At 70.1% G+C, this 55,080-nt stretch carries 52 protein-coding genes, 1 pseudogene and 1 riboswitch (2 of these 54 running past the window's edge); of the genes and pseudogenes, 29 read left to right on the plus strand and 24 right to left on the minus strand.

All coding sequences use genetic code 11. The annotated features are described in order from the left end of the window. On the minus strand, positions 1 to 765 hold the 5' portion of the coding sequence (locus ACIBNE_RS23065) for a quinone oxidoreductase family protein (protein ID WP_399274381.1). It extends 246 nt beyond the left edge of the window; only the first 765 of its 1,011 coding nucleotides appear in the window; the start codon lies at positions 763 to 765; its stop codon lies beyond the left edge, outside the window. 193 nt (positions 766 to 958) lie between these two features. On the opposite strand from ACIBNE_RS23065, the gene ACIBNE_RS23070 reads away from it, so the two are divergent. Next, complete coding sequence (locus ACIBNE_RS23070) at positions 959 to 2,548, plus strand: amidase (protein ID WP_399274382.1); 1,590 nt, start codon at positions 959 to 961, stop codon at positions 2,546 to 2,548. Positions 2,549 to 2,699: 151 nt separating this feature from the next. Here the strand turns inward: ACIBNE_RS23070 and ACIBNE_RS23075 are convergent, their stop codons facing one another. The 5 genes from ACIBNE_RS23075 to ACIBNE_RS23095 all read right to left on the minus strand — a co-directional run bounded on the left by ACIBNE_RS23075 (position 2,700) and on the right by ACIBNE_RS23095 (position 7,995). Beyond that, a complete protein-coding gene (locus ACIBNE_RS23075) occupies positions 2,700 to 2,942 on the minus strand; it encodes a hypothetical protein (protein ID WP_399274384.1) in 243 nt (80 codons plus the stop codon). 170 nt (positions 2,943 to 3,112) lie between these two features. After that, entirely contained in the window at positions 3,113 to 4,813 is a 1,701-nt protein-coding gene (locus ACIBNE_RS23080; RefSeq protein WP_399274386.1) for a peroxidase family protein, read from the minus strand. Positions 4,814 to 5,130: 317 nt separating this feature from the next. Next, entirely contained in the window at positions 5,131 to 5,634 is a 504-nt protein-coding gene (locus tag ACIBNE_RS23085) for a thioesterase family protein (RefSeq protein ID WP_399274388.1), read from the minus strand. A 269-nt stretch (positions 5,635 to 5,903) separates the two neighbouring features. Further along, the gene (locus ACIBNE_RS23090) at positions 5,904 to 6,578 is read right to left on the minus strand and encodes a nitroreductase family protein (RefSeq protein ID WP_399274390.1); all 675 of its coding nucleotides are present in this window, start codon (positions 6,576 to 6,578) and stop codon (positions 5,904 to 5,906) included. 55 nt (positions 6,579 to 6,633) lie between these two features. Then, positions 6,634 to 7,995, minus strand: a complete 1,362-nt coding sequence (locus ACIBNE_RS23095) for an MFS transporter (protein ID WP_399274393.1) — start codon at positions 7,993 to 7,995, stop codon at positions 6,634 to 6,636. 149 nt (positions 7,996 to 8,144) lie between these two features. Between ACIBNE_RS23095 and ACIBNE_RS23100 the strand changes: the two genes are divergently transcribed. Together ACIBNE_RS23100 and ACIBNE_RS23105 are read left to right on the plus strand one after the other, a co-directional pair. Next, positions 8,145 to 8,606, plus strand: a complete 462-nt coding sequence (locus ACIBNE_RS23100) for a MarR family winged helix-turn-helix transcriptional regulator (RefSeq protein ID WP_399274395.1) — start codon at positions 8,145 to 8,147, stop codon at positions 8,604 to 8,606. A gap of 243 nt (positions 8,607 to 8,849) precedes the next feature. Continuing rightward, a complete protein-coding gene (locus tag ACIBNE_RS23105; RefSeq protein ID WP_399274397.1) occupies positions 8,850 to 10,139 on the plus strand; it encodes an FAD-dependent monooxygenase in 1,290 nt (429 codons plus the stop codon). Positions 10,140 to 10,217: 78 nt separating this feature from the next. On the opposite strand, the gene ACIBNE_RS23110 is transcribed toward ACIBNE_RS23105, so the two are convergent. Beyond that, positions 10,218 to 11,759, minus strand: coding sequence for an MFS transporter (locus ACIBNE_RS23110; protein ID WP_399274399.1), 1,542 nt, complete (start codon positions 11,757 to 11,759; stop codon positions 10,218 to 10,220). A 267-nt stretch (positions 11,760 to 12,026) separates the two neighbouring features. Between ACIBNE_RS23110 and ACIBNE_RS23115 the strand changes: the two genes are divergently transcribed. Continuing rightward, on the plus strand, positions 12,027 to 12,788 hold the full coding sequence (locus ACIBNE_RS23115) for an alpha/beta fold hydrolase (protein WP_399274401.1): 762 nt from the start codon (positions 12,027 to 12,029) through the stop codon (positions 12,786 to 12,788). Positions 12,789 to 12,907: 119 nt separating this feature from the next. Here the strand turns inward: ACIBNE_RS23115 and ACIBNE_RS23120 are convergent, their stop codons facing one another. Both ACIBNE_RS23120 and ACIBNE_RS23125 read right to left on the minus strand, forming a co-directional pair. Beyond that, positions 12,908 to 13,150: a hypothetical protein gene (locus tag ACIBNE_RS23120; protein WP_399274403.1), complete on the minus strand. Its 243-nt coding sequence runs from the start codon at positions 13,148 to 13,150 to the stop codon at positions 12,908 to 12,910. A gap of 32 nt (positions 13,151 to 13,182) precedes the next feature. Next, complete coding sequence (locus ACIBNE_RS23125; protein WP_399274405.1) at positions 13,183 to 14,241, minus strand: tartrate dehydrogenase; 1,059 nt, start codon at positions 14,239 to 14,241, stop codon at positions 13,183 to 13,185. 190 nt (positions 14,242 to 14,431) lie between these two features. Here ACIBNE_RS23125 and ACIBNE_RS23130 point away from each other — a divergent pair, with 190 nt between their 5' ends. Next, entirely contained in the window at positions 14,432 to 16,063 is a 1,632-nt protein-coding gene (locus ACIBNE_RS23130) for an alpha/beta hydrolase (RefSeq protein ID WP_399274406.1), read from the plus strand. A 55-nt stretch (positions 16,064 to 16,118) separates the two neighbouring features. On the opposite strand, the gene ACIBNE_RS23135 is transcribed toward ACIBNE_RS23130, so the two are convergent. Genes ACIBNE_RS23135 through ACIBNE_RS23145 form a run of 3 tightly spaced genes read right to left on the minus strand, consistent with a single transcriptional unit; the run spans position 16,119 to position 19,257 of the window. Continuing rightward, positions 16,119 to 17,792, minus strand: coding sequence for an AMP-binding protein (locus tag ACIBNE_RS23135; RefSeq protein ID WP_399274408.1), 1,674 nt, complete (start codon positions 17,790 to 17,792; stop codon positions 16,119 to 16,121). Continuing rightward, positions 17,789 to 19,000: a cytochrome P450 gene (locus ACIBNE_RS23140; RefSeq protein WP_399274410.1), complete on the minus strand. Its 1,212-nt coding sequence runs from the start codon at positions 18,998 to 19,000 to the stop codon at positions 17,789 to 17,791. Before ACIBNE_RS23140 ends, ACIBNE_RS23135 begins: the two co-directional genes overlap by 4 nt. Beyond that, positions 18,997 to 19,257 (minus strand): acyl carrier protein, encoded by a 261-nt coding sequence (locus ACIBNE_RS23145; protein WP_399274412.1) that lies wholly within the window; start codon positions 19,255 to 19,257, stop codon positions 18,997 to 18,999. Before ACIBNE_RS23145 ends, ACIBNE_RS23140 begins: the two co-directional genes overlap by 4 nt. A 105-nt stretch (positions 19,258 to 19,362) precedes the next feature. Here ACIBNE_RS23145 and ACIBNE_RS23150 point away from each other — a divergent pair, with 105 nt between their 5' ends. Further along, positions 19,363 to 20,091 carry an SDR family oxidoreductase gene (locus tag ACIBNE_RS23150; protein ID WP_399274414.1) on the plus strand — a complete coding sequence of 243 codons (729 nt, stop codon included), beginning with the start codon at positions 19,363 to 19,365 and terminating at the stop codon, positions 20,089 to 20,091. 160 nt (positions 20,092 to 20,251) lie between these two features. On the opposite strand, the gene ACIBNE_RS23155 is transcribed toward ACIBNE_RS23150, so the two are convergent. Further along, positions 20,252 to 23,680: a SpaA isopeptide-forming pilin-related protein gene (locus ACIBNE_RS23155; protein ID WP_399274416.1), complete on the minus strand. Its 3,429-nt coding sequence runs from the start codon at positions 23,678 to 23,680 to the stop codon at positions 20,252 to 20,254. A 352-nt stretch (positions 23,681 to 24,032) separates the two neighbouring features. Here ACIBNE_RS23155 and ACIBNE_RS23160 point away from each other — a divergent pair, with 352 nt between their 5' ends. From ACIBNE_RS23160 to ACIBNE_RS23170, 3 genes are all read left to right on the plus strand, one after another. Continuing rightward, positions 24,033 to 24,578, plus strand: a complete 546-nt coding sequence (locus ACIBNE_RS23160; protein WP_399274417.1) for an EF-hand domain-containing protein — start codon at positions 24,033 to 24,035, stop codon at positions 24,576 to 24,578. Positions 24,579 to 24,673: 95 nt separating this feature from the next. Next, complete coding sequence (locus tag ACIBNE_RS23165; protein WP_399274419.1) at positions 24,674 to 24,994, plus strand: hypothetical protein; 321 nt, start codon at positions 24,674 to 24,676, stop codon at positions 24,992 to 24,994. A 268-nt stretch (positions 24,995 to 25,262) separates the two neighbouring features. Beyond that, positions 25,263 to 25,868, plus strand: a complete 606-nt coding sequence (locus ACIBNE_RS23170; protein ID WP_399274421.1) for a dihydrofolate reductase family protein — start codon at positions 25,263 to 25,265, stop codon at positions 25,866 to 25,868. 37 nt (positions 25,869 to 25,905) lie between these two features. Here the strand turns inward: ACIBNE_RS23170 and ACIBNE_RS23175 are convergent, their stop codons facing one another. The 3 genes from ACIBNE_RS23175 to ACIBNE_RS23185 form a co-directional block, all read right to left on the minus strand. Beyond that, positions 25,906 to 26,820: a DUF6528 family protein gene (locus ACIBNE_RS23175; protein ID WP_399274422.1), complete on the minus strand. Its 915-nt coding sequence runs from the start codon at positions 26,818 to 26,820 to the stop codon at positions 25,906 to 25,908. A 103-nt stretch (positions 26,821 to 26,923) separates the two neighbouring features. Further along, the gene (locus ACIBNE_RS23180) at positions 26,924 to 27,928 is read right to left on the minus strand and encodes a peptidoglycan-binding protein (protein ID WP_399274424.1); all 1,005 of its coding nucleotides are present in this window, start codon (positions 27,926 to 27,928) and stop codon (positions 26,924 to 26,926) included. Between the two features lies 1 nt (position 27,929). Continuing rightward, positions 27,930 to 28,097: a hypothetical protein gene (locus tag ACIBNE_RS23185; protein WP_399274425.1), complete on the minus strand. Its 168-nt coding sequence runs from the start codon at positions 28,095 to 28,097 to the stop codon at positions 27,930 to 27,932. A 230-nt stretch (positions 28,098 to 28,327) separates the two neighbouring features. Here ACIBNE_RS23185 and ACIBNE_RS23190 point away from each other — a divergent pair, with 230 nt between their 5' ends. Further along, entirely contained in the window at positions 28,328 to 32,176 is a 3,849-nt protein-coding gene (locus ACIBNE_RS23190; RefSeq protein ID WP_399274427.1) for a hypothetical protein, read from the plus strand. Here ACIBNE_RS23190 and ACIBNE_RS23195 read toward each other — a convergent pair. Further along, positions 32,158 to 32,985, minus strand: a complete 828-nt coding sequence (locus ACIBNE_RS23195; RefSeq protein ID WP_399274429.1) for an N-formylglutamate amidohydrolase — start codon at positions 32,983 to 32,985, stop codon at positions 32,158 to 32,160. The genes ACIBNE_RS23190 and ACIBNE_RS23195 overlap by 19 nt on opposite strands. A gap of 307 nt (positions 32,986 to 33,292) precedes the next feature. Here ACIBNE_RS23195 and ACIBNE_RS23200 point away from each other — a divergent pair, with 307 nt between their 5' ends. From ACIBNE_RS23200 to ACIBNE_RS23215, 4 genes are all read left to right on the plus strand, one after another. After that, positions 33,293 to 34,243 (plus strand): FG-GAP repeat domain-containing protein, encoded by a 951-nt coding sequence (locus ACIBNE_RS23200; protein ID WP_399274431.1) that lies wholly within the window; start codon positions 33,293 to 33,295, stop codon positions 34,241 to 34,243. Positions 34,244 to 34,359: 116 nt separating this feature from the next. Then, positions 34,360 to 35,004, plus strand: coding sequence for a T6SS immunity protein Tdi1 domain-containing protein (locus ACIBNE_RS23205; protein ID WP_399274433.1), 645 nt, complete (start codon positions 34,360 to 34,362; stop codon positions 35,002 to 35,004). Between the two features lie 632 nt (positions 35,005 to 35,636). Beyond that, positions 35,637 to 37,298 (plus strand): polymorphic toxin-type HINT domain-containing protein, encoded by a 1,662-nt coding sequence (locus ACIBNE_RS23210; protein WP_399274435.1) that lies wholly within the window; start codon positions 35,637 to 35,639, stop codon positions 37,296 to 37,298. 59 nt (positions 37,299 to 37,357) lie between these two features. Further along, positions 37,358 to 37,930, plus strand: a complete 573-nt coding sequence (locus ACIBNE_RS23215) for an SUKH-4 family immunity protein (protein WP_399274437.1) — start codon at positions 37,358 to 37,360, stop codon at positions 37,928 to 37,930. Positions 37,931 to 38,120: 190 nt separating this feature from the next. Here ACIBNE_RS23215 and ACIBNE_RS23220 read toward each other — a convergent pair whose 3' ends face one another. Beyond that, entirely contained in the window at positions 38,121 to 38,477 is a 357-nt protein-coding gene (locus tag ACIBNE_RS23220; protein ID WP_399274439.1) for a hypothetical protein, read from the minus strand. A 233-nt stretch (positions 38,478 to 38,710) separates the two neighbouring features. Here ACIBNE_RS23220 and ACIBNE_RS23225 point away from each other — a divergent pair, with 233 nt between their 5' ends. Both ACIBNE_RS23225 and ACIBNE_RS23230 read left to right on the plus strand, forming a co-directional pair. After that, entirely contained in the window at positions 38,711 to 39,031 is a 321-nt protein-coding gene (locus tag ACIBNE_RS23225) for a hypothetical protein (protein WP_399274441.1), read from the plus strand. A 274-nt stretch (positions 39,032 to 39,305) separates the two neighbouring features. Continuing rightward, positions 39,306 to 39,449, plus strand: a riboswitch (cobalamin riboswitch). A gap of 164 nt (positions 39,450 to 39,613) precedes the next feature. After that, positions 39,614 to 40,126 carry a DUF4430 domain-containing protein gene (locus ACIBNE_RS23230; protein WP_399274443.1) on the plus strand — a complete coding sequence of 171 codons (513 nt, stop codon included), beginning with the start codon at positions 39,614 to 39,616 and terminating at the stop codon, positions 40,124 to 40,126. Between the two features lie 334 nt (positions 40,127 to 40,460). On the opposite strand, the gene ACIBNE_RS23235 is transcribed toward ACIBNE_RS23230, so the two are convergent. Both ACIBNE_RS23235 and ACIBNE_RS23240 read right to left on the minus strand, forming a co-directional pair. Further along, complete coding sequence (locus ACIBNE_RS23235) at positions 40,461 to 41,168, minus strand: methyltransferase domain-containing protein (RefSeq protein ID WP_399274445.1); 708 nt, start codon at positions 41,166 to 41,168, stop codon at positions 40,461 to 40,463. Next, positions 41,165 to 41,761, minus strand: a complete 597-nt coding sequence (locus ACIBNE_RS23240; protein WP_399274447.1) for an N-acyl amino acid synthase FeeM domain-containing protein — start codon at positions 41,759 to 41,761, stop codon at positions 41,165 to 41,167. Before ACIBNE_RS23240 ends, ACIBNE_RS23235 begins: the two co-directional genes overlap by 4 nt. Positions 41,762 to 42,141: 380 nt before the next feature. Here ACIBNE_RS23240 and ACIBNE_RS23245 point away from each other — a divergent pair, with 380 nt between their 5' ends. The 10 genes and pseudogenes from ACIBNE_RS23245 (at position 42,142) to ACIBNE_RS23290 (ending at position 49,580) form a co-directional block, all read left to right on the plus strand. Beyond that, positions 42,142 to 42,468: a hypothetical protein gene (locus ACIBNE_RS23245; RefSeq protein WP_399274449.1), complete on the plus strand. Its 327-nt coding sequence runs from the start codon at positions 42,142 to 42,144 to the stop codon at positions 42,466 to 42,468. A 260-nt stretch (positions 42,469 to 42,728) separates the two neighbouring features. Next, positions 42,729 to 44,219 (plus strand): YHS domain-containing protein, encoded by a 1,491-nt coding sequence (locus ACIBNE_RS23250; RefSeq protein WP_399274450.1) that lies wholly within the window; start codon positions 42,729 to 42,731, stop codon positions 44,217 to 44,219. Position 44,220: 1 nt separating this feature from the next. Further along, positions 44,221 to 44,466 carry a toluene-4-monooxygenase system B family protein gene (locus tag ACIBNE_RS23255; protein ID WP_399274452.1) on the plus strand — a complete coding sequence of 82 codons (246 nt, stop codon included), beginning with the start codon at positions 44,221 to 44,223 and terminating at the stop codon, positions 44,464 to 44,466. Continuing rightward, positions 44,463 to 44,810, plus strand: coding sequence for a Rieske 2Fe-2S domain-containing protein (locus ACIBNE_RS23260; protein ID WP_399274454.1), 348 nt, complete (start codon positions 44,463 to 44,465; stop codon positions 44,808 to 44,810). The genes ACIBNE_RS23255 and ACIBNE_RS23260 overlap by 4 nt, the downstream gene beginning before the upstream one ends. Further along, the gene (locus ACIBNE_RS23265) at positions 44,807 to 45,118 is read left to right on the plus strand and encodes an MmoB/DmpM family protein (RefSeq protein ID WP_399274456.1); all 312 of its coding nucleotides are present in this window, start codon (positions 44,807 to 44,809) and stop codon (positions 45,116 to 45,118) included. The genes ACIBNE_RS23260 and ACIBNE_RS23265 overlap by 4 nt, the downstream gene beginning before the upstream one ends. Position 45,119: 1 nt before the next feature. Continuing rightward, entirely contained in the window at positions 45,120 to 46,142 is a 1,023-nt protein-coding gene (locus ACIBNE_RS23270) for a hypothetical protein (RefSeq protein ID WP_399274458.1), read from the plus strand. A gap of 8 nt (positions 46,143 to 46,150) precedes the next feature. Then, positions 46,151 to 46,703, plus strand: a pseudogene (locus ACIBNE_RS23275) (flavodoxin-dependent (E)-4-hydroxy-3-methylbut-2-enyl-diphosphate synthase); the annotation flags it as partial. A gap of 14 nt (positions 46,704 to 46,717) precedes the next feature. Continuing rightward, positions 46,718 to 47,257, plus strand: a complete 540-nt coding sequence (locus tag ACIBNE_RS23280) for a hypothetical protein (protein ID WP_399274460.1) — start codon at positions 46,718 to 46,720, stop codon at positions 47,255 to 47,257. A gap of 465 nt (positions 47,258 to 47,722) precedes the next feature. Continuing rightward, on the plus strand, positions 47,723 to 48,670 hold the full coding sequence (locus tag ACIBNE_RS23285; protein ID WP_399274462.1) for an excalibur calcium-binding domain-containing protein: 948 nt from the start codon (positions 47,723 to 47,725) through the stop codon (positions 48,668 to 48,670). Positions 48,671 to 48,875: 205 nt separating this feature from the next. Then, entirely contained in the window at positions 48,876 to 49,580 is a 705-nt protein-coding gene (locus ACIBNE_RS23290) for a DUF2470 domain-containing protein (protein ID WP_399274464.1), read from the plus strand. Positions 49,581 to 49,642: 62 nt separating this feature from the next. Here the strand turns inward: ACIBNE_RS23290 and ACIBNE_RS23295 are convergent, their stop codons facing one another. From ACIBNE_RS23295 to ACIBNE_RS23305, 3 genes are all read right to left on the minus strand, one after another. Beyond that, complete coding sequence (locus ACIBNE_RS23295; RefSeq protein WP_399274466.1) at positions 49,643 to 50,467, minus strand: class I SAM-dependent methyltransferase; 825 nt, start codon at positions 50,465 to 50,467, stop codon at positions 49,643 to 49,645. A gap of 169 nt (positions 50,468 to 50,636) precedes the next feature. Beyond that, positions 50,637 to 50,933 carry a hypothetical protein gene (locus tag ACIBNE_RS23300; RefSeq protein WP_399274468.1) on the minus strand — a complete coding sequence of 99 codons (297 nt, stop codon included), beginning with the start codon at positions 50,931 to 50,933 and terminating at the stop codon, positions 50,637 to 50,639. 252 nt (positions 50,934 to 51,185) lie between these two features. Continuing rightward, positions 51,186 to 52,505 carry a hypothetical protein gene (locus tag ACIBNE_RS23305; protein WP_399274470.1) on the minus strand — a complete coding sequence of 440 codons (1,320 nt, stop codon included), beginning with the start codon at positions 52,503 to 52,505 and terminating at the stop codon, positions 51,186 to 51,188. 151 nt (positions 52,506 to 52,656) lie between these two features. On the opposite strand from ACIBNE_RS23305, the gene ACIBNE_RS23310 reads away from it, so the two are divergent. Both ACIBNE_RS23310 and ACIBNE_RS23315 read left to right on the plus strand, forming a co-directional pair. Then, a complete protein-coding gene (locus ACIBNE_RS23310) occupies positions 52,657 to 53,187 on the plus strand; it encodes a pyridoxamine 5'-phosphate oxidase family protein (protein ID WP_399274472.1) in 531 nt (176 codons plus the stop codon). A 179-nt stretch (positions 53,188 to 53,366) separates the two neighbouring features. Next, on the plus strand, positions 53,367 to 53,918 hold the full coding sequence (locus ACIBNE_RS23315; protein WP_399274474.1) for an EF-hand domain-containing protein: 552 nt from the start codon (positions 53,367 to 53,369) through the stop codon (positions 53,916 to 53,918). 128 nt (positions 53,919 to 54,046) lie between these two features. Here ACIBNE_RS23315 and ACIBNE_RS23320 read toward each other — a convergent pair whose 3' ends face one another. After that, positions 54,047 to 54,613: a TetR/AcrR family transcriptional regulator gene (locus ACIBNE_RS23320; protein WP_399274476.1), complete on the minus strand. Its 567-nt coding sequence runs from the start codon at positions 54,611 to 54,613 to the stop codon at positions 54,047 to 54,049. A gap of 149 nt (positions 54,614 to 54,762) precedes the next feature. On the opposite strand from ACIBNE_RS23320, the gene ACIBNE_RS23325 reads away from it, so the two are divergent. Beyond that, a protein-coding gene (locus ACIBNE_RS23325; RefSeq protein WP_399274477.1) for an MFS transporter crosses the window boundary here: on the plus strand, positions 54,763 to 55,080 show its 5' portion. The gene runs 1,152 nt beyond the window's last position; only the first 318 of its 1,470 coding nucleotides appear in the window; the start codon lies at positions 54,763 to 54,765; its stop codon lies off the right edge, out of view.

Below are 55,080 nucleotides of genomic sequence, written 5' to 3' on the forward strand. Positions count from 1 at the left end.
ACCGCCGTGGGCGAGCCGAATCGGATCGAACGGCGGCACCGCACCACTTGCCGCGCCGAAGAGCACGAGATGACCGCGGGTTCGCAGGCTGGCGAGGCTCGCGTCGAAGGTGTGCGCACCGACGCCGTCGAAGACGACCGGCAGTCCCTGACCGCCGTTGAGCCGCCTCACCTCGGCCGCGAGATCGTCGACCGCGGAGGAGAGGATCACCTCGGCGGCCCCGGCGCGCTTCGCCAGCTCGGCCTTCGCCGTGGTCGACGTCGTGCCGATCACCCTGCCGCCGAGATGGGTGATGAGCTGGGTCAAAAGCAGCCCCATGCCACCGGCCGCCGCATGCACCAGCACCGTGTCGCCCCGCTGGACCGGGTAGGCGTCCGTGACGAGATAGTGCGCGGTCATGCCTTGGAGGAGCACCGCGGCGGCTGTCTCGAAGCCGATGTCGTCGGGCAGCGGCACCAGCCGGGAGGAGTCCACGACGGCCCGCTCGGCATACGTGCCGGGAGTCTCCACCCAGCCGACCCGGTCCCCGACCGCGACGTCGGCGACGCCGGGTCCGACTTCGACGACCGTGCCGGCGCCCTCAGTGCCCGGGGTGAAGGGCAGCGGGAGGCTGTACCGGCCTTCGCGGTGGTAGACGTCGAGGAAGTTGACCCCGGATGCGGCGACCTCCACGACCGCCTCGCCCGGACCCGGCCGCGGCGGGTCCACCTCGACCTCCCGCAGCACCTCGGGACCGCCCACTTCGTACACCTGAATCGCTCGCATGACTCTCCAATATCTACTCGTCCGCTACCAACCCCGTTGACGGCGATCCGATTCCCGTTTCACGCGATCCGCTGGTACGACTTCAACCCCGGCGGCAGGGCCGGGCGCGGCAGGGGCTGCCCACGGAGGCTGAACTCGATTTACACACACGCACTCTTGCGCCGCGTGCTGTCTGTGTAGTCCGCTGAGTGGCATGGGGAAGAGAAGCATTGCCGCGATGTCCGCCGCCCTTGTCGCAGGATCCCTTCTGGCGGGTGTGCCGGAGGTGGGAGCACAGGCCGCCGGGCAGGGTCCCGGCAGCTCGGTACCGCCGACCGGGGCATCTCCCGCGCCCGGAGTCGACCTGGACACCGTGACCATTCCGCAGCTACAGGCACGCATGGCGCACGGTTCGCTGACTTCCTCGGCGCTCACCCGGGCCTACCTGCGGCGGATCGAGAACATCGATCCCAAGATCCACTCGGTGCTGCACATCAGCCCCACGGCCCTGCGTGAGGCGGCCGCCAGTGACGCCAGGCACCGACGGGGCGAGACGCTCGGCCCCCTGGACGGGATCCCCGTTCTGCTCAAGGACAACGTGAACACCCGTGACATGCCGACGACGGCCGGGTCGCTCGCGCTCGCCGGGAGCCCGCCCAGGACTGACGCCGTGCTCGTGACCCGGCTGCGCAGGGCGGGGGCGGTGATCCTCGGCAAGGCCAACATGTCCGAGTGGGCGAACTTCCGTGCGGCCAAGCCCACATCGGGTTGGTCGGCGGTGGGGGGACAGACCAACAACCCCTACGTCCTCGACCGGAATCCGTGCGGTTCCTCCTCCGGCTCGGCCGCCGCGCTCGCCGCGTCGTTGGCGCAGGTGGCCATCGGCACCGAAACGGACGGCTCCATCGTGTGCCCGGCCGGGATGAACGGCATCGTCGGCCTCAAGCCCAGCCTCGGGCTGGTCAGCCAGCGGGGCGTGGTGCCGATCTCCGCCGAGCAGGACACGGCAGGGCCCATGGCACGCAACGTGACCGACACCGCGCTCACGCTCTCGGTGCTGAGCGAGAGCCGGGAAACGGCCAAGGACGTGCTGGCGAGCCACTCCACGAGCCTCCGGGGCAAACGGATCGGTCTGTGGCGACTGCCCTCGCTCGGCCCTGAAGTGGACGCGTTGATGACCCGTACGGCGAGCAGGCTCCGCAAGGCCGGAGCCGTGGTCGTCGAGGTGACGCCTCCGTACCAGGCGCGACTCGCCGAACTTGAATTTCCCGCACTGCTCAGCGAGTTCCACCGGGACATAAACGCCTACCTCGGCACCCGCGAAGGCCCACGGAACCTCGCCGAGCTGATCGCGTTCAACCGCTCCCACCCGGAGGAGCACACCTGCTTCGCCGGCCAGGAGCTGTTCGAGCAGGCCCTCACCGCACCGCCCACCACCGACCCCGCATACCGGGCCATGCGCGCCGAGTTGAAGGACCTCTCCCGGCGCTCCATCGACGAAACCATGGCCGACCACCGGCTTGACGCCATCGCCTCGCCCACGAATCCGCCCGCTTGGACGACCGACTGCGCTCGCGGCGACAACGACGTCATCCCCTCTTCCACACCTGCCGCCGTCGCGGGATATCCGTCCCTCTCGGTACCCGCGGGCTTCGTGGGCGAGCTGCCCGTCGGCGTGCTCCTGATGGCGGGTGACCGCCAGGACGTCAAGCTCCTGTCACTGGGAGCCGCTGTGGAGCACCGGCTGAAGGCTTGGCGCACACCGCGCTACCTGCCCACGGTGTTCTCCAGCGCGCCGCACTGAACGCGTCGGTCAACGCGACAGCAGCGTTGGCCGGGTCAGCCGGTCCCGGTCCTGTCCGCGAGGCCGGGACCGGCCGTCTGTGGTCCAGCGGAAGCGGCGCACGAGTGGCTGCCGCCTGAACGTGTGTCCGTGTGCCGGGCGGGGCGATGGCCTATTCCTTTTCCTGGTCGCCGAGCAGCCCGCCGATGTTGAGGTTCAGGCTCGGTTGCTTCTCGAAGTCCTCCCTAGCGCGCTTCTTGCGCTCCTCGGGGGTGAGCTTCGCCCACTCGGCTTCCACCTTCTTCTCTTCCTCCCGCGCCCTGCGCCCGTGCTCCTCGCGTTCCTTGACTTCCTGATCGGTGGATACACGGTCGATTTCCTTGCGGAACTCGCCGTAGTAGTCGCGTCCAGGCATGACTGTTTCTCCCGAAAGATGGGCTGTTGGGATTACGCAGCCAGTCTCCCCCCACTCGGCGTCGCTCGCACCGCAGGATCCCATCGGGGCGGGGCCACAGGGTGTCATCGGCGCCGCGCACCGCACCGCAGGACCGGTACGCGGCGCCGGTGGGGAACCCCGGGCCCGTATCAGAGCGGCAGGTGGAAGACGTCCTCCTGGATGTTCGTGATCTGCGTGTTCCGCTTGATCACGTCCGACATTCTCGTGCTCTTGATCGCGGCGACCTCGGCAGGTGTGAGGGCCGGGTCGTTCTCGAACCAGAGGCGGTCTCCGGCCCGGGTCCGGGTGAGCTGTTCAGTGATCACCGCGGTGAAGAGCGGGCCGAACGCCGTGCCCGGGATGTGGGGTTCGGCCAGCCCGCCGATCAGCGGGTCGAGCAGGCGGATGTCGCCGTAGGCCGCGGACAGCTTCGCCTGTACCGCCGGGTTCGGTGTGAGCTCGGCGAACGTACGTCTCGGGGGCAGCCCGTACGCTCTGCGGCACTGGTTGTAGTCCGGGACTCCGTGGTCACGGGCGCGCTGGATGTCCACGGCCACCAGGTCCAGCGGCGGCGCGCCGGGGAGCCGGATGCTGCGCATCGCCTCGATGACCGAGACGTCGACCTCCTGCATGATCTGGGACGCGAAGCCCTTGAACACCGGGCCGATGCCGTACCGGTTGACGATACCGATGTTGAGCAGTGCCTGGCCGTGCGGTACGGCCTGCAGGAGCTGACCGTCGTTGTCGACGATCAGCAGGTCGGGCGAGAGCATCGAGTGGCCGAACCGGAAGCCGAAGGTCGCGAACTCGGCGCTCATGGTGGGGTCCACGTGCGGGTCGTAGCCGGTGTACGGGCCGATCGCGTTCGGGCCGAGGATCGCGGGGATGAACTCCTGGAAGGTGATCGTCCCGATCAGCGCGCCGACCCACTTGCGGGCGTGCTGGAAGACCTGCTCGGCGCTGGCCGTGGGGCGCTCGGCCGCGATCAGCGCGGCCAGCCGGTTGTGCTCCCGGACGAAGAGGGAGTGGATGCTCATCAGGCCGTACCCGGTGTTGGCCCGCTCGTCGCCGGCCAGGAAGTAGCCGGCCGCGGGTCCGACCGTCTGGTTGAACAGCCCGGCCGTGTTCAGCGGCAGGACCGGCCCGTCGACGCCTGCGCCGGTCTTCAGCGCGCTGCCGTAGGCGGCCACCGGTCCCAGGTTCCGGATGGCGCGCAGCGCCGCGGCCCGCCCCTCGTCCGGGCCGTACACCGAGTTGCCGTCGATGTACGTGGTGAAGTTGTTGATCTGCTGCCTCGGGTTGCGCCGCCCCGTGCCCGTGGACGGATCGTATGCCGAGCGGGTGAGCGGGATCTGGCTGCCGGGCGGGAACGCGGTGTCGTCGGCGGGCACCGGTATGCCGATCGTCTCCAGTGGGTCCGCGGCCGGGATGAGGTTGAAGTCGTGGTTGAGGAACTGCCCCCACATCCAGGTCAGGTCCGTCAGGCGCTGGGCGTTGAGGGTGTCGGTCTCCTGTCTGCAGACGATGTTGCTGACCACTCGGGCGCTCGGGCGGTCGGCCCCGGCCGGGGCGCTCACGCCGTCGGCGTACCCGACGCGGGCGCGTCTGAGGAAGACCGAGCCTGCGGCCCCGCGCTCGGGGTGCTTGAGGTTGTTGCCGTAGCCGGTGACGGACCGGTACACCGGCGGGTTGGGCGCTGCCGTACCGCCGGCGGTCCCGGCCGCGCCCGCCTCGGGCTCGGCGGCGGCGCTCGCCGCGCCGGCCGTGGCCGCAGTGGCCACTGTGGCCGCCGCGACCGCGCCGGACAGCAGTACCGCACGACGATTGATCTCGGGGTTGGACCTTTCCATCGACGATCCTCCGGGAATGTAAGGAACTCGCGTACTCGGACTCAATCGCGTACTGGGATTTCCGAAGGCAGAAGGGCATGACCTGTACGGCCCGCGACGGTTCGGGCAGCGCGCCCGCACGGGCGGGCGACCCCCACCGGGGCCTCCCCCTGTCCCCCTGTCTCCTCTGTCCCGTGCACCCTACGCCGCAGCCCAGTTCCATCACAGAGCGATTCCTCACAACTCGCCCTGAGTAAGGGGTAGTTGATCCTCCACTCATGGCTGTACCCGGGTCCGGGCCGACGGCGCCGGGGAGGTCGGGGCATCTCGGCGTGACGTCAGTCGGCCCCGAGCAGCGAGGGGGTGGTGGCCAGTCGGCGCCAGTGGGAGGCCGGGTCGGGCATCAGGCGACGTGTCGTGAGGTCGAGCAGACCGGTGACGCTCTCCACGGTGGCGGCCAGCGCGCCGTCAGTGCGCAGGAATTCCTGGGTGACGCGGCCGGTCTTCTTGTCGGCGCCGTCGTAGGTGAACACGCAGGTGACATCGAACTCGTCACCGGCACGCAGCTCACGGTGAAAGCGAACCGTGGTCTCCAGGTTGACGGGCCCAAGCCCGGACCGTGACATCTCCAGCGCGTCCACCCCCGCTTCCTGTACGCAGGCCCAGCGGGCGTGGTCGGCGAAGTCCACGTAAGCGGATCCGCGCACGTGGCCGTTGGTGTCGAGGTCGCTGTGGCGGACGGCGAGCCGTACGCAAAACGGCCGTCCGGCGGCAGAGCCGGGCCCGGCCTCAGGAGTGGTGTCGGTCGTGGACTCGGATATTCGTGCGTTCTTCGGGGTCACGGCGCACATCATTACCTGTCAGGGCCAAGCATGTCCTGAACAATTCTGCCGGGAACCGGAGTTGGCGGCACCGGATCACCGGCCGGGCAGGTGGGGCCAGCAGCGTGTGCGCCCCACCTGGCCACGGCCGTACTTCTCAAGGCTCGCCGGTCCCGGCGCGGCCGGGGACGCGCGTCACCGCCCCGGCCGTTGCCGACTCCCGTACTCCCTCCAATCCTCCGAACACGCGATTCGCAGTGTGAAAGCGCTGCCCGGATCAGGCGAGAGAGCTACTGCGTGGGACCGGTGGAGCGCTGTTCCCATCGGTCCCAGTGCAGGACGTGCTCGCGGGGGACGCGGCGGGCCGGCTTGAAGTCGGTGCCGATGGTGTACGCCAGCGGGATGAAGGCGGCCAGCATGATGTCGTCGTGCGGAACGCCGAGCACCTCGGCCAGTTCCCGTTCCAGCGGCCCTTGCGCTGTCGTCCAGGTGGTGCCCAGGCCGCGTGCTCGGGCGGCCAGCATGAAGCTCCACACCGCCGGCAGGATCGAGCCCCACGCCCCCGCTTGCACGGTCACCGAAGCGTCGTCGGTACGTCCTTCCACGCCGGGGATCACGAAGGCGGGCACGCGGTGGATGTTGAAGGCCAGGTGGCGCAGGCCGTCGAAGACCCGTTCGGTGGAGTTGGGGTGGTAGTTCATGCGCCACGCGTCGCGTTCGGTCAGCGGGTGTCCGGTGGCCAGTGGCAGGGCGCGCAGGAAGATGTCGGCCACGGCCCGCCGCTGGGCGTCTTCGGTGACGACGATGAAGTGCCAGCGTTGCCGGTTGCGGCCGGTAGGCGCCTGTGTGGCCAAGTCCACGCACTCTTCGATCAGGGAGCGCGGGACCGGGCGGTCCAGGTCGAGGCGTTTCCGCACCGCACGGGTGGTCGACAGGAGTTGATCGGGGGTCAGATCCAGGGTCATGGCTGTTTCCTCTGTCTCGGACGGTACGGGTCGATGGGCGTCGTGGGGAGGTCGGTCAGGCGGGAGCGGGTGCCTCGGTGCCCCGGGTGCGCACGCGCAGGCCGAAGTGGGCCAGGGCCGCGCCGACGAGGGAGAAGCAGCCCGCGGCGAGAAAGGCGATCCGGTAGCCGTCGATGCCAGGTCCGGCCGCGGCCATGAGTGAGGCCAGCACGGCGACTCCGATGCCCGCCCCGATCTGGACGGCTGAGGTGATCAGCCCGGAGGCCAGGCCCTGCTGGTCATCGGGGAGGGCGCCGACGGCCGCGATGTTGAGACTGGGAAACGACAAGCCGTTGCCCACGCCGTGCACCACTAGCGCGGGCAGCAGCACACCGGCGTAGTCGGCGTCCGGGCCGGCCCGGAGGAACAGCAGGATTCCGGCGGCCTGGACCACCATTCCCACTGCCGCGGTCCGGCCCGGCCCCCACCGGTCGATCAGTCGTCCGGTGAACTTCGCGGTCACCATGATGGCCGCACCCATGGGGACGATGCCCAGACCGGTCGCCAGTGCGTCGTAGCCGCGGACCTGCTGGAGGTAGAGGACCGCGGCGAACTGCCAACCGATGGTCGCGCAGGCCCAGGCCAGCGCGGCGAGGTTGGCACCTGAAACGGTACGTGACCGGAAGACCCGCAGCGGAACGAGCGGGAACCGCTGCCGCCGCTCGATCTGTACGAAACCGGCCAGGAGCACCGCGGCGGCCGCTCCGGCGGGCAAGCTGGACTCGGTCAGCGCGTACACCAGCGACAGCACTCCCGCCGTGATCGCGACCGCGCCGACGGCGTCGAACTTCCGGCCCTCCCGGTCGGATCGGCCGCCTTCCGGCAGTGCCGTCGGAGCGACGATCAGCACCAGCAGGGCGATCGGCACCGGAAGGAAGAACACCAGCCGCCAGCTGACTTCGGTGAGCAGCCCGGAGGCGATGAGGCCGCCGCTGTAGCCGGTGGCGCCCGCCAGGGCGTAGAGGCCCAGGGCCCGATTGCGCTGGGAGCCCTCCGTGAACGTCGTGGTGATCAGGGACAGGGCAGCCGGCGCGGTCAGCGCTGCGGCCAGCCCCTTGACCACCCGTGTGACGACCAGCAGCCATCCCTCCGACAGCAGTCCGCCGACCAGGCTCGCCGCCGCGAAGACCGCGAGGGAGACCAGGAACACGCGGCGGCGGCCGAGCAGATCGGCCAGTCGGCCGCCCAGCAGCAGGAAGCCGCCGTAGGTGACCGCGTATCCCGACACGAGCCACTGGAGCGTGCCCTCCGACAGCGACAGGTCACGTCCGATGGCAGGCAGGGCGACCCCCATCAGAGACAGGTCCATGGAGTCCAGGAACACCGCGGTGCAGAGCAGCAGCAGGGCCAATCCCCTGCTGCCGTCGGGCTTGATCACGCCAAACCTCCATCTTCATGCAGATCATCTGCGAGCAGATGATTGGTGAGCATACAAATCCGATGGGTGGCATGCAAACAATCTGAGAGAAGACGAATTCTTGGTAGGGTCGACGCGTGGCCGCCGCACACGCGAAGGAGGTGGGTCACATGCCACCCAAGCCCGCGAACCGCGAGGTCAGCTACTTCCCGACGCTTGCCGCTGAGCGTCTTGACATCGCACTGTGCCGGGCCTCGACCGTCGTCGCCCGCGCCGCCGAAGCCAGGGCGAACGAGTCCGGGATCGGCGTCGGACAGCATCTGGTGCTCAAAATGATCGCCGAGGTCGGCCCCAGCTCGCAGCGAGCCCTGAGCGACCAACTGCGCATCGACCGCAGTGTCATGGTCGGCATCTGCGACGGCCTGGAGCAGGCGGGACACGTACGGCGCGAACGCGACGCGGAAGACCGGCGCGCCTACGCCGTCACGATCACCGACTCGGGCCGTCAGTTCCTCGCACGCGCCGAGGACGCGGTACCCGAATTCCTCGACGACACCTTCACTGACCTCACGTCAGCCGAACGCGAGCAACTCTCCACGCTGCTCGCCAAACTCCTGCGGCTCCGCCCCTGACGCAGTTCGGCCAGGGTGCGGGAGGGTTTGCCGCTTCTTCGCACGGTATGCGATGACCACGGGTTCACTCCGCGGGAAAGGCCGTAGTCGAGCGTGGCCGCACTGGTGCGCGCGGGCATGGCCGCGATGTCGGCCGTACCGATGAGTTCTGTGCGTGTTGACGGTCCACACCCCGGTTCCACCGACACGGGTGGGCCCGCGCTGGGAACGTTGCGGCGCGGGAGGAAGCACTTGGAGGCAGTGATGGGCGTCAACGACTCCGGGCAGGAACGCACGATCCGGGCGGCCGGGCAGGGAGTGCGGGTGGGCGGCCCCAGAGTGTTGGTGGCGGGGGCGAGCATCGCGGGGCCCGCGCTGGCGCACTGGTTGCGGCGGCGCGGGGCCGAGGTGACCGTGGTGGAGCGGGCTCCCGAGCCGCGTCCCGGAGGGCAGGCGGTGGACGCGCGCGGGGTGGCCAAGGAGGTCATCCGCCGCATGGGACTGGACGCGGCGGTCCGCTCGGCATGCACCGACACCGCGGGCGCGCACACCGTGGACGCGGACGGGCAAGTGCTGGAGACCTTCCGTGCGGACGACGACGGAGGCGACGGCTTCGTCGCGGACATCGAGATCCTGCGCGGGGACCTGTCCCGGGTGCTCTACGACGACACCCGCGACGGCGTCGAGTACGTCTTCGGCGACCGCATCGCCGGGCTCACCCAGGACGCGGAGGGCGTCGACGTCGTCTTCGCGGGCGGCGGCCGACAGCGCTTCGACTTGGTGGTGGGAGCCGACGGACTGCACTCGGAGCTGCGGGCGATGGTCTTCGGGCCGCATGAACGGTTCCTCCGCCACCTCGGGCACGTACTCGCCTTCTACAGCGTGCCCAACGAGTTCGGGCTGGACCGCTGGCTGCTTGAGTACCAGGACCTCAAGTCCGGACGCTCGGCCCTCCTGCGCCCCGTCCAGGACGCCACCCGCGCGATGGCCATGTTCTACCTCGCCACGGCCGACTTCGACGTCGACCACCGTGACATCGCGGCCCAGAAGAATCTCCTGCGCGAGCGGATGGCGGGCCTGGGCTGGCTGACCCCGGACATCCTCGCGCACCTGGACGACACCCCGGACTTCTACCTCGACCAAGTCGCCCAGGTGGTGATGGACCGCTGGTCGAGCGGGCGGGTGGGGCTGCTCGGGGACGCGGCGTTCAGCTCGTCACCGATGTCCGGGCAGGGCACCGGGCTGGCGCTGGTGGGCGCCTACCTGCTGGCCGGAGAGCTGGCCGCCGCCGAGTGGGACCCCGGCACCGGGTTCGCCCGCTACGAGGCGCGGATGCGCTCGTTCGTCGAGGCCAACCAGGAGATCGGCCGGTTGAACGCCCGCAGCCGCGACGTCCCCGGGCCGGACACCGAGCCGGGCCCCGATTTCGCCGGAGAATGGTTCGCCGAGCTGGTCGAGCGCGCGCTCAACGGCATCGAGCTGCCCGACTACGCGGGGGTGCCGGACTCCGCGGCCCCGGCCGGATCCCCGATCGCCTCTCCGCCAGGGACGTGAACCGACCGCCTGCGTCGCCCCGGCCGGCGCGACGAGCGCGTACACGACAGGAAGACCGCGCCGCCCTCCCCGACGTACTCACATGTGTACGGCTTGGTCGCCCGCCGACACCGCGGGCGGACGCCCAGGCCGGTAGAGGACCAGTGTCACGACGAACCCGACGGCGAAGAACAGCGCCGACCACCAGTACGCCGTCGAGTAACTGCGCATCGCGGCCTCGGCCTGCACCGACGGCGTGGACTGCTTCCCCGCGAGGTAGTTGGTCGCGGCGCTCGTGGCGAGCGTGTTGAGCAGCGCCGTTCCGATCGAACCACCCACCTGCTGGCTGGTGTTGACCATCGCGGAGGCCACTCCCGCGTCGTGCGCCGCGATGCCGGACGTCGCCAGGTTCATCGCCGTCGCGAAGATCAGGCCCAAGCCGATGCCTGCGACGAGCAGCGGCGGCAGCACGTGCGCCGCGTAGCTGCTGCCGGTGCCCAGTGCGGTGAGCCAGGCCATGCCGGCCGCCGAAAGCGCCATGCCCAGCGGCACGATGGGCTTCGGGCCGAACTTCGGCACCAGGTTGTTGGTGGTGACGACCGAGGAGACGACCATGCAGGCCACCATCGGCAGGAACGCCACACCAGTGATCACCGGCGAGTAGTCCAGGATCTGCTGGAGGTAGTACGTCAGGAACAGGAAGACGCCGAACATGCCCGCACCGGAGATGAACATCGCGAGGTAGGACGCTCCCCGGTCCCGGTCCAGAACCACGCGCAGAGGCAGCAGCGGATGCTCGGCACGGGTTTCCCACACGGCGAACACGACGAGCAGCACCGCGCCCGCGACGAGGAAGCCCCAGGTCTTCCAGTCGCTCCACGCGTTGGTCTCGGCGTTCGCGAATCCGTACACGACGCAGAACAGGCCGACCGACACCAGGATCGTGCCCGGCACATCAAGCTTGGGCCGGTCCGCGGGACGGCCGCCGTGCAGCAGTCGCATTCCGCCCACGATGGCGACCAGGGCGAAGGCCAGGTTCACGTACAGGCACCAACGCCAGTCCAGGTACTCGGTGAGTACGCCGCCCAGCAGCAGTCCGACCGCGCCGCCCGCGCCCGCGATGGCACCGTAGATGCCGAACGCCTTCGCCCGTTCCCGCGGATCCTGGAACGTCGTCGTCAGCAGCGACAGTGCGGCCGGAGCCAACAGCGCACCGAAGACTCCTTGCAGGGCTCGCGCGAAGACCAACATCCCGAAGCTGGTCGCCGCACCGCCCAGGGCCGAGGCCGCGGCGAAGCCGATCAAGCCCGCGATGAAGACGGCCTTGCGGCCCAGCAGGTCGGCGACGCGCCCCCCGAGCAGCAGCAGGCTGCCGAAAGCCAGCGCGTAGGCCGTGACGATCCACTGCCGATTGCCGTCGGAGAACCCGAGGTCCTGTTGGGCGGAGGGCAGGGCGATGTTCACGATCGTCGCGTCCAGCACCACCATGAGCTGGGCGATGCCGATGACGGCGAGGATCAGCCACCGGTGTTCGTGCCGGCCACCGCCCGCGTACGGCACGGCGCCGCTGGGCGGGGCGGCGCTCTCGGCGGCCCCGGTGGGTTCGGCGGCCCCGGCGGCAGAATCGGGCGAGCGCTCCATGACGGCCTCCAGTCACCCTGGTCAAGCCCCCTGGTCAACCACCCCGGTCACCACGCTAAACGCCCGCATGACGAACGGCGACCCAGGGAGAACAGCACCGCACCCGCTTTCGTCGGGCGGAACCGGCCGGCTCGGGGCTCCACTGCGCCGGGGCCTGATTCCGGCGTGATGGAGTCGGGCAGGTTGAGGCGGCCGACGGGCGATGCGGGTGTCGAAACGAACGGCTATTCGCAGCGGTGATGGGACCGCCTGCCTAGGATGCCGCGAATGACGATCTCTTGCGACGTGACCGGCGACGGCCCCGCCCTGGTGCTGCTCCACTCCGGAGTGTGCGACCGGCGGATGTGGGACGCGCAGCGGCCGGACCTGGTCGACGCCGGATTCCGGGTGGTGCGCTGCGACTTCCGCGGATTCGGACAGACGCCTCCCGCCGACCGCCCCTACAGCAACGCCGATGACGTGCTGACGCTGCTGGACTCCCTCGGCATCGAGCGGGCGGCGCTGGTCGGTGCTTCGTACGGAGGGCAGGTCGCCCTGGAGGTCGCGGCGCTGCGGCCCGGACTCGTGGAGCGCCTGGTTCTGGTGTGCTCCGCTCTCCCCGGCCACGAACCCTCCGACGAGCTGGAAGCATTGGACGAGCGCGAGAACGCGCTGCTGGACGCGGGGGACGTCGCCGGGGCGGTGGAGCTGATGGTCGACACCTGGCTCGGTCCCGATGCCGACCAGTCCGCACGGGCCGCCGTCCGCGAGATGCAACGGCTGGCCTTCGACGTCCAGCTCGCCGCCGATGACGTCGATTCGCTGGAGGCCGAGGTCGAAGTCGATCTGACGGAGGTACGCGCGCCCTGCCTCGCGCTGTCGGGACGCCACGACCTGGCGGACTTCCGGGAGATCGCAGCTCAGCTGCCCGCCGTCCTCGCGGACGCCCGCCATGTGGAGCTGCCCTGGGCGGGCCATCTGCCCAGCCTGGAGCGGCCTTCGGAGTTCACCGCGCTGCTTGTCGACTGGCTGCGCGGAGCCGCCCGCTGACCACCCTGGGCGAGCGGAGTGTACGGAGCGCTCCCCCGCCACAAGCATGCGGCGATGCGGCTGTGCCCGGCTCCCGGTCCGGCGCGTCGGAGCCCTGCCCGGGTGCCGGGTGCCGGGTGTCAGGTCTTGCTGGGCAGTTGCGCCGGGGGCGAGTCAACGGTCTCGGCCCGTGGTCCGCGCGTGCCGGCGTGCAGGACCTTGTTGACGTGGGCGGTGTCGAGGGCGTTTTCCCGGCGGGCGATGACGAGCGTGGCGACGCTGTTGCCCGCGAGGTTGGTCAGGGCGCGGCACTCCGACATGAACGTGTCTATGCCGAAGATGAGCAGCTGGAGCTGCCGTCGAGGCGGAACTGTGCGGTGCACGGGTCCGCGCCGGGTGACGAGGCGGCCCTCGGCTACAGCACTTCGAGGAGCTTGTCGGTGAACTCGGCGGTGGTGGCCGTGCCGCCCAGGTCACGGGTGCGCAGATCGGTCTTGGCCAGCACCGCGGCGATCGCGTCGGTGATGTCCCTGGCGGCGCGCGGTTCACCGAGGTGGTCGAGCATCATGGCCGCCGACCAGATCGCCCCCAGCGGATTGGCGATGCCCTGTCCTGCGATGTCCGGGGCCGAGCCGTGCACCGGCTCGAACATGGAGGGGAAGTCCCGCTCCGGGTTGAGGTTGGCGGAAGGGGCGATGCCGATCGATCCGGCGACCGCGGCGGCGAGGTCGCTGAGGATGTCGCCGAACAGGTTGGAGCCGACGACGACGTCGAACCGCGCGGGATCGAGGACGAACTTGGCCGCGAGGGCATCGATGTGCTCCTGGTCCCAGGCCACTTCGGGGTGGTGGGCGGAACGTTCGGCGACGAGCTGGTCCCAGAACGGCATGGTGTGCACGATGCCGTTCGACTTGGTCGCCGACGTCAGGCGGCCGCCGCGCCGGGCAGCCAGCCCGAAGGCGTAATCGAGGACCCGGGTGACCCCGGCGCGGGTGAACACGGCTTCCTGAACGGCCATTTCGTCCTCGAATCCCCGGTTGATGCGTCCACCGGCCTCGCTGTACTCGCCCTCCACGTTCTCCCGGACCACGACGAAGTCGACCTCGCCCGCCACCGCGCCGCGCACCGGACTGTCGATGCCTTCGAACACCCGGATCGGCCGCAGGTTCACGTACTGGCGGAAACCGCGCCGGATGGGAATCAGCAGCCCCCACAGCGAAACGTGATCCGGCACCCCGGGGTGGCCCACCGCTCCGAGCAGGATCGCGTCCTTGTCGCGGAGCCGGTCGATGCCGTCCTCGGGCATCATCGCGCCCTCGCTCAGGTAACGCTCGCACGACCAGTCGTCGTACCTGGTGTAGCGGAGCGTGAAGCCGTGGCGGCGGGCCAGGACGTCGAGGACCTGCTGTGCGGGCGGCAGGACTTCGGCGCCGATGCCGTCGCCGGGGATGAGGGCGATGCGGAGGTTCGTCATACCGTCGATTCCAGCAACGCGCCCGGCACCGCGTCCAAGACGCAGTTCGGATCTCCCTTATAGGCCCGGCTTATCAGTCGGCGCCGCGCGGTGAAGGCACCGGCCTGCCTCCCCGGGCTCGCCCTGCGCTTTCCCTGCCGGGGACCTACCCTGGCGCAGGGGGAATCGCCCCGAAAGGCCGGACCCGCAGATGAACGGACGTTCCCCTCTCGTCGTCCTCGGTGCCCTGGGCGGTACGGCCCTGTTCCTCACGGCCTTGCCCGCTTGCACCGCGAGCGATACCGCGAGCAAGGAAGAGCGGCCCGAGCTGGCCCGGTTCTACCAGCAGAAACTCACCTGGAGCGGCTGCGAGGGCGACGACCGGCTCGAAGGCATGGAGTGCGCGAAACTCACCGTGCCCGTCGACTACACGGACCCGAAGTCCGGCACCATCGCCGTGGCGGTCGGCCGCTACCGCAGCACCGCGGGGCCGAATGCCGCCGCAGCACCCTCCGGTTCCGCGCCACCGTCCGGCTCAACGGCCCGCATCGGCTCCCTCGTCTTCAACTTCGGTGGGCCCGGCATGTCGGGGCTCACCGGCCTCGCCGACGCCCGCGAGGACTACCGCGCCCTGCGCGCGCACTACGACCTGGTGAGCTTCGACCCGCGCGGCGTCGGCCGCAGCGCCCCCGTCAAGTGCGGCACCGCGCTCGACGGCGGAGAGGACGACACCGACCAGGGCGACGAGCTGCCCACCGACGCGGCGGGCCGCGCCGCCCTCGTCAAGGAACTCACGTCGATCGCGGCGCAGTGCGCGGCCGGGACCGGGAAGGTCCTGCCTTTCGTCGGCACGGTCAACACCTCCCGCGACATGGACGTCCTGCGCCAGGCGCTCGGCGACGACAAGCTCCACTACTTCGGCACCTCCTACGGCACCCGGCTCGGCGCCGTCTACGCCAAGCAGTTCCCCGACAGGGCCGGACGGCTGGCCCTGGACGCCGTCGACACCCTCACCGAGAACTCCCGCGCCTCCGCGCTCACCCAGGCCAGGGCGTTCCAGAAGGCCCTGGAGAGCTTCGTCGACGACTGCGCGGGCCAGGGAGAAAAGTGCCCCATCGGTGCCACCGAAGCCGCCGCCGTACGCACCGTGGACGAGACCGTCGCCCGGATCACCGAAGCCCCGGTGGAAAGCGCGGACGGCTCCCCGTTCACGGTGCGGGACCTGCGTACGGCCATCTCCAACTCCCTCTACAGCGCCGAGCTGCACCCCACGCTCGCCGAGGGCATCGCCCGCCTCCACGACAGCGAAGACCCCGCCGTGCTCGTCGAGATCAACCGGGCGTTCGCCGGCGAGGACGAGGAGGGCAACCGCGACGAGGCGGACAACAGCGACGAGGCCATTCTCGCGATCAACTGCGCCGACGACCCGGACCGGCCCGCCGACCCGGCCGCGGAGATCGCTTCCCTGGAGGAGGAGTTCACCGAAGCCTCTTCCGTCTTCGGCACGGAGATGGCCAGGGAGGCGGTCTCCTGCACCGGATGGCCCGCGGGCAGCGACTACATCCGCAAGATCGAGGACACCGGCGGCCCGAAGGTCCTCCTCATCGGCACGAAGGGCGATCCGGCTACGCCGTACCAGTGGACCGGTGAGACAGCCAAGAGGCTCGGCAACGCCGTCGTCCTCACCTACGAGGGCGAAGGCCACGGCGCGTACAGCGCGTCGACGTGCGTACGCGCCAAGACCGACGCCTACCTCATCGAGGGGAAACTCCCGGCCGACGGCACCTCGTGCCCCGCCGAAGCCCCCGAGGCCGACGCGCGGGACGCGGACGACGCCGGATGAGCCCTCTTGCCGACCGGGGCGCGGAGCACACCGGTGATTGGGCCCTGGCCGGGGTTCAGCGGGCCGCGGGTTGTCCGGCCAGGAGCTTGCGGACCAGGCCCCGCTGCCATTTGCCGCTGGTGGTGCGGGGCAGTGTTCCCGGCGGTAGCGGATGGACCTGGACGGCGGCAAGCCCCAGGCGGTCGGTGAGGACGCGGTGGATCCGCGCGGCCACGGCTTCAGGGTCGCCACCCGGGGTGACTTCCACGGCGACGGTGAGGCGGTTGTGCGTCTCGTCGGCGTAGGCCACGCAGTTCCTCCGGTGCACGCCGGGCTGTTCGCGGGCGATGTTCTCGGCGTCCTCGGGAAAGTGGTTCCGCCCGTTCACGATGATCATCTCTTTGTGTCGTCCCGTGACGAACAGGTCTCCCCCCAACTGGAGGCCGAGGTCGCCGGTGCGCAGCCAGGGTCCGTCGAACGCCTCGGCGGTCGCGGCGGGTGCCCCGTAATAGCCGCTGGTCACCGCTGGTCCGGCGATCTGGATCTCTCCCAGCCTTCCCGGCTCGCACTCGGCTCCCTCGGTGTCCACCAGTCTCAGTCGCATGCCCTGGACGGGTCGGCCGACGCTGACCAGCGCTTTCGCCTGCGGGTGTCCAGGAGGGACCACGACGGCCAGGCCGTGGTCCGCGAGATGCCCGCGGTCCAGATGAACGACACGGGGGCGGCTGCCGGGGCGGGGGAAGGCGACGGCGAGGGTCGCCTCCGCCATGCCGTAGACCGGGTACGCGGCGGTCGCGGAGAAGCCCGCGGGCGCCAGGCGCGCGGAGAGGGCGTCCATGGTGGCGGCCTGGACGGGCTCGGCTCCGTTGAAGGCCAGACGCATGTGCGACAGGTCAAGGCCTTCCAGCGCCTGTTCGGTGGCGACGGCAGCGAGCCGCAGGTACGAGAAGTCCGGGCCGGTCAGCAGGGTGGCGCGGGTCTCGGACAGGAGCCGCAGGACCCCGGCGGGCCGTCGCAGGAACTCCAGGGGCGGAACCACATGGGCCGGGCCCCCGGCGAGGAGCACGGCCAGGGGGCCGAACAGGCCCATGTCGTGGAAGTGGGGCACCCACGACACCAGGGCGTCGCGTGAGGTCATCCCCGCGGACTCGACGATCGCTCGCAGACCGGCCAGCACGGTCGAGTGCGACAGCACCACCCCCTTGGGCGCCGAGGTGCTGCCGGAGGTGAACTGGACCACAGCGAGGTCCTCGGGCGCGACCGCTGGCAGCCGGTCCGCCGGAGCGGGTCCGGCGAGTCCAGCGGGCCCGCCGGTGTCGTCCGTCCGGGTCCTGTCCGCGGGCACCAGCCTGAGGTTCGGGCGCAGTTCGCGCAGGGCGTGGGCGGTTTCGGCGCAAGCCGTGTGCACCACCAGGTGCCGCATCCGGGCGGCGTCGACCGTGGGCGCGAGCCGTTGCGCCTCGTGCTCCGGTGGCCCTGGGGAGGACGGGAGCATGCTGACCGCCGCGCCCGCGCGGACGATCCCGAACAGGCCGACGAAGACCTCGGGGGCGGTGGGCGTCAGCAGCCCGACGACCTCTCCGGGACGCACTCCGGCTGACAGCAGCCGGTGCGCGAAGCGTGCGGAGGCTTCGTCGAGGCCGTTTGCGGTCAGTTGTTCGCCGGTATGGGGAAAGAGCACTGCGGCCCGGGGGCCGAGGGCGCGCGGCAGGTCGCAGAGCGTGGTGTGGTCGGGGGTTTCCATGGTCATCCTGAAAGCCGGTCGAGCCGGGCAAGCAGCGGCTTGGCCGGGGTGACGGAGGTGCCGTTCGTGGAGACGTCGGCGATGTACGGGCCGCCGGGGGCACTGAGCCTGAACGTGCGCACCATCGTGGAGGCGATCAGTTTCGTCTCCAGTGTCCCGAGGTGGGTCCCGGGGCAGACCCGGCGTCCGGCGCCGAACGGTGTCAGCGCGAGCGGCCCGTGCCGCTCGCCGTCGAGGAAGCGTCCGGGTCTGAAGGCGCCGGGATCGGGGAACAGCCGGGCGTCCCGCTGGGTGCCGGTGACCGAGTAGAAGACCTCGCTGCCTGCCGGGGCCGTCGTGCCGCCGAGCCGGAGGTCGGTCATCGCCCTGCGCGGCAGCCAGGCCAGTGGTGGGTGCAGCCGGGCGGTCTCGGTGAAGACCGCGTCCAGCAGCGGCGCCGTGAGGGGGTCGCCGTCTTCGGTGCGTACCGCGTCCTGCTGTTGCGGGTGGCGCGCGAGCAGCCACAGCAGGCGGGCGGTGAGGTAGCCGGTGGTTTCGTATCCGGCGAGGATCAGGATGGCGAGGTTCTCGGCGATCACGTCGTCCGACGGCGGGTCGGGCAGGGCGCGCAGCCGGAGCGCGGGGCCGTCCGCCTGGTCGAAACGGTGGACGGCCCCGCGCAGAAGGCTCCGCAGCCGGCGGCTCGCGAGGCCGACACGCCGTGCCGCCTGTCTGCCGTCCGGCGTCCCGAGCTCGCGTACGGACGGCATCGGTGTCCGCAGCTCTTCGAAGAGTGCGTACAGTTCCTCGGTCTCGTCCTCGTCGATCCCGGCGAACAGCCGCGCGGCGACGTTGAAGGCGATTCGCTGGGTGAAGGCGTGCAGGTCGACCGGGGCACCGGGAGGAAGCGACCGGATGGCTCGCGCCAGCAGCGTCTCGATGGTTTCGCGGTGCTCCGCGGCCGCGGAGCGGCGCAGCAGCGGCATGAGCGCTTGGCGGTAGCTGCGGTGCCGCTCCCCGACGAGGTTGAGGACGCCGCGGCCGAACCTGCCGCCGAAGACGAGGTCCCACCCCTCGGAGTGCGACAGTTCGTCGTCCTGCGCGCTGAAAAAGCCCTCCCCCGCTTCGACGCCGGTGAGGTACAGCCGTTCGCCGGATGCCGGACAGCGCGGGCCCGCGCCGCACTCTTCGTCCGGCCCGTCCCGGGCGGCCTTCTGCTGTACGCGACCGCTCACGTGCGGGCCGCCTCGGTGACGACGATCTGTTTCACGAGATCGTTGACGGTGGGCGGGGTCATGAAGATGCGCGGGTCGACTTCCCCTTCGATGTCGAAGGCCTCTTCGACGGAGATCAGGAGTTCCACCCTGCCCACCGAGTCCACACCCAGTTCGCTTCCGAGGTGCTCGTCACCGGTGAGCGGCAGGTCGGCGAGTTCGGGCCGCAGGTCCCGCACTGCCTCCAGCAGGACCGCACGGACTTCCGTGCTGTTCATGGGTCTTCCACTCACCTTGTGCTCTCCTCCGCCCGCCTGACACCGACCACACGAATGCTACTTTAAGTGACGAAACATCGACGATTGGTGACCGAACGGAGAGAAGTGGGACACCTGGCAGGCCTCACGGCACTGGTCACGGGCGGTTCGCGGGGCATCGGCCGGTCGGTCGTGGAGCGGCTCTCCGCCGACGGAGTCCGCGTCGTCTTCGGCTACCACCAGGCCGAACAGGCCGCACAAGAGGTCGCTTCCGCCACCGGGGCCCACCCGGTCCGCGCCGACATCGCCGACGCGAAAGCGGTCGCCGCCCTGTTCGACCAGGCGGAGCGGGCAGTGGGGCCTCTCGACGTACTGGTCTCCAACGCGGCGGTCTGGCTCCCCCACTCGCGTATCGAGGAGGCGACCGAGGAGACGTACGACCGCGTGATGGCGGTCAACGCCAAGGGCACCTTCCTCACCTTGCAGCACGCCTCCACCCGGCTGCGCGACGGCGGCCGCGTGATCACGATGTCCTCCGTCGGGGTGCGCCGCCCCGCCCCGGGCAACGCCGTGTACGCCGCGAGCAAGGCCGCCGTCGAACAGTTCACCGCGGTCGCGGCCCAGGAACTGGGGCCGCGCCGCATCACCGTCAACTGCATCGCTCCGGGAGCCACCGACACCGAGCTGCTGCGCCAGTCCCTCCCGCCGCGGCTGCTCGAACGCGCCGCGCGCAACACCGTCCTCGGGCGGCTGGGCACCGGTGACGACATCGCGGGAATCGTGGCCTTCCTGGCCGGGCCCGACGCCGCCTGGATCACGGGCCAGACCATCTCCGCCACGGGCGGACTCCTGTGAGGCACCACAGAGGCCCACGAGCCCGACCTGAAGGGGGCCGGAATCCCGAGAGTCCGGTCGCTCTCTCGCCCGTACGCGATCCGGACCCGCCGCTGCGACGGGTCCGGCGCCCCGTCCTCTTACGGACGGGGCGCCGGAGGGAACTCGGCCGTGCGTACCGCTACTTCTTCTTGTGCGGCTCGCCCCGCTTGTTGGTCAGGGTCACCTTGAGCCCTTCCTTGGCGTTCTTCTGGGTGATCGCATACGGTCCGGTCACCGGGCGGGCGGGCTTGACGTAGCCCTCAGGCACGTCGGTCTCGCGCAGGTAGTACGTGCCCAGGCGCAGGTTGGAGAAGGTGCACACGCCTCGCGCGTTGGTGGCGCAGCCGGGGCCGACGCGCACGTCATGCCGACGGCCGGCGGTCTGCAGCCCCGGGGTGCCGTTGGACTCGCGCCACAGCTCGAACACCGCGCCGCGCAGAGGCGTGCCGGACTTCGCGTCCTTCTTGAGAAGTCGCAGGGAGCCCTTCGGGGCGACCGGGGCGCTCTTCGTGTTCGGCGCCGTCACCGACACGCCCTTGGCCGCGTTGGCGGCGTTGAGTACGAGCGGCCCGAACACCGGCTGTGCCGGCAGGTTGTATCCGGCCGGGGGCCGGGTCTCCTGCCAGTAGTAGCTACCGGCCGGGACGGTGCGTCGGCAGGAGCCGTCGGCTCCGGTCGTGCACGGCGCGCCCGCTCGCGTATCGGGAGTGGCGCCGGTCGTCTGCAGCCCTGTGACGCCGTTGCTCTCGGTCCACAGCTGGAAGACCGCGCCGGGCAGCGCCTTGCCGGTCTTGGAGTCCGTCTTGAGCACCCGCACCTCACCCTTGACCACCCGCAGCATGGCGTTCTCCGCCGTCAGGCTCACGCCTTGGCCGGCGTTGGCGTCCGTCAGCTCCAGCGGACCGAAGACGGCCGGATCGGGCAGCACGTACCCGTCGGGCGCCTTCGTCTCCCGCCAGTAGTAGCTGCCGGTCTCCACCGTGCGCTCGCAGGTGCCGTCAGCTCCAGTGGTGCAGGTTTCCCCGACCTGGGTGTCCGGGGTGTCGCCGGACGTCTGGAGGCCAGAAGTGCCGTTGGACTCCTTCCACAGCTCGAACACCGCACCCGCCAGCGGATTGCCGGAGTCCTTGTCCTTCTTCACCAGACGGACGGGGCCGGTGGTCGCGGCCTGCTTGGTGTTCCGTGCCGTCGTGCTCACACCCTGAGCGGCGTTGGCGTCCGTCAGCTCCAGCGGACCGAAGACAGCCGGGTCGGGCAGTACGTACCCGTCGGGCGCCTTCGTCTCCCGCCAGTAGTACTCGCCGGTGGCCACGGTGCGCTTGCACGTACCGTCCGCACCAGTGGTGCACGTCTCCCCGACCTGGGTGTCCGGGGTGTCACCGGACGTCTGCAGGCCAGAAGTACCGTTGGACTCCTTCCACAGCTCGAACACCGCACCCGCCAGCGCGTCCCCGGAATCGGCGTCCGTCTTCACCACGGTCACATCACCGGTCGTGGCAGCCTGCTTCTTGTTCTCCGCCGTCACGCTCACACCGTCAGCCGCATTGGCGTCCGTCAGCTCCAGCGGACCAAAGACAGCCGGATCGGGCAGCACATACCCGTCAGGCGCCTTGGTCTCGCGCCAGTAGTACTCGCCGGTGGCCACGGTGCGCTTGCACGTACCGTCCGCACCAGTGGTGCACGTCTCCCCAACCTGAGTGTCCGAAGTGTCACCGGACGCCTGGAGGCCAGAAGTGCCGTTGGACTCCTTCCACAGCTCGAACACCGCACCCGCCAGCGCGTCCCCGGAATCGGCGTCCGTCTTCACCACGCTCACGTCACCGGTCGTGGCAGCCTGCTTCTTGTTCTCCGCCGTCACGCTCACACCGTCAGCCGCATTGGCATCCGTCAACTCCAGCGGACCGAAGACAGCCGGATCGGGCAGCACGTACCCATCAGGAGCCTTCGTCTCCCGCCAGTAGTACTCGCCGGTGGCGACCGTACGCTCACACGCACCGGCCGCATCGGTCGTGCACGACTCCCCTACCTGGGTGTCCGGGGTGTCGCCCGATGTCTGCAGTCCTGAGGTGCTGTTGGACTCCTTCCACAGCTCGAACACCGCACCCGCCAGCGGATCCCCAGAGTCGGCGTCCTTCTTGGCCAGACGGACGGGGCCGGTGGTCGCGGCCTGCTTGGTGTTCCGTGCCGTCGTGCTCACACCCTGAGCGGCGTTGGCGTCCGTCAACTCCAGCGGACCGAAGACAGCCGGGTCGGGCAGTACGTACCCGTCGGGCGCCTTCGTCTCCCGCCAGTAGTACTCGCCGGTGGCCACGGTGCGCTTGCACGTACCGTCCGCACCAGTGGTGCACGTCTCCCCGACCTGGGTGTCCGGGGTGTCACCGGACGTCTGGAGGCCAGAAGTACCGTTGGACTCCTTCCACAGCTCGAACACCGCACCCGCCAGCGGGTCCCCGGAATCGGCGTCCGTCTTCACCACGCTCACGTCACCGGTGGCGGGCGTGGTGCCGCAGTCGGGCAGGTCGCCCTCGAAGGGGTAGTTGTGGAACTCCTGGCCGCCGCCTCCGCTGGGCGGGCTGGTGTGGGTGAGGCTGCCGGTCAGGAAGTAGCGGCCGTTGACACCGGGGAGGCTGACGGTGGTCTCGGACGACTGGTTGCCCGCAAGGACGCTGCCCTGGAACTGGCCGGTGCCCTTGAGGTCCACCGTGGTGGCGTCGGGGAAGTTCCACAGCAGGCGGCTGCGCAGTTTGTTGGTCGCGTCGGTGTCGCCGATGTCGCCGCTGTAGGTGTTGATGGTGCGGTTGGCGCCGAGGAGGTTGACCAGGACGGTGGCGTCGTCGGGGATGCCTTCGAAGACGATGCCCTCCTGGCCGCCGCTCGCGCCCATCATGTCGAAGTCGACGTTGAAGACCTGGAGCTTGGAGCTGCCGTCACCGGTGAACGTGGTCGCGCCGCCGGAGTGGACGGCGGTGCCGGTGGTGGCACGCGGAGTGCTGCCGTCGGGATAGGCGTAGCAGCGGCTCGCGGTGGTCAGGTCGTCGCGGAGTTTCGTGTACGGGGCTGCCGCGTCGGGGTCCTTGGTGACGGTGCCCACGATGGTTCCGGTGTCGGTTCCGGCCAGGCGGACCACACCGCCGTCGGCGAGCAACCGCTGGCCCGGTGCGATGGTGACGTCGCCGCCCGCGGTGAGCCAGTCTCCGCCGACCGGCGGGGTCACGCGGGAGCCGACACCCGCCTCGCCGACGTTGTAGATGCCGCTGACGCCCTCGGCCTTGGCCTGGTCGAAGTTGCCCAGGACCACGACGCGGCCTTCGGCTTCGGCGGCCTTCTCACGGACGCGGAAGTCACCGCCGACGTAGACGCTGATGCCGTTGTCGCGGTACGTGATGGCGCCGTTGTTGATGGCCGGATAGCCGCCTTCGGGGCAGTTGCCCGGGACGCAGGGCCCCAGTCCGCCCGGCAGGGGCGCCGCGGCGGCCTGGGGGGCGAGGGTGACAAGCGGTGTGCACAGGACGGTCAGCAGGCAGCCGATGGCTGCCGGTCTGCGTCCCCGGAAACGGCGTCGGGACATTTACATGACCAGCTTTCTACACCGACGGTAGTCGTCAAGGCGCAAGCTGTCACGCACGGCGATGTTCTGCCATACGGAGGACGCCAATCGGGCACATCGGCGGCCCGATGTGCTCCAGTCGGGTGGCCGTACGTTTCGCGGCGCCACTGGCACCGCCGCATGACCACGCTTCCTCCCGCAGCCCCGCAGGACGTACACCTGAACGGCCATGACCCCCGGGATTCCCGTGACGGGCAGGCCGGGCGTCAGCCGTGGTCGGCGCGCCAGCAGTCACGAAGAGCAACCCTGCGGAGCCTTTTATGTACTCTGAGTAGCAAGTTTGCCATTTTGTCCTTACATGGGAGGCAGTTCCATGCCCGCTGACCTGTTGGCTCGGAAGATCGGCCGACACTTCGACCTGTTCGACACCAACGGTGACGGGAGGATCAGTCAGGAGGACTTCGACCTGGTCGTCGCACGACTCGCGCGCGAGTTCGACCAGACGCCGCAGTCACCGAAGTACCAGGCGCTCAGCAAGGCGTACCGGGAGGTGTGGGAGGCCATGCGCGACGGCATGGACACCGACGGCGACGGTTCGATCAGCCGCGAGGAGTACGTCGCCGCGCTACGGTCGGACGCGCAGTCCGACCCCGCGTACTGGCAGCTCATCCTGCCCGCGGCCAAGGCGGTCGTGGACCTGTGCGACATCAACGGCGACGGCCGTCTCGACCAGGCCGAGCTGGCCAAGGCCCACATCGGCCTGGGCATGGTCCACGAGGACCACGAGACCGCCATGGCGCGGATCGACCACGACGGCGACGGCTACATCAGCGTGGAGGAACTCGCCGTCGCCATCGAGGAGTTCTTCCGCAGCCAGAGCGAAGACGCCTCGGGCAACTGGCTCTTCGGGAAGTACTGAGCACTTCGCCATGCCGAGCTCGACGAACTCGGCATGCGCCGCCAACCGGGGGGGGTGGCCGCTCTGCGATCCGGGAGCCGGACTATCTTCCCGTCATGGAGCCGCTGACGTTCGACTACGACACCCTGCATCTGCGCGTGGACCGAGGGGTGTTCGAACTGTTCACCACGGGAAGATCCGAACTCCGGGTGCCACTGCGGTGGCTCGGGGCACTGGTGCACTACAAGAAGCCCTCCCGGCCCGGCCAGTTGTACATCGGCACCGTGCGTGATCCCAACACCGCGCTCTACGGCACCGACCCGGCCGCCTTCTGGTACAGCACCTCGCCCGCGTTCCGCGTACCGCACGGCGACGAACCGTTGTTCCGCGCGTACTTCACCGAGGTGGCAACGCTCGCCGACCGCAGGGTGGTCTGAGACCGAAGCGGCGGGCCCGAAGGCCTTCCGGCGCCGCAGTGCCATCGGACCGTGCCGCTGCCTGTGGCGCGGCGTCCTGGCCGGAGCACCGGGAAGAGAGCGCCGGCGGAACGCATCCGCGTACCAGTCGCACTGAGAGCACCGGTCGAAGCCGAAGGTCCCGATGCGCGCGTCCGGTCCTCGCCCCGAGCACCCCGGGAGTCCGCGACCGATGAGTTTGCGGCTCCCGGCCGGTCCAAGCTCGTGACACCAAGGAAAGGACACTGCCATGTCGGAGCTCCTCGTCGACTTCATCACCTCCCTCGACGGCTACGCGTCGGGAGAAGGATGGCCCGGGTTCTGGGGCCTCGAAGGCCCGGAGTACCTCGCGTGGCTCGGTGAGCAGCCCGAGGCCACGTACCTGATGGGAGCGAACACCTACCGCCTGATGTCGGGCTTCGCCGCAGGCGAGGTCCCGGGTGGCCAGGACGAGTTCAGGCCCGAGGAAGAGGCGTCCGTCGACGAGCTCACGCAAGCGTCCAAGGTGGTCTTCTCCTCCTCCCTCAAGGAGCCGCTGACGTGGGCCAACTCCACGCTCGTCCGCGACGATGCCGTCGAGACGGTCCGCGCCATGAAGTCGAGCGGCTCGGGGCTCCTCAGCACGATCGGCAGCCTCAGCCTGTGCCGGTCCCTGCTACGAGCCGGACTCGTCGACCGCTTCCGGGTCGTGATGTTCCCGGTGATCACCGGAGCCACGGGCGAAGAGCGCATCTACGACGGCTATCCGGACGTCGCCCTCACGATGATCGGGCACCGCACCTTCGACGGCCGCATCCAGCTGGTCGAGTACGAGCCCCGCGTCCTCGAACACCCGCCGCTCGGCGCCCCCGCGTGACGCCGCCGCGCCGCCCCCCGTCCACGCGTCCGGGAACTCAATGGAACCGGGTGGTGTAGAGCCGCGCCTTGTAGATCTGGGCACCCTGCCGGGTCCGGTTGCCGCCGGCCGAGAAGTAGACGTTCGAACCGCCCCAGACCGAGTCCTCGATGTCGGGGTCGGCCGTCCACATGGCCTGGCCGCCGGCGTGCCGTACGTAGGACTTCACATACGGCATCTTGGTGACGACGGTGGCCGTCCTGGCCGTCTTGTCGACCGAGTACACCCGGTGGCTGTCGGCGACCAGCAGGGTGCCCGGCCGGGCGTAGTCGGGCTGGATGTCGTGGCCGTTCCCGGCGATGGTGATGTCGTGCCCGTACTTCTCCAGCCGGGCCGCGCGCAGCGTGCCCTTGACCCGGTAGGTGCGGATGAGGGTGCCGCCGGTGACCCACAGCAGCTCGTTCTGGTCGTCCCACAGCACCGCGTGGGCCTTGGTGAAGGTGAGCGTCTGCACCTCCTTGAGCGTGGCGGGGTCACTGCTGGAGGGGGCGAAGACGTGCAGCCGGTCGCGTGAGCCGGCCACCACGACCGTCCCCGCGTGGGGGACCCGCTCGATGCTGTGCGGATAGCTGGTGATCCGGGCCGACCACATCAGGTCGGCACGGGTGAGGTGGGTCTTGCCGGTCACGTTGACGATCCCGGCCCGGCCCTCGCCGGGCTTGCCGAACGTCATCAGGGCGATGGCCCCGTACCGCTGGGTCTCTCTGAAGCGGACCTCGAACGGGTGGTCCCAGCCGGGTGCGTTGCCCGTGCTGAAGCTCCACAGCACGTTGGCGTCGGTGAACTGGGCGGTCCGGTCGAACAGGAGGACCTGGCCCTTCTTCTGCTCGGTGATGGCCACCTTGTACGCGGCCGTCGCGGCCTGGGCCTGGGCCTCTGCCCCTGCCTCTGCCTGTGTCTGGGATGCGTCCATCTGCCGTCCTCTCGGGTGAGTGCTCGCTCTGGTACGGGAAAGGGGGCCGGACGTCCCCTCGTGTAACGCCCGGCCCCCTGGTCGTTCCGTGTCGGAACCCTCGTCAGAAGGAGCCCGCGTTCAGGGCCTTCTGGAGCAGGCGGGTGGTGTCCGCGTCCCAGGTGTCACCCGGCGCGGAGCCGAGGTGACGCCGGAGGGCGGTGACGGTCTCCGGACCGACGATGCCGTCCGCCTTCGCCTTCACGTACTTCTGGAGCGCCGTGATGGTCAGCGGCCCGAAGGCGCCGTCCACCTCCAGCCCTGCCTTCGCCTTGTCGTTCAACACCCGCTGGAGCGCGGCACAGGTGGCCGGGCCGAACTGTCCGTCGACCTCGAGGGCGCCGCTCCTGGCCACCACGGCCACGGGCCGGATCGGCTTGTTCCGGCCGGCGAGGACCGCCTTCATCAGCGCCGCCGTGCTCGGCCCGTACGCCCCGTCCACGGTCAGCTTGTGCTTGGTCTGGAAGGCCTTCAGCGCCTTCTCGGTGGCCGGCCCGAAGTCACCGTCCACGGTCAGCTTGGCGTTCTGCACCGTGTTCAGGTTCTTCTGGAGCGTCTTGACCGCCTGTCCCTTGGAACCCCGGCGCAGGATGCCGTCGTTGCCCGGCAGCGGCGCGCTGCCGCCCTTGTAGGCGGGCCGCCCGTACCCCACGATGCAGGACGAGTTGCGGCGCCGCCGGAGGAAGGCGTTGGACGTGTTGCCCTCCAGGGTCGTGATGGTGCGGTTCTTGTGGACCGCCTCCACGATGCCGACGTGGTCGATCCGGCCGATGGAGCGCGAGCCGGACCAGTCGAAGAACACGATGTCGCCCGGCCGGATGCCGCCTATGCCGTAGTGGAAGCGGCCCTTCTTCTGGAAGGCCCTGGCGTGCGCGGTCGTCAGCGCGAACTTGCCCATGACGGCGGGCAGGTTGTCGGAGTGGGCGGCCGCGTAGCTGACCGCCATGTCGCACCACGGGCCGGTGAACCCGTACCAGCGCGTGATGTGGTTGCGGTTGGAGCCAGGCGGGTTCTCCCTGGTGCCCAGCAGCTTACGGGCGGCGCTCAGCATCCCCTTCACGTTTCCCATGTCAGAACTCCACGTCTTCCGGAAGGGCCTCGACGTCCCCGGTCACCTCGTCGTCGGGGTTCTGGCTGACGCCGGCCTGGTCCGGGTCGACGTCGAAGATCCCCGCCCCGCCGACCGGGTAGGGCACGTCCTCGACGGTCTCGGCCGTCACGTCCACGGGCTCGGTCATGAACCGTTCCTCTCGCTCGTCCGCCGGATCGCGGAACTCCCGAACGCGGCACCCCGGTGGGGCCGCTCGACAACGAGTCCAGCGGGCGGAGCATTGATTAGCAGCCCCTGTTCGTGCAGGTAATCAATCCGCCACCCCCGACGCGCGCCGCCTTGGCCGCCACGAACAGGCGTCCTAGCGTGGCTAGGACACAACTGCGGTACGGACCAGAGCCACGGGGGAGGCTGGACATGGGGCGTCGTGAGAATCCGCTCGATCCAGGAGCGGGGCCGGTCGAGCGGTTCGCGGTGGAGCTGCGCACGCTGCGCGCCGGGGCGGGCGGCCCCACCTACCGCGCGATGGCACGGCAGTCGTCGTACTCAGCGCCCGCGCTGTCCCAGGCCGCGTCGGGAGAGCGGCTGCCGACGCTGGCGGTGGCCCTCGCCTACGTGACGGCGTGCGGCGGCGACACGGCGGAGTGGGAGAAGCGGTGGCACGCCGTGGCGGAGGAAGCCGCCGCGGTCCCACAGGACGACGGGAACGGCGAGGAGCCGCCCTACCGGGGGCTCGCCCGGTTCGAACCGGGCGACGCCGAAGTGTTCTTCGGCCGCGCCCCCCTGGTGGACAACCTCCTCGACCTCACCCGCACGTACCGGTGCGCGGCGGTCGTCGGGCCGTCCGGCAGCGGAAAGTCCTCCCTGCTGCGCGCCGGCCTCATACCCCGGCTGCGGCAGACGCCCGAGCCCGAGCCGCGGCCCGCCGCGATCCGCGTCCTCACCCCGGGCGAGCACCCCGTGCGCACCCACGGCAGCGTGCTGGAACCGGCCCCGGGCCAGGGCGACACCCACATCCTGGTGGACCAGTTCGAGGAGGTCTTCACCCTCTGCCCCGACCCCGCCGAACGCGCCGAGTTCATCGCCATGCTGCTGGCCGCCCGGGAACCTGCCAGCCGACTGCGCGTGGTCCTCGGCATCCGCGCCGACTTCTTCGGCCGGTGCCTCGAACACCCCGGGCTGGTGGACGTGCTGCGCGACGCCGGTGTGCCCGTGGGCCCGATGCGCCCCGAGGAACTCAGGGAAGCCATCGTCAAGCCCGCCGCCGCGCGCGGCCTCATCGTCGAACGCGCCCTGACCGCCCAGCTCGTCGAGGAGGTGGCCGGGGAGCCCGGCGGTCTGCCGCTGCTCTCCCACGCGCTGCTGGAGACCTGGCGCCGCCGCTCCGGCCGCACCCTCACGCTCAGGGCGTACGAGGCGACCGGCGGCGTACGGGGCGCCATCGCCCAGACGGCGGAGGAGCTGTACGCCGGGCTCGACCCGGAGCAGGCCGCCCTGACGCGGCGCGTCCTGCTGCGGCTCATCGCCCCCGGCGACGGCACCGCCGACACCCGCCGCCCCGCGGACCGCACGGAACTGGAAGCGGGCGGACCCGAGCGCGGCAGAGAGGTCGACGCCGTACTGGACCGCCTGGCGCGCGCCCGTCTGATCACCCTGGACGGCACCGCCGTCCACCTCGCCCACGAGGCCCTGATCACCGGCTGGCCCCGCCTCACCGCCTGGATCGAGGACGACCGCAACCGGCTGCGCGTCCTGCGCCGCCTCACCCAGGCCGCCGTCGCCTGGCGGGACCTGGGCCGGGACGCCGGAGCGCTGTACCGCGGCGTACGGCTCGCCGAGGCCGAGGAGTTTTTCTCCGGCACCGGCCACGACGGCGACCTGACCCCACTGGAGCGGGAGTTCCTCGACGCCGGCCGGACCACCCGCACCCGGGAGCGTCGGCGCCACCGCGGCCTGGTCGGCTCCGCCGTCCTGCTGCTCGTCCTCGCCCTGATCGCCGGCACGGTCGCCTGGCAGCAGAACCGGGCAGGTGAGCACGAGCGCCTCGCGTCCGCGGCCCGCCGCGCCGCCACGGCAGCCGAGGGGCTGCGCACCTCAGACCCGCGCACCGCGCTGCGCCTGAGCGTGGCCGCGTGGCGGCTCAGCCGTATACCGGAGACCCACTCGGCCCTGCTGGGCGCGCTGGCACAGCCAGAACTGCCCCCGTTCACCCCGCCGGGCGGTTCGCCGGAGTCGAAGTCCCTGAGTGCCGACGGCCGCACGCTGTTCAGCGCGGAAGCGAACAAGCTCACCCAGTGGGACCTGCGCACCCGGCGGGCCTCGGCCACCTACCGGACACCGTTCGGCGCGGACATCTCCCCCCTGGAGTACCAGTTCTCGCCCGACGGGCGGTTCCTGACCGCGCCGACAGGAGTGGGTGAGGGGCTGCGGCTGTGGGACGTACGGGCCGGGCGCTGGCACGGCCGGCCCATCGGCCCCGCCCCGGAGCCCACCGATCCGGTGTCGCCCGACACGGAGTCCCCGGATCCGGCCGCCGACGAAGGGTCGGCGGGCTTCGAAGTATCGGTCTCCGGGGCGTCGACTTCCGTGGGGTTCAGCCAGAGCGGACACTCCGTGCTGGTGAAGGTGGGAGACCGCGTGGAGGTGTGGGACGTCCGCAGCGGCACACGGAAGTTCGCCCGTACGTTCGCGGGCGGGAACGACCTGTTGCTCGGAGACGTCTCCCCGGACGGCCGGTTCCTCGCCCTGTGTACCCCGAGCGAAATGCGGCTCTGGGACCTGCGCGCCGACCGCCGCGCGGACACCGCCTGGACCGTCCGCCCCTCCTGCGGGACCGAGGGCACCCCGTGGTTCACCCCCGACGGGCGCGCCCTGGCCGTCCAGGACGAAAACGGCCTCCGGCGCGTGGACGTCTCCTCGGGCAAGGAACTGCCAAGGCTCCATCAGGTCGCTCCCGTGAGCTTCGTCTTCAGCCCGGACGGGAAGTTCGCAGCCGGTGTCGGCTCGGGCGACATCCTCCTGTGGCGCTTGGACCGCCCCGTAGGCCCGGTCTTCCGGCATCCGGTCGCCGAGGAGGGACCCGAAGACGTACGCATCGACACCAAAGCCGGCGTACTGCGCTACACCACGGGCGGCCCTCAGGGCACCCAGACCGTACGCAGCCTCGACGTGAGCCGGGTCCTGGGCTCGACGTGGCAGAAGGGCGAGGCCACCCAGGCCGTTCACAGCGCCGACGGCCGCGTCGTCGCCGTCGTCCGCGCCGACCGCGTTTCCCTTCTCGACAGCCGTACGGGCCGACGCCTGGCCACCGTCCCGGTGGAGCTGGCGGGCGAGGGCCCGATGGACTCCCCCGTGATGATGTCGCTGAGCGCCGACGGACGGCGCCTCGCCTTCGGCCGGAACGCGGCCGACGATTCCGGCTTGACGCCCCGGATCACCGTGTGGGACACCACCCGCAACCGAAGCCTCGTGGACATCCGCGTACCACCCGACGACACGTCGTTCACCGGCCTCGCGCTCAGTCCGGACGGCAAGACCCTGATGACCACGGCCCACACGGGCGGGATCACGGTCTGGGACGCCGCCGAAGGCACGAAGCAGCGGGTGCTGAACCAGGGGAAGAAAACCAGTGAGCCCAGTGAGGAAGTCGACGAAACGGTCGACGAGGAGATCCGTGAGAACGAGGACGACGGAGCCCTGACCTCGGTCTCTCCCGACGGCGGCACGGTCCTGATGGACTCGGGCACCCTCGTCCGCACCGCGGAGGGCGGCCACGAGCGCACCGCGCTGGAGAACTGCGAGTGTCGCACCGTCTTCAGCCCCGCGGGCGACCGCGCCGCCGTGATCGACTCCGGGGTCGGCATCACGCTGTGGGACGGGCGCCTGCGCAGGCCGCTCGGGCTGCTGTCCGGCGGCCTGTCCAAGGGCACGCCGGGTGAACCGGAGGAAACCACCGCCGTGGCCTTCTCGCCCGACGGCTCCGTCCTCGCCGCGGCCGGGTCGTACGGCACGGTGCGGCTGTGGGACGTGGCCTCGCAGCAGCCGCTGGGCACCGCCCTGCCCGGTGCGGGGGACTCCGTCCTGTCCCTCGCGTTCGGCGCGGACGGCCGTACGCTCCACGCGGCGGGCGCGCGCGTCCCCGTCCAGACGTACGACATCGACCCGGCGCGGGCGGTCACCGAGGTGTGCCGCCGTGCCGGTGGGACGCTCTCGCCCGCCGAGTGGCGGGCCTATCTGCCTGGCGTTTCCTACCGGAAGGTGTGCTGAAGGGCGTCCACGAGACGGGCCAGCGCGCCCGACAGCGCGTCGATGCCCCGCTGGAGGGGCTCGCCGCGCCCGTCCAGGTACAGGTCGCGCCGGATCTCCACCATCAGCGCGCTCACCCGTGGGTCCTTCCCGTAGTGCCGCATCGGCACGTACGTTCCCGAGAAGGGGCTGTTCAGCTCCGTACCGCCGAAGTCCGCGAATGCCCGGCGCGCCGCGTCCAGCAGCGGCGCCGGGGTGTGGAACGCGTCGGTGCCCAAACAGATCGGCGGGCGCGGCCCGTCGCCGTGCAGCTCGTAGGGCAGCGCCTTCGCCGGATAGGAGTGGACGTCGACGATCACCGCGTGCCCCGCCGCGGCGAGCCGCTCGTCCACGGCCCTCGTCATCGCCTCCGCGTAGGGGCGGAAGTAACGCTCGATCAGGGGCCGGGCGTCGGTGGCGGCCGGGCGCAGCTCCTCGCGGTGCGTGGTCCGCGTGTAGACCGCGCCCATGCCCACCGCCAGCATCTCCTCGCGCTCGTCGGGGAACCGCTCGGGGTCGACGACCAGCCGCGACAGCTGGTTGACGAACCGCCAGGGCGTGACCCGCGCGTCCTGCGCCGCTCCCGTGGCGACCTCCGACGTGTACGCGTCGGTGATGTGGTCCAGCTCCGCCGCGAGGGCACGGTCGTCCAGCACGATGCCCGCGCGGACGTCCGCCGGTATGGCGCGCGCCGAGTGCGGAACGTGGAGGATCACGGGCGAGCCGGGGTCGCCCGGGTGGAGCAGGAACGAAGGGGCGGAGGGAGTGGCGGAGGCTGAGGCGTCGGTCATCGGGTTCCTCGTGGACGTCGTGGCGGCCGCCCTTCCCGGGGTGGACGGGCGGCACGGGAGAGATCCTGATCGGTACATGGTCCCGGACGGACAACGCGCTTGTGCGCGACGGGCGTTATCCACCGGGGAAGCGAGGAGCGGAGGAACGGCTGCGGCACTGCGCCGAACTGTCTCGCCCAGCCACAGCGCGGCGGAGCTGCCAGCCGGGGGCAGGGGGTGTCAGAGGCCTATGACACCATGCAGGTCATTCGCGCGATTGGTCCAGACAATCACGCGAAGACGGATATCGGCACTACGTGAGGGTTCCATGAGCACCACCCGTCGTCAGCGGGCGCTGAAGCGCACGCTCGTCACCACCGCGATCACCGCTGCGCTCGCCACCACCGCGGGCACCGCCGTCGCGGACAGCGCACCGGCCAACGCGGACGCGTCCCGCACCAGGGCCGAGGTCCAGTCCGGTCAGAGCGCCCACGGGGCGGCTCTCGCCTCCCCGCGCACCGCGGCCGCCGCGCTGCCCCTGACGCCGACCTACCCGATGCTGGCGGTCCACAAGAAGAACAAGAACGCCTACCTGTTCTTCCCTAACGACCGAGGCGGCTTCGAGCGCGCGTACAACGTGGGCGTGCCGTACGACTTCGCCGCCGCTGTCGCCCAGGCCGACCACAACGGCGACGGCATAGGCGACGGCTCCTGGGACTACCAGAAGGACGGCCTGGTCACGTACAGCTGGGAGAAGCCGAACGGGGACTTCGACACCAAGCTCGTCGGCTCGGGCTGGAAGCACCGCAAGTTCCTGTCCCCCGGTGACCTGGGCGGCAGCAAGGCCGCCGACATCCTGGCCGTCGACAAGGCCGGCAACGCGTACGTCTACTGCGGCTACCCCGACGGCCGCCTCACCCGGCCGACCCGCGTGGCCACCGGCTGGAACGCGTACACCGAGATCGCCGGGCTGGGCGACCTGACCGGCGACGGCAAGGCCGACGTCGTCGTCCGCAACAAGACGGGCGACCTGTTCCTCCTCGCGGGCACCGGCTCGTACACCAAGCCCTTCAAGCCGGGCAAGAAGATCGGCGCGGGCTGGAACGGGTACGACCGCATCCTGAGCGTCGGCGACCTCGACGGCGACGGCATCACCGACCTGATCGCCCGCACCAAGACCGGCGACCTCTACCGCTACTCCGGCACCGGCCGCGCCACCGCCCCGATCCGCAAGCTCGTGAAGATCGGCACCGGCTTCAACGCCTACAACCTGCTCTGACCCGAGCCGTCGCGAGGGTCCGGGGAGCTGCACCGGACCCTCGCGACGGGACGTTTCCCGCCACCCACCCGACGGGGGCACCATCGGTGAACCGAAATCAAGCAGGAGTGAGCATCATGTCCCTCGAAGTCCTCTTTCACCGCTTCCCCACGACGGAAGCGGCGCGACCGGCGGCTTCGGACGTGAGCGGGCGTGCCGTGCCCGCTCCCCTCATCGGCCTGTTCGCAAAGGCGGCGGGAAGGACCTTGGCAAACGGCTTCCTGCGGTTCCACACTCCGGGATCCGCCCACACGTCGTATGCGGCGTGCGCCCGGATGATCGAGGGCATCGAGGGGCGCTACTACCCCTTCGCCTTCGACTGGACGGGCCGCGAGCTGCTCTTCGACGTCCGCGACCCGGAGTCGAGGCCCCGCTACGTCATCGCGGTCGATCCGGCCGAGGGCGAGTACCTGCGTACGAGGCTGACGCTGGAGGAGTTCTTCGGGGCGGTGGCCGACGAGGACGAGGACGCTCTGGCCTTCCCGTACTTCCAGGAGTGGCGCCGGGCCAACCCCGAGGCCGGACCTCTCGGTTTCGACCAGGTCGTCGGATACAAGGTGCCGCTGTCCCTCGGCGGCCCGGACGAAGTCGGGAACATGGAACTCACCGACCGGCGGGTGTACTTCGAATTGTGCACCCAACTCGCCCTCCAGATCCGGGACCTGCCCGAAGGCACGCCGGTCAGCGGTGCGGCTATCGCCCCTCCGGGGCCAGGGGCCTGAGAGCCGCGTTCGTTCTGCCGCTGCGGCACCAGCGGCCAGGAGCTGCGCGCGAGGACGAAGTACTTCAGGGGCGGGGCGAAGGTGTACGTGGCGGGCGCGTACTGGGGCCGCGGGGCCGACCGAGTCACGGTGATCGGCCGTGAGCGGCACACGGGCCGGTGGATCGTCATCGACACGGCAACGAGCCGTCTCCACAACTTCCGGGCGAAGCTCGTCCATACCCCGCGCGTCCTGGAGCGGTTGCGAGGGACGGGACGCTCCCCCGGGCTCGACGCGGACAGCGCGGGCGATGTTACCGCGACCCTGGAACGGTACGCACGCCAGTACCGCCTGGAAAGCACGGCGGACGGTTCGGCTTCGCCCCACCACTCAGCCTCCCCGGGAGGCCTCGGCTGCGGGCCCAGTCGGCAGGAGGCCTGCGGTGCCAACTTTGGGCCCAAGCCTGGGCCCTGGGGCTCACTACGGGTAACTGACGGGTCGCTAGTTTCACTCACATGCCGTTAAGACGTGGCCATCGGGCCCAGCGCGTGTGCATAGCCAAGGAAGGCTCTCGAAGACTTCCGCGTACGCGAGCCCGGCTGCTGGGCCTCCGGTCCCGCAGCCGGGCTCGTGGTCAGTCCGGGCAGACCGCGGTGGAGTACCTGGGCCTGGTACTGCTGGTCGTAGCGATCATCGGCGCGTTGGTGGCGACCGGCATCGGGCAGACCCTGACCGAAAAGATCGTCGCCCAGATCTCGTGCATCGGGGGAGGCCCGTGCGAGACCGGCGGCGGGAAACCGGCGGCCGCGCCGCCAGGTGAGGAACCGCCCGGTGACGGAGACGTCCCCGCGGGTGACGTACCCGCCAGGGACGAGCCCCCCGCGCCGCCGGTGAAGACGCAGACGCAGATCGACTTCGAGACGGCCCAGCAGGAACTGGAGAAGGCGAAGGGCGATCAGCGCACCAGCGAGGAACAGGCCAAGGCGACCGCCATCGAGCTCGCCAAGATCCTCGCTGACGAACTGGGGCTGAAGAACCCCTTCGACTGTGTGATCAGGCAACAGCTGGCCACCTGCGGGCAGGCCGTCATCGACGTGCTGGTCGGGCTGATCGGCGGCGTGGCGGGAAAGTTCGCCAAGAAGTACTACAAACCCTGGGACTGGAAGAAGGGCGTGGGCAAGGCCAAGAAGGTCCTGGAACTGGCCTGGAGCCTGAAGGGCAAGATCGGCAACGTCGCGGCCGCCCGCAGCAAGGTCAAGAACGCCGAGGACAAGTTCAACGCGGCGAAGGCCAAGCTCGACGCGGAGAACGCCAAGCCCAAGCCCGAGCCGCCGAAGAAGCCCGAGACGCCCGAGACGCCCGAGAGGCCGAAGGACGACGAGGAGGAAGACCAGCCCTGTGCGGTCCCGCACAGCTTCCTCGCCGGCACTCCCGTCCTGCTCGCGGACGGCACCCGCAGGGCGATCGAGAAGGTACGCGAAGGGGACCGGGTCCTCGCGACGGATCCGTACACGGGTCGCACCTCGGGACACCGGGTCGTAAACACCATCGTCACCCGCGACGACAAGCACTTCACCCGCCTCTTCCTGCGCACCGCCACCGGCCCCGCGGTCCTCACCGCCACGGACACCCACCCGTTCTGGCGGACCGACCAGCGGCGATGGGTCGACGCGGGCGAGATCGGGCCCGGAGTCCCGCTGCGCACCCCGGACGGCAGCTCGCTGCGGGTCGCGGCCGTGGACCGGTACACCCGGACCCAAATCACCTTCGACCTCACCGTGGAGGGCCCGCACACCTACTACGTGGGCGCCGGCTCCGCGAACGTCCTTGTGCACAACTGGAGTTGTGGGAAAACACAGCTCAACGAGCCGACGAACCCGCTGGCGCAGCTCGCGGCGAAGCTCCGCCAGATCCAGAAGGTGGAACGGGGCGGGAACATCGCGGTGTACGCGATCGAGCAGGGAGGCACGGTCACGTACGTGGCGGCGCGCAACGAGGGCCAGGGCAAGCAGCACTCCGAGCGGATCATCAACGCCTACCTGAAGGCGAACAACATCAGCCCCGACGCGGTCGTCGCCATCTACTCGGAGCGACAGCCTTGCACCAGCAGGCCGAACCTGTGCGCGACCACGCTCGTCCAGTTCAAGAAGGCGCAGAACAGCATCTCCTGGAGCCTCGACCCGGACGGGCCTTCGACCATCAACATGAACAGGACGAAGATCGCACAGTCCCAGGACACGGTCCGTGCCACCAGGCAGGACATCACGGAGACTGTCATCTGGTGCGCCGGGCCGGGGCAGTGCGGCCCCCTGTAGGACCCCGACACCAGAAGACACGGAAACCGCGGCCCCGGACACGGAAGAAGGAACAGATCATGAAGAGCGATCTCGAAAAGGCGTGCCAGGACTACCGCCGCGCCCTGGATCTCCCCCTGCCCGAGCTGATCGGCTCGGCGGCCGACCGCGCGACGGCCTCCCGGGCCGGGGCCGAGTCCGCCGGGTGGCGGCTTCCCCCGGCGGAGAGCGCGGCACTCAGGGAGTGGGGGGTGCCGGTCTACGAGCCCGAGCAGGCGGACTCCGTCCTGCTGGCCGGCGCGGTCCAGGCCGGAGGCGGCCCGGAGATCGAGTCGCACGGTCTCTCCGCCTACCGCCTGGGCCGCTTCTGGGACCACACGATCGCAGCGACGGAAACCGACGGGCGCGTCGTCGGCTTCCCCGACGAACTGGGCGACGTGGTGCCGCTCAACTCCTCCGTGCGGGCGTTCCAGGAGATCTCCTGGCGGTGGTACTTCGCACGCCGGGCCCTGCTCGTCCTGGACGCGGCGGACGACGAACGACTGGGACCGATGCTCCAGACGGCGGTCGACCTCGCGCACGCCATCGACCCGAAGGGGGCGGCCGAGGACCCGGGCGACTGGTGGTGGGAGGGCGTCATCGGCCACTGGTGACGTCGTTGGGCGCATCCGGTCGCGGCGAGGCGAGCGACCGGTGCGACGCGGCGGTATCGGAGACTCCCATAGGCTCGCAGCGCTTCGGCCAGGCCGCTCGGTCCGCGTCCGCACAGGACGCGGCCGAGGGTGCCTGCCCCGCTGTCTTTCCCGCCGCGAGTCGTCGCGAGTCGCCACGTGTCGTCGCGCGTTACGGCGTCCAGGCGGAGAACCACCAGGGTTCGCCGGCGGTGGTCTCGGTGCCGTCTCCGGAGATGCGCAGCGTCAGACCGTTGTCGAAGACGATGTCGGCTGACACGTCCGCGTGCTCGGCGGCCCTCACCACGTAACGGTTGTTGATGAGGACCAGGTCCGGCAGCGGATTGTCCGGTGTCCCGGTGCGCGGCACACCGGCGTCCCCGGGCGTCGCGATCCGCCAGTCGGTGTCCAGGTAGAGCCGGACCTCGCGTTCCGGGTCGCTTTCGGTGTCGAGGAAGGTGATGAAGGGCCAGGCCTGGCGCTCTCCCACCTCGACCACCAGCTTTCCTGGCAGGTTCTCCATGGTCAACGGGCGATTCCTTACAGAGGCGCGAGTACCGGTGGCGCGCATCGCTGCGGATGTGCACCACCATTTTCCACGGTTCGCCAGAGCCTCCGCCGCGGTTGACGCGCGGTTCGGCGTCACGCTGCGGAATTGTCATTACCCAAGTTTGTCCCAAGAGGGAACGATCCGAAGGGATGTGTTCTGTCGCTATGGCTACGCTGATGGACTGAGTGATCGCGCTAGGTGATGGAGGTGTCATGCTGGGTCCGGTTCTCGGCACGAGAAGCGGTCAGGACGAGCAAGCTCTGGACCTCGACGGGGTGACAGCCAACCCCGCCTGCCTGAAGTGCATAGGGCGCAGGTACAGCGTCGCCAGGTCGGGTGTCACGATCTCCATCCGCGACGTCACTGACATCACGCGCCCCTACCTCATCGGCAAGGCCGAGCCGTCCCCGGACGGCCTGTGGAACATCTGCACGCCGAACGGCCAGGTGGCCGGGCACACCACCGAGACGCTCCGCGCGATCACGGCGCTGCGGGAAGCCGCCCCGCCCCGTTCAGGGTGCCACTGCTCCTGACGCCCTATGGCGTCGTGCCCTGGCGTCGTGCCCTGGTGTCGCGGTGCGGGTATCGGCCCCGTCGCCGGCCCAGGGGTACGCCCGGGAGCCCGTACGGCACCCGGACGTACCAACTCCCCCGTGCTCAGCGGCGGATCCGGTCCACGGCGTTGTGCGTGGTGGCGGTCCACCTGACGGACGTAGCCGCATCCGGGTGGCGCGGGCCGCTCAATGGGCCATAAGGTACGACGACTTCACCGTCCGGCGACTGCGGTGTCAGCGCACGCCGCCGGACGCGGAAGGTCGTCACAGCACCTCGTACAACAACCTCATATGTGCGTGATCAGGGGAAGCCGGTGCGAATCCGGCGCTGACCTGCAACCGTGTGCGGCCCGTGGGGCCGCGAGTCGGAGTACCTGGCGCGTGCTGTTGATTCGCTTCCCACTGTCATGGTCTGCAGCGCGAAGCCGAGAGCCCTGTCCGCCGTGTCGCGGTCCGGTACGTCGTCCGGTACACGAGGACGAGGGAGCGGGTCCGTCTGCCGGGTCGACGGTCCGCTCGTCGGTGACGAGCTGTGGACCGCCCCGCCAGGAAGGCTCCACCATGACCCGTACCGCCGCCCCGCGCCGCACACGCCACTTGATCGCCGCAACGGCCCTCGGCCTGGCCCTCTCCACCGTCCCCGCGGTCGCCCACGCCCAGAGCGCCCCGGGAACGGACGCACGCGGCACGAACGCCGCCGTACGCGTGTCCCTCACCGTGACCGGCCCGGACGGGCTCCTCTTCAAGGGGAAGATAAAGACCCGCGGCCACGACGTCACGACCGCGACCGGCGGCACCCACAGATGCGACGGCACCAACGGGAGCGCCAACGCCGCTCCCGTCCCCACCCCGACCGCGGCCCTCGACGACGCCGCCCGCAAGCGGAACTTCACCTGGGACGGCACCTGGTACGCGTCGTTCGACGACTTCTCGGTCGACACGATCAAGAACGTCAGCGGGGGCGGCGCCGCCTACTGGAACATCTCCGTCAACGGCACGTCCACCCCCGTGGGCGGCTGCCAGTTCAAGCTCAACGCGGGCGACAAGGTCGCCTTCACCTGGACCGCGTTCTGACCTTTCGGACGTGGCGGGGCGACTCACCGCGGCCTCCGTGCCTCCACCGTTCTTCGGACGGTGTTCTCCGCGCAGGCGGAGGTGTTCCAGAGCCAGTCACGATCACACGCGTCGTGGCTCCGTCCTCTCCGCGTGAGCGGAGGTGTTCCGCGCCGGCAGCGGTTCGCGCTCTTCGGTCTCGGATCGGTGTTCCCCAGCTCGTGGCGGGGGGCACAGGTGGCGAGGCAGGAGAATCTCCGTGCGGACCGCTCGGAGGTTGCCGTCAGGGGTTCAGCGGGGGCTTTCGCCCGAGAGGGTCCGGGGCGTACCGTCCCCGGACCCTCTCGGTGCGCGCTCAGCCCCGGCGAAGGACCAGCATCGTCGTCTGCCTCGGATTGAGGCTGTACGCGATGGGCCGCACCTCCGTCTCCACCCCCGTCTCCGCCAGCCGTACGCGCAGTGTCTCCAGCTCGGGATACGGGTCCCCCGCCGCGTCCTGAAGCGGCGTGACCCGCACTTCTCCGCCGGGCGCGGTTACACGCACGAGGTCCCGCAGTGCCTCGAACGGGTCCAGCAGGCCGGGGAAGGTGAAGACCAGGAACGAGCAGAGCGTCAGCCCGAAGCGGCCGTCCGGGAACGGCAGCCGGGGCAGACCGCCGGCCACGTACAGCCCGGTGTTCCGCTCCCGATCGGCGGTGTAGTCCCGCAGGAATGCCTCCGCCGACCCGTCCCACAGTTTCAGGTGGGCCTCCCAGGACCCGGACCAGGAGAAGTCGAGCGTGTCCCCCACCCGCTCGGCCAGCGCGATCAGGCGCTCCCGCGCCGTAGCGGTCAGGGCGGCCAGTCGCTCTGGAGAGAGGGAGTACACCGGGTCCGCGGAGGTCACGTCCGCGCCCAGGGCCCTGGCTTCCGCCGCGAAGGACGAGGCTCCGCCGGAACAGTCCAGCACCGGCCCCCGCAGGAGTTCCCCGTCCCTGAGCCCGAGGCACAGCCGGTACTCGGCGAGCGGCCGGGAAGTCATCTCCACCCTGCCCGCCGCCACCGCCGCCTCCACGCCCCTCACCGGCCCGGCTCCCAGCCGCGCGCCGTGAGCCACTCACCGGCCCGCGCCGCCGTCCCGGGCAGCGAACCGTCCATCAGGACCAGCCCTTCCGCGAAGCCAGGCACAGCCACCGGGCCGAGGACGGGCCGGGCGCCGAAGAACCGGTTGAAGCGGGCCACGCGCGGGGCGGCCGCCGCGAGGTACCGCCGCAGCGGGGTGGTCCGAACGCACCACAGACCGGCGGCCTCGATCAGCGCTGCCGTGATGTCCGCGGAGCGGTGCGTCGGCGCGACCAGCACCCGCCCCACGGAGGCGCTGCCGTGCGGAGCGTCGAACAGGGCCGCGGGCATGTCAGGGAAGTACGAGGTCAGATCGCCCCGGTCCGGCAGGTGCCGGGTGATCCTCAGCGACCCCACAGCCTCGTCGGCTTCCCGGCACACCACCAAAAGGGTGTCCTCGTCCTCGTCGTACGCGTCCCAGACGGGGATCGGACCGCCGGGCGCGTGCCGTCGGCGCAGCTCCCGCACCTCCGCACGCTCCCGCTCGGTGCGGGCCACCCGCAGGGACAGTCCGCGCGCGCCGCGCCGCGGTGCGCCTATGACCAAAGGATCCATCTCTCCCCCGTTTTTCCCCCGGCCGCCCGTCGTACGGCCGACACGGCACAGCAGGATGCCGTAGGAGCGGCGAGCGGTGAAGGGTCCCGGGACCCCCAACACGATCCCCTCATCCGCACATCAGCGGTTCGGCACGCTGGTGCCGAGTGGTGCCGCACCCGGTCCTCGTCCTCGTGGTGGGTGCGCGACCAGGTCGCCGCGCCTCCGTGCCCGCCCACGGCCCCGGCTCAACGCACGGGGACACCCCCGGTCGGGTGAGGAAGCGCAACGGGGCCCGCTCGCTCCCGTGGACGAGCGGCCTGGATGAGATACGTATTCCCCCGTAAACCGGCCGTGCGGTGCGCGGCGGGATCCGTTCCACGTTCCACGAGAGGACTTCCGTGTTCCCCCGACGACTCGCCTTCACCTGTCTCACCGCGATGACGATGACGGCCCTCCTGACCGTCCCCGCCCAGGCCGACGCCCTGCCCCAGACCGTCGCCGCCACCGGTTCCCCCAGCGGCGTCACCGCGATCTGCCCCGAGGGCCTGCGCCCCGACAACGACTGGACCATCACCAACGGGGACGGCTCGCCGCTCGACCCCAACCACCGGCGGCGGTGGACCCTCAGCGAAGACGGCCGGGCCATCAGCGTCTGGATCGCCCCCTACCTCAACTCGCCCCCGCCGCCCTCCAGCATCACCCTCACCGTCCACTGCGTCTGCTGACCCGAGAACCGCGTCGGCCAGGGGGACGCTGACCACACCCCGGAGCACGCGGTCCGGCGCGGTGCCGACGACCCACCCCGCGGTGGCGGTCGGGACACCGCGCCGGGGCACGTGGTGCACGTGGTGGACGTGCTCGGGGAGGTGCTGGGGAGCACGTCAGGGGCAAACTCTGACGGTCAGTCAACACTCTTGCACCTACTCGGAATTGAGCCGATAGTGGTTGCCAGGTGCACATGAGACCGGCATCGAAGGAGCAGCGGATGCCCGCCCTTCCCCGTTCCGCCTGGTACGACCTCACCCGCGACATGAACTGGGACCTGTCGTACGTCGACGAGGAACAGGCCTTCCCCAGGGACGTCAGCAACGCCTACGGCGTCTCGGCCCGACAGTGGTGGACCTGGGACGAGCCGTACAAGATCACCTACCGTGAGTACGCGCACAACCAGGCGGGCAAGGACGCGGCCGTCTACGCGGTGAACCAGGTCGCCGCACGCTCCGCCGTCTACGAGCGCCTCGATCCCGGCTGGCGGGCCGCCGTGCTGGCCCACTACGGCGTGACACCGCTCACCGAGTACCTCGGGGCGATCGCGGAAGGCCGGATGGCCCGCTTCGGACGCGCCGCCGCCTGGCGGAACATGGCGACCCTCGGCACGCTCGACGAGATCCGTCACGCCCAGATCCAGGCGTACTTCGCCCACAGCCTCCTCAGCAAGGAGCCCCGCGCGGACTGGGCCCACCGGACCCTCCACACCCAGCACTGGGGAGCGATCGCCGCCCGCGTCGCCTTCGACGACACCTTCGGCGGCAACGACGCCGTGTCCACCGCGATCCAGCTCACCTTCGCCCTGGAGACCGGCTTCTCCAACCTCCAGTTCCTCGGCATGGCCGCCCAGGCCCTTGAGGTGGGCGACCTGGAGTTCGCCTCCCTGATCTCCTCCATCCAGACCGACGAGGCCCGCCACGCCCAGCAGGGCGAACCCACCATCAAGATCCTGCTCCAGGCCGGCCGCAAGGACGAGGTCCAGCAGCTCGTCGACGTGGCGTTCTGGCGGGTGTGGCGGATCTTCGCGCTGCTCACCGGCATGTCGATGGACTACTACACCCCGCTGGAACACCGCGACCAGTCGTTCAAGGAGTTCATGAACGAGTGGATCATCAAGCAGTTCAGCGACCAGTTCCGCGATCTCGGCCTTGAGCTGCCCTGGTACTGGAACAAGCACTTCCTGCCTGAACTGGACTGGTTCCACCACGCCGTACAGATCGGCGTCTGGTACCTGCGGGCCAGCATGTGGTGGGACCCCCACGCCGGGGTCACGGTGCCGGAGCGCGCCTGGCTCGAAGAGAAGTACCCCGGCTGGGGACGCACCTTCGGCCCCATGTGGGACCAGCTCGCCGAATGTCTGCGCGAAGGCCGCGAGATCCCCACCTCCCTGCCCACCCTCTGCCACGCCTGCAACCTGGCCCTGGCCACCCCGGCCGGCCACCGGGCCGGTCTCCTCGACTCCCCCGAGCCCCTGACCATGGAGCACGCCGGGCGGCGCTACTTCTTCTGCTCGCCGCCGTGCCGCTGGATCTTCTCGCTGCGCCCCGAACGGTACGCCGGGCACGTCACCCTCACCGAGCGCTTCGCCGCGGGAGACATCCAACCCCCCACCCTGGAAGGCGCGCTGGCCTACATGGGTCTCAAGCCCGGGGAGTACGGCGACGACTCCACCGGCTACGCCTGGGCCCTCGGCCGGAAGGAGCCGTGAGGTGAGCGCACTGACCGTCCAGGTGGCCGTTGACCACGAACTGTGTCTGCGGCTGGCCATGCTGGAAGACACCGACTCGGTCGAAGAGGCGGCCCGCAAGATCACCGAACAGATCCTGGGGGCCTTCGTGCCCGTGCAGGACCGCCCGCTCGCCGTCTCCCACCGGGGCCGCACCCTCGACCCCCGGCTCACCCTCACGGCCTGCGAGGTCGGCCCGATGGACGTGCTGCGCGTGGCGTACGCATGAGCCGAGAGACCGACTGGATCGCGGCCGCCGACGCCGCGGACCTGTGGGAGGGCGACATCCTGGGCGTCGAGGTGCGGGGCCGACCCGTTCTGCTGGTCCGGCTCCTGGGCGGGGATGTCCGGGCCTTCCAGGGGACCTGCCCGCACCAGGGGCTGCCGCTGGACGACGCGGACTTCGACCCGGACACCGACGTCCTGACCTGCTCGGGGCACCTGTGGGAGTTCGCCGCCACCACCGGCGCCGGAGTCAACCCGCTCTCCTGCCGACTGCGGCGCTACCAGGCCCGCGAACGCGCGGGTTCGATCGACATCGCCCTCGACCCGACCAGCACGGAGAGAGCATGACGCAGCCGACCGACGACGCGCCGAGGCTCGTGGGCCCGGTGATCCGCGGCATGGACGCCGACCTCGCCCAGGCGGTCATCGCCGCCGTGGAGAGGGACAACCCCGGCTTCGAGGTGTACGTCGTGGACCGCGGCGGGTACATCCGCGTCCACACCGTCGGCCGGTGCCGCCTGACCAGAGCGAGCCTGGAGGACGAACTCGGCCACCACTTCCCGCTGTCCAGGCTCGAACCCGCACTCGGCGCCTTCGCCGGCCGGATGGACACCACCGACGACGCGATCACCTGGTACCTGGAGAGGCAGGACTGACATGCCGAGCCCGAACCCCCGCCGGTCCGCGCCGCGCACCTGGAGCATGCTGGGAGACGTACGCCGCAGGCCCACCCCGTACGAAGTGGTCACCGCGCACTTCCAGTACACCTTCCGGCGCGAGCCCGCGCCGTTCGAGCTCGCGCCCGACGCCCCCCTCAACCGCTGGTACCTCGCCCACCGGGAGGGCTCCGCCTTCCAGGTCCCCACCTGGGAGGGCTTCCGCGACCCGCACCGGCTCACGTACAAGGACTACGTCACCCTCCAGCACGAGCGGGAGGTCCACACCGACCTGCTCATCGACGAACACGAGGCCGCCCGCTCCCTCCACACCCTCGACCCCTCCTGGGTGAATCTCCTGCGCACCCTGGCCGTCCCCCTGCGCTTTCCCCTGCACGTGCTGCAGATGACCGCCTCCTACACCGCCCACCTCGCGCCCTCCGCCTACATCACCAACTGCGCCGCCTTCCAGGCCGCCGACGAGATGCGCCGCATCCAACGCCTGGCCTACTGGACCAAGGCCCTGGCCACCGTCCACGACGAGGACCTCGCCACCACCGTCACCGCCCGAACCGCCTGGCAGGACCACGCGGCCTGGCAGCCCCTGCGCCGCCTCCTGGAGGAACTCCTGACGGTCCGGGACTGGGGAGAGTCCTTCGCCGTGCTCAACCTCCTCGTCAAACCGGCCCTCGACACCCTGGTCAACGACGCCCTCGCCGACCTCGCCCGCGCCAACGACGACGCCTTCCTGGCCGACTTGTGCACCGAGTTCCGTCACGACAGCCGTCGCAGCCGCGACTGGACCGGCGCGCTGACCCGGTACGCCCTGCAACAGCGCCCGGAGCTGGCCAAAGTGCTGCACACCTGGACGACACACCGCGACCCGGCCGTACGGCAGGCGGTCCAAGCCCTCGCGGAGCTGTTCGCCCAGGCCCCCGCCCCGGCCCCGCCCACGGATGTCCTGGGCACCGTCACCGACGAACTGACCGCCCTGCACACCGCCGCCGGCCTGACCCGGTCCTGAACCACGCAGATCCCGGCAACATCAAGCGCTTCGACCATCGGATCGCCGACGTCTCCGACGCCGCCGTCCCCATCCGAATCAGGGTCAACGCCAGCAGCCCGGACGCACGTCTGGTCGCCAAGTACGGGCGGGCCGCTCCCGAGGCGCTGGCCGAGTCCGCCCTGTGGGAGTGCTCCCTGTTCGAGGAGCGTGGCCTCACCGACATCAAGATCAGCGTCAAGCACCACGATCCGATGACGATGGTGCGCGCCTACGAACTGCTCGCCCGTTCCTGCGAATACCCCCTGCACCGGAATCGCCGTCCTGACCTCGCTCGGCCCGCGCACCCCTCGTCTGGAGATCGACTCCTGTCCGGGTCGCGGGCGCCTCCAGACCGACCTCTACGAACTCACCGCACGGGTAAACGCCGCCTTCCAAGGCTTCCCCCATCCTCTGCACATCGCCGTCATGGGCTACGTCGTCAACGGGCCCGGCGAGCCACGCGAGGCCGACATCGGTGTCTCCGCCGACAACGGCAAAGGCCAGATCTTCGTCAAGGGACACACGATCAGAATCGTCCCCGGACACGGTCCGGCATGGCCCGCGCCCTGCGTCCCTGCTGCCCGCATCTAAACGGAATTCTGCGTGCCTGGCACCACGACCAGGAAGTCAGCGCGAAATGCTACCCCGACGCGGCGCCAAAAGGCGCCTTCCCGCCTGTCCACAAAAGCTGGGACTTTTCCAGCTACGCCCAGGAAATCATGGAGAACATCGTCGGCGTCGACCATTTCGCGCTCCTCCATCGTCTTACCCGAGCACCCATGTCTGCGCCCGCGACCGCCAAGAAGTACACGCTGGTCTTGCCCCGCGCTCGTTCGTCTCCGCACTCGTGGAAGCGGGCCGTCGCCAGACTGTTGATCCGTGCGATGCTCACTCAGGTGTCCAGCGGCTCCCGTCAGGACCTTCGCGCTCTTCAGTACAAGGAGTACCCGGAGCGGCCACAACTCGCAGCGGGAGACGGCCCGATCGTCAAGTTCCGCCATTGGGCACGGACTTTCCACCCCGAACCGACGGCAAGCGGAGCGGTACCCTCGCCGCTCGGATCGAACGAGGGCCACGGCAGCCCGCAGCATTAGTCGCCCAGACACGACCAGGGCCCCTGTGCCGACAAGCGCTTTTGCGGCTAGCGTTCCCTCGATCCGGTGACGATTTCCCTGCAACGCGGAAACCTCCATGCCAGCCATGAGCACCAGGTCGAGGGCCGAGCAGCGAGGCCCGCATCATCGGCCTTTCACCGAAGGGGACGGCCGCACGCGACCCTTTCAAAGATGGACTGGGCTAAGAATTGGTGGCGTCCCGCCGAGTGGTGCAGCAGCGATCGCCTCACGACTCGCCAGTACCAAGGCGCTGGCCAGCAAGTGCTCTTGCGGGCGTCAAGATCGCGTCGTCACACCGCTCCGCGGGACCCGATCCAAGAATTCGAAGTGCCCGACCTGCCAGCCCCATCCAGCCGGAGTCTCATGTCCGCCCCGCCCCCGTACCCCCCGCACCCCTACGGCCCTCCGGGCCGACCTCCTCGGCGCTGGTGGCAGCATCCAGCGTTGATCATCGCCCTTCTGGTGCTCTTCGCGCCTGCCGGAATCCTCTTGGCCTGGCTGAGTCGCTGGACAGCCCGTACGAAGATCATCGCTACCGTGCTTTCCGGTCTCTGGTTCCTGCTCGTCGTCCTCCAGGACCCGCCCAAAAAGAAGGAGGACGACGCAACGCCCCGCCCTGCCGTATCGCCAGGTGCCACCGTCCCCGCACAGTCCAGCCCGAGCCCGAGCAGGACGCCGAACTACGTCGGACAGAACCTCGAACAGGCGAAGGCCGCCGCGTACGCCGACGGCTACAACGCCGTGTCGCACGACGCCTCCGACGGCAACGCAGGACAGTGGGACGACGACAACTGGAAGGTCTGTTTCCAGAGCGCTGCGGCCAAGCGAGTCGGCACGCTGCCCACCCTCGACTTCGGTGTAGTGCGAACCGGGATTCCCTGCCCGGCGAAAGACGGCGGCCCCATCCCGTTCCGGAAGATGCCCCAGACCGTTGGGCAGCCCTTCGTGAAGGCGATCGTCACCCTCAAGCCCCTGCGTCTTCAGAAGACCGAGCCGCAGAGCGCGTACATCGACGTGACCCTCCCCGACGCCGTTGACGATTGGATCGTCTGCTCACAGGAGCCCGAGGAGGGCGAGGAACTCCGCTCTCCGGGCATCACAACCGCATACCTCAAGCTGGTCGCGCCGGGAACCGCGTGCCCCAAGCCTGGGCACATCCGGCTCCACCCCGAGCCAAACGTCCCGGATGCCAGCCATGAGCCCGATCCTTCGCGCTCGGGCGGCTCCGACCCCGACGGGTCGTCCTCCAGTGGCGGCTCCGACGGAGGGAGCGCCTACTACAGGAACTGCGCAGAAGCGCGAGACGCCCATGCCGCGCCCCTCCATCTCGGTGAACCGGGATACAGACCGGGTTTGGACGCTGATGGCGACGGAACCGCCTGCGACCGCTGACCGCCGCCCCGCCTCCGCCCCCGGCTTCGTCCGAGCAGGGGGCGGAGGCGGCCTGCCGATGCAGTCCCGAAGGCGCTCAAGCCCGTCCGCATCGCCGTCACCCAGGACTCGATGCCGGCGGAGCCAGAATCCCACATCACATTAGGTTAGGCTTACCTAAGTTCCTCGCTTGAGGTTCTTCGCCCGCCTCCTCTGGAGAACTTGGATGCCTCCCTTCAGCACCCGCGCCACGCAGCCGTCCGCCGCCGAACGCGTTCGCTCGGTCCTGGCCGCCGCCCACTCGATGACGGTGGTCAGCGACGGGCACCACTTCGAGGTTCGCCGTCTCGACGACTCCGGAGCCATGAGCCGCTTCCACCTGCACGCTCCCGCGGAGAGGGGCGGGCCGTCCTTCTCCCACCGCGTCCCCGTACGGCTCGAACTCACCGACATCGCCCCGACCCTGGTCCGAGACCGACTGCGCGCCCGCGTCACCGTGACCGGGCTGCTGGCCGCGCCGTACGGGCCAGAGACGGCGGAGGACACCTGCATGGAGTTCGGGCAGGCCACCATCGAGGACGCCGAGGGGCGCGCATTCGTGTCGCTCGACGCCCTGGAGACCACCACGCTCGACCCCATCGCACACTGCGAGGCAAGCATGCTCACGCACCTCGTGGACGACCACGCCGAGTTGGTCCCCCTGCTGCTGCGCCTCGTACGGCCCCGGCCAACTCCCGGCATGCAGCGCGCCGTCCCCGTGGCCATCGACCGCTACGGGCTGACGCTCCGACTGGAGTACCCGCGCAGCCACCACGACGCCCGGCTGCCCTTCGCGACCCCCATCACGGAAGTCGAACAGGCCGGGCCCCAGATCCACGCCCTGCTCGCCGCGGCCCGCCGCTCCTCCCACCCCAACCGTCTGCCTGCCTGAGGCGACCCCCCGTCCGCCCCGGGGGACATGACCCGCGCCGCACTCCGGCCCGGGTCATTCGGCTACCGGCCCGGCTCCAGGGTGAAGAGGTTCATCCGGTACGAGTTGATGACGGGCGGGATCAGCCGCGCCAGCAGGGGCATGCCGTAGCGGTGGCGCCGCGGCCAGGTTCGGACCACGTCCGGCTGCGGGGTGGCGAACGTCCTGCTCTCGCGCAGCCTCAGCCCCCACCCCTCCAGGCCCTTCGGGTCGTCGCAGGTCCAGGTCATCCGTGCGTCGACGGCCTTGAACACCGGGTTCCGTTCCTGGTTGCGCATCATGGAGCCGCCTCCGGTGTCGAAGCCCAGGTCGGCCCCGGGGAAGCGGTCCGCCAGAGCCTGCACGACGGACCGGACCTGTTCCTCCTCGAAGTAGAGGAGGACGGCCTCACTGACGAAGAAATAGGGCCCGCCGCTCTCCGCGACCGTCTCGAACCAGTCGGTGTCCAGCACCGAGGCCGCGAGGGTCGTGGTGCGTTCGGAGTCGGAGAGGAACCGCTGCCGCAGCTCCACCGTGTCCGGCAGGTCGAGGTCGAACCAGCGCGCCCGCCCGTTGTCGAGGCGGCGCGAGCGGGTGCCCAGTCCGGCCCCGAGTTCGACCACGGTGCCGTCGGGGTGCTCGGCGAGGAACCGGCTCACCCACCCGTCGAAGATCGCACTGCGCAGCACGGAGCCGCCGAGGGAGGGGCCACGGAACTTGGCGAAGTCGTAGTCGATGGCCTCGACCATCCGCAGCGCCTCGGTGTCCTTGAGGATCGAGTGGCGGGCCTGGGCGTCGAGCGCGCGCCCGTACAGCGGAATGAGCAGTGTCTCTTGTACGGTGCCGAGCCGTACGGCTTCCTTGGTCACTCGATCACCATCCGTGCGAAGTTAGGGTTACCTAAGTAAGCCTAGGCTCGCGTCGACGAAACCTCAACTCCCTTACCCTCAGGGCACTCTCACCCCCGAGGGCCAGCAGGTTGAGCGCACAGCGAAGGCCCCCGACCGCGCTGGCCGAGGGCCTTCGCTTGACCGGTGGCTACATGCCGCCGTTCATCTGCTGGTAGAAGATGGCACGGTTGAGCTGTTCGTCGGTCATGTTGTTGACGTTGTCGACGAGCTTCTGTGTCTGCTTGGTCGCGAAGCGTTCGACGGGGTTCTTGATGACCTCGCCCGCGACGCCCCCTTCGATCTTGCCCATGAGTTTGCTGTCGCCGTGGGCTTCGGCGAGGTCGCCAGCCTCTTCGGAGATGAAGGCGGTGGTGGCGATGCGGGCGAGCTTGCCGACGCCTCGCGCTATGAGTCCGTATTCTTCCGGCTTCTCGTCTTTGGACATCGTGCCTGCTTCTTGAGTCCGGACATGATTCGTCTACCTACCCATACGACTGATAGAGAATGTCTCACTTTGTAATAACTCGCGGCCTTTTCCCGCGCGCTGGCCTCTGCTGCCCCTTCGACCAGTCGCTCCCCATTGCCGCACGCCGCCTTGGAGAGCACCCCGGGCGCCAGCTGGTCGGAGCCCAGATTGCCAGCCTTGGGGGCGCCCACGCTTCCACGAGCCTTTCAGGGAGACCCGCCTGACGAATCATCAGAGACAGCGCACCGCGGCCGCACTGTCCGACCAGAGCCAGTTCACGGGCGCGTACCGCTTCTTCAGTGCGGTGCGTTCGCGCCCGTAGCCCTTCAGCGCGTTCTCCACGGTCACGGCCAAGTCGTCCAGGTCCCGTGGCACGGGCACCCGCAACAGCACGTGCTGCTTGCGGTGCGCGAGGAGCAACTCCCCTGCGGGCGTGCACTCCAGCAGAGCGAAGTGCACGAGCGGCTTGAACGGCTTCTCGGCAGTGGACATCCGGGCGCGCAGCATCCCGTCAGCGCTCCATGCGTACAGGCCGTAGCGGTTGAGGTGGAAGGCGCGGGCGCGGTGCGGATCAGCGACCAGGGTGAAGTCGAAACCGGTGAACGGACTGTCCTCGCGCAGATGCAGGCCGCCCAGTCGGCCCCGCAACAGCCCGCGGTCGTCGACGACGGCGAAGCTGAACTCCTGCCCCCGGTTGGTCGAGCGGTAAATCTTCCCGAAGACCGGGACGACGAACAGGTCGTCGCCCAGCGCTGCCGGGCGGCTCATCGTGGAGTCGAGGTAGCCGTAGAGGCTGCCGCTGGTCCCGGTGAGCCGCGAGAGGGCTTCGGTCAACGAAGGCGCGGGCCGGTTGCCGCGCCCCACCGGCTCGTCGCCGTAGCGCACGTGCGCGTACCAGTCGGCCTCGCTCTGGGAGTCGGTGCGCGAGTCCAGGGTCGCGACGGCGCGCAGCACCGGCTTGCGGTCCTGGACGAGTCCTGTGACGGGTTCGGAAACCGCGACGATGTTGGAATGGGCGCCGGCCCAGTTGCTGAGCCCGTACTCGGAGGTCATGCAGAGCAGTCGACCGGCGGGGGTGACGGCGATCGACGCGGCGAACGGATCGTCCCCGGCGTCCTGCCGCGCCTCCCAGCCCCAGGACATCGGCCAGGAGACGCGGACCTCGTCCAGGTCAGGGGAGAGCAGATGGGTACTGCCGGGCCTGGAGCTTACGGCGACCGTGCCGTCCGGGAGGACGGCCAGTGTCGTGCCCTCGCGCTCCGGTACGGCCGACGGGGCACCACCCGGCACCGCCTGCCCGAACACGGCGGTGGCGATGGGCTTTCCGTCGGATCCGTACCGGGTGACCAGCTGGTAGCCGAAATCCCGCTCGGCGGGGTCGGCCGAGTCGGCGGCACGCCTTCCGACGCGACGCAGGCCGCTCAGTACGTACGTGTCGCCGGCCGCCGTGCCCACCGCATGATCGGCCCTGAACCCCCATCCGCCCGCTTCGGGGTCGAGACGGTGAACGTCCAGCAAGGACGCGGGCACGGTGATCGGCAGCAGTGTCATTCCGCCATCCTCTCCCCTGCCGCTGACAACGGTCGTACGCAGTCACGGGACGGCCAGGGTCTCGGACGGTGTTCTCCCGGGCGGATCACGGGGGCTGAGGCCGGGTGAATCCAGACAGTAGGTGTCGGGTATCAGCGCTTTGCTGGACGCCATGGAAAACCAGACATCCAGTTGGGCGGAGTTCGAAGCCGCCGAAGCGGAGTTCGCGGATGCCGTGAGGAAGCGGTTCGCGCGGTACAAGCACCATGTCCTCGCGACTCTGCGCGCGGACGGCCACCCCAGGCTCACCGGCCTTGAGGTGGACATCCGCTCCGGCGAGCTGTGGCTCGGCATGATGCCGAACTCCCGCAAGGCCCAGGACCTGCGCCGCGATCCGCGCTTCGCCGTCCACGCGAACCCAGGGCCGGACGCGGGAATGACCGATGGGGACGTACGGGTCAGTGGCCGGGCAGTCGAGGTCACCGACGCCGAGGTGCTTGCGCGGTACGCGGACGACGTTCACCCTCCGCAGCCGTTCCATCTCTTCCGTACAGAGCTGGCGGAAGTCGTGCACACGCGGGTCGACGACGACGAGTTGGTCTTGCGGGTGTGGCAGCCCGGCGCCACCGTACGCACCATCCGCAGAGGCAACGGCGCCGAGCCACCGCGCGAGGACACCAACCGGACCGCTTCGAGCGAGTAGGTCGCAGCCGCTCGTCGACGGGCCGTAGTGAGCAGGTCCTCCAACCGCGTCGACCGGAGCCGAGGGCGTCAAACCGGCGCACGGGTGCGCGGCTCCGGGCCGTCGCGATCCTGTGCGCCGTTGCCTGGCCGACGGGGACGGGAAGCCTGCCCGCAGCACTGCGGAGGAGGAGGCTCGTGATGGCCAGTGGGTTTCAGCGGTTGAAGGTCCAAGCGATGTTCGACGCGCTCGACGCGGACGGCAACGGCTATCTGGAGGAAGGGGACTTCGAGGCGCTGGCAGCGCGGTGGGAGCTGTTGCCGCGGGTGGCCGCCGGACCGGAACTGGCCGCCCGGGTCCGTACGGTGATCATCGGTTGGTGGCAGCACCTGTCGGCCGCCAACGGCGGCTCCCGTGCCGAGCGGATCGGGATGGACCGGCTGATGGCGGTGGTCGACACCCTGCCGACCATGCGGCAGGCGGTCGCGGCGACGGCGGACGCCATCTTCGACGCGATCGACGAGAACGGGGACGGCAGGATCTCCCGTGGTGAACACGGTCGGCTGATCGACACCTGGCACGGCCGGAGCATCCCGACCGGTGACGTCTTCGACCGGCTCGACCAGGACGGCGACGGCTACCTCAGCCGTACCGAGTTCGCGGTGCTGTGGACCCAGTTCTGGATCAGCGACGACCCGGCAGAGCCGGGCAACCTGATGTGCGGACCCGTCGCCGGTACCTCTGCCGCCTGAGGCCGCGGCGAAGCAACCGGACACGCTCCACCGGGCGCACCAGGCGGACCGGGCGCACCTGACGGGCCGGGCGCACCGGGCCGCCATGAACTCCGGTGCGTACCCGTCCGTACCAGGTCGTGACGACGTCACAGCAACCGGTCGACCAGCCCGTCGATGTACTCCGGGGTGAGCGGGACCAGGCCGAACAGGACGCGGATGTACATCGGGGCCAGGACGTGGTCGAGCACTCCGAACGCGTCGGGCGGGCTCTCGCCGCGTTCGTCGGCCCGGTCGAGCATGGACTGCAGTTGCCGCATGCGTTCGGCGCGAAGGCCCTCCGCGGCCTCCAGGCCCTGTTTTCCGTTGCCCGACAGAGCGACGGAGAGGCGCACCAGCGCCAGGCCGTCGGGGCCGGTGATCTCGCGGGCCACATTCGCCGCATAGGTGCGCAGGTCACCGGCCAGGCTCCCGGTGTCGGGCATCGGTGACTGCGCGTTGAGACGGGTGAGCGTCACGTCGGCGAGCAGGTCTTCCAGGCTGCCCCACCGGCGATAGATGCTGCTGTCGGCCACGCCCGCGCGGGCCGCCACCTCGCCGACGGTGAAGTTGCCGTAGCCGCGTTCGCCGACCAGGTCCGTGACGGCCTGGTGCACCACGGCGCCGACGCGGGCACTGCGCCCGCCGGGCCGCCGGGCCCGCTGTTCGTCGTTCATGCCCCCACCTTAACGCAGTTATGACTTGCGTTTGTGGGGTGACCCTCCCTACAGTCCACTAACGCAGCCGACGACTGCTTTAGCGTGCTCGGGTGTCGCCGTCCGCGTCGACCGCGGCCGGGCGCGAACAACGATCGGGAGGAACCCCCATGGGTACATCGCATGCGGCCGCAGGCAGATCGAACCGGTCCGTACTGCTCACGGTGACCTGTCTGGGCCAGTTCATGGTCCTGCTCGACAACACGATCGTCGGAGCGGCGCTGCCCGACATGCAGCACCGGCTGCACACTCAGTTGACCGGTCTGCAATGGATCGTCGACGCTTACGTACTGCTGGTCGCCATGCTGCTGCTGTCCGGCGGCATCTTCGCCGACCGGTTCGGCCGCAAGCGGGTGTACTTGACCGGTGTGGCGGTGTTCACCGTCGCGTCGGTGCTGTGCAGCCTCGCGCCCTCGCTCGGCTGGCTG

Source organism: Streptomyces sp. NPDC050504 (assembly GCF_044458065.1).
GTDB lineage: Bacteria > Actinomycetota > Actinomycetes > Streptomycetales > Streptomycetaceae > Streptomyces.

What these genes read in the sequence shown, in the direction of transcription:
- ACIBNE_RS23070 (WP_399274382.1), top strand. Translation starts at nt 959, where the DNA reads ATGGGGAAGAGAAGCATTGCCGCGATGTCCGCCGCCCTTGTCGCAGGA.
- ACIBNE_RS23075 (WP_399274384.1), bottom strand. Translation starts at nt 2,942, where the DNA reads ATGCCTGGACGCGACTACTACGGCGAGTTCCGCAAGGAAATCGACCGT.
- ACIBNE_RS23080 (WP_399274386.1), bottom strand. Translation starts at nt 4,813, where the DNA reads ATGGAAAGGTCCAACCCCGAGATCAATCGTCGTGCGGTACTGCTGTCC.
- ACIBNE_RS23090 (WP_399274390.1), bottom strand. Translation starts at nt 6,578, where the DNA reads ATGACCCTGGATCTGACCCCCGATCAACTCCTGTCGACCACCCGTGCG.
- ACIBNE_RS23100 (WP_399274395.1), top strand. Translation starts at nt 8,145, where the DNA reads ATGCCACCCAAGCCCGCGAACCGCGAGGTCAGCTACTTCCCGACGCTT.
- ACIBNE_RS23105 (WP_399274397.1), top strand. Translation starts at nt 8,850, where the DNA reads ATGGGCGTCAACGACTCCGGGCAGGAACGCACGATCCGGGCGGCCGGG.
- ACIBNE_RS23110 (WP_399274399.1), bottom strand. Translation starts at nt 11,759, where the DNA reads ATGGAGCGCTCGCCCGATTCTGCCGCCGGGGCCGCCGAACCCACCGGG.
- ACIBNE_RS23115 (WP_399274401.1), top strand. Translation starts at nt 12,027, where the DNA reads ATGACGATCTCTTGCGACGTGACCGGCGACGGCCCCGCCCTGGTGCTG.
- ACIBNE_RS23125 (WP_399274405.1), bottom strand. Translation starts at nt 14,241, where the DNA reads ATGACGAACCTCCGCATCGCCCTCATCCCCGGCGACGGCATCGGCGCC.
- ACIBNE_RS23130 (WP_399274406.1), top strand. Translation starts at nt 14,432, where the DNA reads ATGAACGGACGTTCCCCTCTCGTCGTCCTCGGTGCCCTGGGCGGTACG.
- ACIBNE_RS23135 (WP_399274408.1), bottom strand. Translation starts at nt 17,792, where the DNA reads ATGACCATGGAAACCCCCGACCACACCACGCTCTGCGACCTGCCGCGC.
- ACIBNE_RS23145 (WP_399274412.1), bottom strand. Translation starts at nt 19,257, where the DNA reads ATGAACAGCACGGAAGTCCGTGCGGTCCTGCTGGAGGCAGTGCGGGAC.
- ACIBNE_RS23155 (WP_399274416.1), bottom strand. Translation starts at nt 23,680, where the DNA reads ATGTCCCGACGCCGTTTCCGGGGACGCAGACCGGCAGCCATCGGCTGC.
- ACIBNE_RS23160 (WP_399274417.1), top strand. Translation starts at nt 24,033, where the DNA reads ATGCCCGCTGACCTGTTGGCTCGGAAGATCGGCCGACACTTCGACCTG.
- ACIBNE_RS23165 (WP_399274419.1), top strand. Translation starts at nt 24,674, where the DNA reads ATGGAGCCGCTGACGTTCGACTACGACACCCTGCATCTGCGCGTGGAC.
- ACIBNE_RS23170 (WP_399274421.1), top strand. Translation starts at nt 25,263, where the DNA reads ATGTCGGAGCTCCTCGTCGACTTCATCACCTCCCTCGACGGCTACGCG.
- ACIBNE_RS23175 (WP_399274422.1), bottom strand. Translation starts at nt 26,820, where the DNA reads ATGGACGCATCCCAGACACAGGCAGAGGCAGGGGCAGAGGCCCAGGCC.
- ACIBNE_RS23180 (WP_399274424.1), bottom strand. Translation starts at nt 27,928, where the DNA reads ATGGGAAACGTGAAGGGGATGCTGAGCGCCGCCCGTAAGCTGCTGGGC.
- ACIBNE_RS23185 (WP_399274425.1), bottom strand. Translation starts at nt 28,097, where the DNA reads ATGACCGAGCCCGTGGACGTGACGGCCGAGACCGTCGAGGACGTGCCC.
- ACIBNE_RS23190 (WP_399274427.1), top strand. Translation starts at nt 28,328, where the DNA reads ATGGGGCGTCGTGAGAATCCGCTCGATCCAGGAGCGGGGCCGGTCGAG.
- ACIBNE_RS23195 (WP_399274429.1), bottom strand. Translation starts at nt 32,985, where the DNA reads ATGACCGACGCCTCAGCCTCCGCCACTCCCTCCGCCCCTTCGTTCCTG.
- ACIBNE_RS23200 (WP_399274431.1), top strand. Translation starts at nt 33,293, where the DNA reads ATGAGCACCACCCGTCGTCAGCGGGCGCTGAAGCGCACGCTCGTCACC.
- ACIBNE_RS23205 (WP_399274433.1), top strand. Translation starts at nt 34,360, where the DNA reads ATGTCCCTCGAAGTCCTCTTTCACCGCTTCCCCACGACGGAAGCGGCG.
- ACIBNE_RS23215 (WP_399274437.1), top strand. Translation starts at nt 37,358, where the DNA reads ATGAAGAGCGATCTCGAAAAGGCGTGCCAGGACTACCGCCGCGCCCTG.
- ACIBNE_RS23225 (WP_399274441.1), top strand. Translation starts at nt 38,711, where the DNA reads ATGCTGGGTCCGGTTCTCGGCACGAGAAGCGGTCAGGACGAGCAAGCT.
- ACIBNE_RS23230 (WP_399274443.1), top strand. Translation starts at nt 39,614, where the DNA reads ATGACCCGTACCGCCGCCCCGCGCCGCACACGCCACTTGATCGCCGCA.
- ACIBNE_RS23240 (WP_399274447.1), bottom strand. Translation starts at nt 41,761, where the DNA reads ATGGATCCTTTGGTCATAGGCGCACCGCGGCGCGGCGCGCGCGGACTG.
- ACIBNE_RS23250 (WP_399274450.1), top strand. Translation starts at nt 42,729, where the DNA reads ATGCCCGCCCTTCCCCGTTCCGCCTGGTACGACCTCACCCGCGACATG.
- ACIBNE_RS23260 (WP_399274454.1), top strand. Translation starts at nt 44,463, where the DNA reads ATGAGCCGAGAGACCGACTGGATCGCGGCCGCCGACGCCGCGGACCTG.
- ACIBNE_RS23265 (WP_399274456.1), top strand. Translation starts at nt 44,807, where the DNA reads ATGACGCAGCCGACCGACGACGCGCCGAGGCTCGTGGGCCCGGTGATC.
- ACIBNE_RS23270 (WP_399274458.1), top strand. Translation starts at nt 45,120, where the DNA reads ATGCCGAGCCCGAACCCCCGCCGGTCCGCGCCGCGCACCTGGAGCATG.
- ACIBNE_RS23280 (WP_399274460.1), top strand. Translation starts at nt 46,718, where the DNA reads ATGGCCCGCGCCCTGCGTCCCTGCTGCCCGCATCTAAACGGAATTCTG.
- ACIBNE_RS23290 (WP_399274464.1), top strand. Translation starts at nt 48,876, where the DNA reads ATGCCTCCCTTCAGCACCCGCGCCACGCAGCCGTCCGCCGCCGAACGC.
- ACIBNE_RS23300 (WP_399274468.1), bottom strand. Translation starts at nt 50,933, where the DNA reads ATGTCCAAAGACGAGAAGCCGGAAGAATACGGACTCATAGCGCGAGGC.
- ACIBNE_RS23305 (WP_399274470.1), bottom strand. Translation starts at nt 52,505, where the DNA reads ATGACACTGCTGCCGATCACCGTGCCCGCGTCCTTGCTGGACGTTCAC.
- ACIBNE_RS23310 (WP_399274472.1), top strand. Translation starts at nt 52,657, where the DNA reads ATGGAAAACCAGACATCCAGTTGGGCGGAGTTCGAAGCCGCCGAAGCG.
- ACIBNE_RS23315 (WP_399274474.1), top strand. Translation starts at nt 53,367, where the DNA reads ATGGCCAGTGGGTTTCAGCGGTTGAAGGTCCAAGCGATGTTCGACGCG.
- ACIBNE_RS23320 (WP_399274476.1), bottom strand. Translation starts at nt 54,613, where the DNA reads ATGAACGACGAACAGCGGGCCCGGCGGCCCGGCGGGCGCAGTGCCCGC.